40 protein-coding genes and 7 pseudogenes (1 of these 47 running past the window's edge) are annotated in these 57671 nt (G+C 47.4%); 14 read left to right on the forward strand and 33 right to left on the reverse strand.

What is annotated here, in order from left to right; genetic code table 11:
• Positions 1 to 113: 113 nt before the first annotated feature.
• From ltrA to DW830_RS01940, 3 genes are all read right to left on the reverse strand, one after another.
• Positions 114 to 1376, reverse strand: coding sequence for a group II intron reverse transcriptase/maturase (gene ltrA, locus DW830_RS01930; RefSeq protein WP_119248672.1), 1263 nt, complete (start codon positions 1374 to 1376; stop codon positions 114 to 116).
• A gap of 708 nt (positions 1377 to 2084) precedes the next feature.
• Positions 2085 to 3650, reverse strand: a complete 1566-nt coding sequence (locus DW830_RS01935) for an ATP-binding protein (RefSeq protein ID WP_119248673.1) — start codon at positions 3648 to 3650, stop codon at positions 2085 to 2087.
• Between the two features lie 238 nt (positions 3651 to 3888).
• Positions 3889 to 4341 carry a hypothetical protein gene (locus DW830_RS01940; RefSeq protein WP_119248674.1) on the reverse strand — a complete coding sequence of 151 codons (453 nt, stop codon included), beginning with the start codon at positions 4339 to 4341 and terminating at the stop codon, positions 3889 to 3891.
• A 348-nt stretch (positions 4342 to 4689) separates the two neighbouring features.
• Between DW830_RS01940 and DW830_RS01945 the strand changes: the two genes are divergently transcribed.
• The 5 genes from DW830_RS01945 (at position 4690) to DW830_RS17240 (ending at position 8876) form a co-directional block, all read left to right on the forward strand.
• Positions 4690 to 7002, forward strand: a complete 2313-nt coding sequence (locus DW830_RS01945; RefSeq protein WP_119248675.1) for a BT4734/BF3469 family protein — start codon at positions 4690 to 4692, stop codon at positions 7000 to 7002.
• A 158-nt stretch (positions 7003 to 7160) separates the two neighbouring features.
• Positions 7161 to 7370 (forward strand): DUF4248 domain-containing protein, encoded by a 210-nt coding sequence (locus tag DW830_RS01950; RefSeq protein WP_119248731.1) that lies wholly within the window; start codon positions 7161 to 7163, stop codon positions 7368 to 7370.
• A 223-nt stretch (positions 7371 to 7593) separates the two neighbouring features.
• Positions 7594 to 8166 carry a DNA-binding protein gene (locus DW830_RS01955; RefSeq protein ID WP_119248676.1) on the forward strand — a complete coding sequence of 191 codons (573 nt, stop codon included), beginning with the start codon at positions 7594 to 7596 and terminating at the stop codon, positions 8164 to 8166.
• A gap of 45 nt (positions 8167 to 8211) precedes the next feature.
• Entirely contained in the window at positions 8212 to 8724 is a 513-nt protein-coding gene (locus DW830_RS01960; protein WP_089544625.1) for an N-acetylmuramoyl-L-alanine amidase, read from the forward strand.
• Positions 8725 to 8780: 56 nt separating this feature from the next.
• Positions 8781 to 8876 carry a smalltalk protein gene (locus DW830_RS17240; protein ID WP_410524479.1) on the forward strand — a complete coding sequence of 32 codons (96 nt, stop codon included), beginning with the start codon at positions 8781 to 8783 and terminating at the stop codon, positions 8874 to 8876.
• 131 nt (positions 8877 to 9007) lie between these two features.
• Here the strand turns inward: DW830_RS17240 and DW830_RS01965 are convergent, their stop codons facing one another.
• The 3 genes and pseudogenes from DW830_RS01965 to DW830_RS01975 form a co-directional block, all read right to left on the reverse strand.
• Positions 9008 to 9697, reverse strand: a complete 690-nt coding sequence (locus tag DW830_RS01965) for a tyrosine-protein phosphatase (RefSeq protein ID WP_119248677.1) — start codon at positions 9695 to 9697, stop codon at positions 9008 to 9010.
• A gap of 65 nt (positions 9698 to 9762) precedes the next feature.
• Positions 9763 to 12212 (reverse strand): annotated as a pseudogene (locus DW830_RS01970) (GumC family protein).
• Between the two features lie 60 nt (positions 12213 to 12272).
• Positions 12273 to 13073, reverse strand: coding sequence for a polysaccharide biosynthesis/export family protein (locus DW830_RS01975; RefSeq protein ID WP_119248678.1), 801 nt, complete (start codon positions 13071 to 13073; stop codon positions 12273 to 12275).
• 505 nt (positions 13074 to 13578) lie between these two features.
• On the opposite strand from DW830_RS01975, the gene DW830_RS01980 reads away from it, so the two are divergent.
• Positions 13579 to 14967, forward strand: coding sequence for an undecaprenyl-phosphate glucose phosphotransferase (locus tag DW830_RS01980; RefSeq protein ID WP_119248732.1), 1389 nt, complete (start codon positions 13579 to 13581; stop codon positions 14965 to 14967).
• Positions 14968 to 14969: 2 nt separating this feature from the next.
• On the opposite strand, the gene DW830_RS01985 is transcribed toward DW830_RS01980, so the two are convergent.
• Entirely contained in the window at positions 14970 to 16283 is a 1314-nt protein-coding gene (locus DW830_RS01985; protein ID WP_119248679.1) for a DNA recombination protein RmuC, read from the reverse strand.
• A 194-nt stretch (positions 16284 to 16477) separates the two neighbouring features.
• On the opposite strand from DW830_RS01985, the gene DW830_RS01990 reads away from it, so the two are divergent.
• On the forward strand, positions 16478 to 17764 hold the full coding sequence (locus tag DW830_RS01990) for a M18 family aminopeptidase (RefSeq protein WP_119248680.1): 1287 nt from the start codon (positions 16478 to 16480) through the stop codon (positions 17762 to 17764).
• 181 nt (positions 17765 to 17945) lie between these two features.
• Here the strand turns inward: DW830_RS01990 and DW830_RS01995 are convergent, their stop codons facing one another.
• The 7 genes and pseudogenes from DW830_RS01995 to DW830_RS02025 form a co-directional block, all read right to left on the reverse strand.
• Positions 17946 to 19697, reverse strand: a complete 1752-nt coding sequence (locus DW830_RS01995) for a RagB/SusD family nutrient uptake outer membrane protein (RefSeq protein ID WP_119248733.1) — start codon at positions 19695 to 19697, stop codon at positions 17946 to 17948.
• A 26-nt stretch (positions 19698 to 19723) separates the two neighbouring features.
• Positions 19724 to 22420 carry a SusC/RagA family TonB-linked outer membrane protein gene (locus tag DW830_RS02000; RefSeq protein WP_119248681.1) on the reverse strand — a complete coding sequence of 899 codons (2697 nt, stop codon included), beginning with the start codon at positions 22418 to 22420 and terminating at the stop codon, positions 19724 to 19726.
• A 259-nt stretch (positions 22421 to 22679) separates the two neighbouring features.
• Positions 22680 to 24101 (reverse strand): chromosomal replication initiator protein DnaA, encoded by a 1422-nt coding sequence (gene dnaA, locus DW830_RS02005; protein WP_119248682.1) that lies wholly within the window; start codon positions 24099 to 24101, stop codon positions 22680 to 22682.
• Positions 24102 to 24452: 351 nt separating this feature from the next.
• Positions 24453 to 25352: an MlaD family protein gene (locus tag DW830_RS02010; protein WP_119248683.1), complete on the reverse strand. Its 900-nt coding sequence runs from the start codon at positions 25350 to 25352 to the stop codon at positions 24453 to 24455.
• Between the two features lie 114 nt (positions 25353 to 25466).
• Positions 25467 to 26735 carry an N-acetylmuramoyl-L-alanine amidase gene (locus DW830_RS02015; protein WP_119248684.1) on the reverse strand — a complete coding sequence of 423 codons (1269 nt, stop codon included), beginning with the start codon at positions 26733 to 26735 and terminating at the stop codon, positions 25467 to 25469.
• Between the two features lie 51 nt (positions 26736 to 26786).
• Positions 26787 to 27170, reverse strand: coding sequence for a dihydroneopterin aldolase (gene folB, locus DW830_RS02020; RefSeq protein WP_119248685.1), 384 nt, complete (start codon positions 27168 to 27170; stop codon positions 26787 to 26789).
• Positions 27151 to 27672 (reverse strand): annotated as a pseudogene (locus tag DW830_RS02025) (ribonucleoside-diphosphate reductase, adenosylcobalamin-dependent); the annotation flags it as partial. The gene folB and the pseudogene DW830_RS02025, both read right to left, overlap by 20 nt.
• 372 nt (positions 27673 to 28044) lie before the next feature.
• Here DW830_RS02025 and DW830_RS02030 point away from each other — a divergent pair.
• Positions 28045 to 28785 carry a nitroreductase family protein gene (locus DW830_RS02030; RefSeq protein WP_119248734.1) on the forward strand — a complete coding sequence of 247 codons (741 nt, stop codon included), beginning with the start codon at positions 28045 to 28047 and terminating at the stop codon, positions 28783 to 28785.
• 87 nt (positions 28786 to 28872) lie between these two features.
• Here DW830_RS02030 and DW830_RS16225 read toward each other — a convergent pair whose 3' ends face one another.
• The 8 genes and pseudogenes from DW830_RS16225 to DW830_RS02065 form a co-directional block, all read right to left on the reverse strand.
• On the reverse strand, positions 28873 to 29046 hold the full coding sequence (locus DW830_RS16225) for a glycoside hydrolase family 2 protein (protein WP_233544337.1): 174 nt from the start codon (positions 29044 to 29046) through the stop codon (positions 28873 to 28875).
• Entirely contained in the window at positions 29034 to 32360 is a 3327-nt protein-coding gene (locus DW830_RS02035) for a glycosyl hydrolase 2 galactose-binding domain-containing protein (protein ID WP_233544338.1), read from the reverse strand. The genes DW830_RS16225 and DW830_RS02035 overlap by 13 nt, the downstream gene beginning before the upstream one ends.
• Before the next feature lie 261 nt (positions 32361 to 32621).
• Complete coding sequence (locus DW830_RS02040; protein ID WP_119248686.1) at positions 32622 to 34088, reverse strand: MFS transporter; 1467 nt, start codon at positions 34086 to 34088, stop codon at positions 32622 to 32624.
• An 11-nt stretch (positions 34089 to 34099) separates the two neighbouring features.
• Positions 34100 to 34651: pseudogene (locus DW830_RS02045) on the reverse strand (5-dehydro-4-deoxy-D-glucuronate isomerase); the annotation flags it as partial.
• Positions 34652 to 34734: 83 nt separating this feature from the next.
• Positions 34735 to 34932 (reverse strand): annotated as a pseudogene (locus DW830_RS02050) (PTS sugar transporter subunit IIC); the annotation flags it as partial.
• Positions 34933 to 35121: 189 nt separating this feature from the next.
• Positions 35122 to 37598 (reverse strand): annotated as a pseudogene (locus tag DW830_RS02055) (bifunctional UDP-N-acetylmuramoyl-tripeptide:D-alanyl-D-alanine ligase/alanine racemase).
• A gap of 42 nt (positions 37599 to 37640) precedes the next feature.
• Positions 37641 to 38435 carry a GSCFA domain-containing protein gene (locus DW830_RS02060; protein ID WP_119248687.1) on the reverse strand — a complete coding sequence of 265 codons (795 nt, stop codon included), beginning with the start codon at positions 38433 to 38435 and terminating at the stop codon, positions 37641 to 37643.
• Positions 38413 to 40922 (reverse strand): annotated as a pseudogene (locus DW830_RS02065) (YfhO family protein). The gene DW830_RS02060 and the pseudogene DW830_RS02065 overlap by 23 nt, the downstream one beginning before the upstream one ends.
• A gap of 200 nt (positions 40923 to 41122) precedes the next feature.
• Here DW830_RS02065 and DW830_RS02070 point away from each other — a divergent pair.
• The 5 genes from DW830_RS02070 (at position 41123) to DW830_RS02090 (ending at position 45824) form a co-directional block, all read left to right on the forward strand.
• The gene (locus DW830_RS02070) at positions 41123 to 41800 is read left to right on the forward strand and encodes a porin family protein (RefSeq protein WP_119248688.1); all 678 of its coding nucleotides are present in this window, start codon (positions 41123 to 41125) and stop codon (positions 41798 to 41800) included.
• Positions 41801 to 41960: 160 nt separating this feature from the next.
• Positions 41961 to 42659, forward strand: a complete 699-nt coding sequence (locus DW830_RS02075; protein ID WP_119248689.1) for a 5'-methylthioadenosine/adenosylhomocysteine nucleosidase — start codon at positions 41961 to 41963, stop codon at positions 42657 to 42659.
• A 41-nt stretch (positions 42660 to 42700) separates the two neighbouring features.
• Entirely contained in the window at positions 42701 to 43186 is a 486-nt protein-coding gene (locus DW830_RS02080; protein ID WP_119248690.1) for an S-ribosylhomocysteine lyase, read from the forward strand.
• Between the two features lie 339 nt (positions 43187 to 43525).
• A complete protein-coding gene (locus DW830_RS02085; protein WP_233544339.1) occupies positions 43526 to 44893 on the forward strand; it encodes an alpha-L-fucosidase in 1368 nt (455 codons plus the stop codon).
• Positions 44894 to 44915: 22 nt separating this feature from the next.
• Entirely contained in the window at positions 44916 to 45824 is a 909-nt protein-coding gene (locus DW830_RS02090; RefSeq protein ID WP_147487178.1) for a hypothetical protein, read from the forward strand.
• Positions 45825 to 45882: 58 nt separating this feature from the next.
• On the opposite strand, the gene DW830_RS02095 is transcribed toward DW830_RS02090, so the two are convergent.
• The gene (locus DW830_RS02095) at positions 45883 to 46845 is read right to left on the reverse strand and encodes a bile acid:sodium symporter (RefSeq protein WP_119248735.1); all 963 of its coding nucleotides are present in this window, start codon (positions 46843 to 46845) and stop codon (positions 45883 to 45885) included.
• A gap of 126 nt (positions 46846 to 46971) precedes the next feature.
• Positions 46972 to 48774 carry a translational GTPase TypA gene (typA, locus tag DW830_RS02100; RefSeq protein WP_119248692.1) on the reverse strand — a complete coding sequence of 601 codons (1803 nt, stop codon included), beginning with the start codon at positions 48772 to 48774 and terminating at the stop codon, positions 46972 to 46974.
• A gap of 179 nt (positions 48775 to 48953) precedes the next feature.
• Between typA and rpsO the strand changes: the two genes are divergently transcribed.
• On the forward strand, positions 48954 to 49223 hold the full coding sequence (gene rpsO, locus DW830_RS02105; protein WP_022122065.1) for a 30S ribosomal protein S15: 270 nt from the start codon (positions 48954 to 48956) through the stop codon (positions 49221 to 49223).
• Positions 49224 to 49322: 99 nt separating this feature from the next.
• Here rpsO and DW830_RS02110 read toward each other — a convergent pair whose 3' ends face one another.
• The 9 genes and pseudogenes from DW830_RS02110 to DW830_RS02150 form a co-directional block, all read right to left on the reverse strand.
• A complete protein-coding gene (locus DW830_RS02110) occupies positions 49323 to 50237 on the reverse strand; it encodes a hypothetical protein (RefSeq protein WP_119248693.1) in 915 nt (304 codons plus the stop codon).
• Positions 50238 to 50623: 386 nt separating this feature from the next.
• Positions 50624 to 51028, reverse strand: a complete 405-nt coding sequence (gene folK, locus DW830_RS02115) for a 2-amino-4-hydroxy-6-hydroxymethyldihydropteridine diphosphokinase (protein WP_119248694.1) — start codon at positions 51026 to 51028, stop codon at positions 50624 to 50626.
• 94 nt (positions 51029 to 51122) lie between these two features.
• Positions 51123 to 52306: pseudogene (queA, locus tag DW830_RS02120) on the reverse strand (tRNA preQ1(34) S-adenosylmethionine ribosyltransferase-isomerase QueA).
• Between the two features lie 62 nt (positions 52307 to 52368).
• Positions 52369 to 53082 (reverse strand): tRNA pseudouridine(55) synthase TruB, encoded by a 714-nt coding sequence (gene truB / locus DW830_RS02125; RefSeq protein WP_119248695.1) that lies wholly within the window; start codon positions 53080 to 53082, stop codon positions 52369 to 52371.
• Between the two features lie 3 nt (positions 53083 to 53085).
• Entirely contained in the window at positions 53086 to 53883 is a 798-nt protein-coding gene (locus DW830_RS02130; RefSeq protein ID WP_119248696.1) for an undecaprenyl-diphosphate phosphatase, read from the reverse strand.
• Between the two features lie 84 nt (positions 53884 to 53967).
• On the reverse strand, positions 53968 to 54195 hold the full coding sequence (locus DW830_RS02135) for a DUF3098 domain-containing protein (protein WP_119248697.1): 228 nt from the start codon (positions 54193 to 54195) through the stop codon (positions 53968 to 53970).
• A 68-nt stretch (positions 54196 to 54263) separates the two neighbouring features.
• The gene (locus tag DW830_RS02140; protein WP_119248698.1) at positions 54264 to 55142 is read right to left on the reverse strand and encodes a cell division protein FtsX; all 879 of its coding nucleotides are present in this window, start codon (positions 55140 to 55142) and stop codon (positions 54264 to 54266) included.
• Positions 55143 to 55594: 452 nt separating this feature from the next.
• A complete protein-coding gene (lpxA, locus tag DW830_RS02145; protein WP_119248699.1) occupies positions 55595 to 56377 on the reverse strand; it encodes an acyl-ACP--UDP-N-acetylglucosamine O-acyltransferase in 783 nt (260 codons plus the stop codon).
• Between the two features lie 33 nt (positions 56378 to 56410).
• On the reverse strand, positions 56411 to 57671 hold the 3' portion of the coding sequence (locus tag DW830_RS02150; protein ID WP_119248700.1) for an efflux transporter outer membrane subunit. It continues 134 nt past the right edge of the window; the window shows 1261 of its 1395 coding nt (coding positions 135–1395); its start codon lies off the right edge, out of view; the stop codon is at positions 56411 to 56413.

Consider the following 57671-nt stretch of genomic DNA (forward strand, 5'->3'; position numbering starts at 1 on the left):
GTCGAGTAAGTGGAGGGAGTTTCACCCTCCCTTCTCTCGGAACCGTGCTTGACAGTCTCCCATCACACGGCTCTTCGTACTTAACTCTTTTGTTTCTTAGTTTATATTCTTTATTAACCTAGACGTGGATAGGGTACAAATCCCTTCACCCAGTGTGAAAACTCATTTCTGTTATGTGCCGCATATTCTACAAGCCATTCATATGCTCTGCCTAACTTCTTACCCTTGGAGAAGCGTTTGTACTTACGCATCACCCAACGGGTTAGTCGTTCATTGATGTAATTCAACACCTTGCGGAACTCAGACCTACCAAACTTCATATAGTAGTTCATCCATCCACTAATCTGCGTATCAACTTCATTGCTTATATCTAGCAGACAAGCAAAAGTCTTACGATTCAGTTTCCAAGCCCTTACGGCTTCTTTAATCCTCTTCATCGACTTCCTGCTTATTGCAGGGAGAAAAGCAGTAAAGTTTTGACCCGTCTTTCTGTTTCTTGCACCTCTAGGTCTGAAGGTAAAGCCTAGAAAGTCAAAGGAAGTATGCTCCGAGTCACCTCTTCGATTGCTATCCTTACAATAGACTATCTTTGTCTTCTCCTCATTCAGTTTCAATCCACATTCTTCAAAGCGTTTCATTAGAACAGCTTTCAAGAACTGGGCTTGCTTCTCCGATACGCAGTGGCAGATGGTGTCATCAGCATAACGCTCGAACGGAATCGTTGGATAGTTACGCGACATCCATTCATCAAAGACGTAATGAAGGAACAAGTTTGCCAGAACCGGACCTATCACAGAACCTTGGGGAACTCCCATCGTTCGCTCTATCACTTCACCTTTCAATGTCTGATAGGGAACTTTGAGCCATCGCTCAATATATAGAAGTACCCATTTCTCCCCTGTATGCTTGCGGACAGCCTTCATCAGCAATTCATGATTGATTGTGTCGAAGAACTTACTGATGTCCATATCAAGCACCCAGGGATTCACATAGCAGCGCTCCTTAGCCTTGGCTACGGCTTGGTGCGCTCCCTTACCTGGACGATAGCCATAGGAATCTTCCTTGAAAATAGGTTCAAGTATAGGAGTCAGTACTGATACTACTACCTGCTGCGCTATTCTATCTTCAATAGTTGGTATGCCCAGAGGGCGAGTTCCACCATTGGATTTTGGTATTTCTACCAGCTTCACCGCTTTGGGAAAGTAGCAACCAGAGCTCATGCGATTCCATATCTTATAAAGGTTCTTGGACATTTCTTTATCAAATGTCTTTTGGTCAACCTTGTCGATACCCGCACTACCCTTGTTTTCCTTCACCTTGTGGTAAGCTTCCCACACCAATCGTTTGTCTATTACAAAAGGTTTTGCCTCGTTCATTGTTTCATCCTCAATTTCTTAAGTTGGACTTTAAATTTGGCTAAGCACGCTACCCCCTTCGCTCCATCCCCATTACAGAGACTTCAACACTACTACAAGGTAGTCCGCCACAGACATGGACATCGGTACTTTCTGCCTTGCGTTTAACGGCTCTCAGCATTTTCCCTTGGCATTCCATGCCTATTTCTCCTGTTCCTCCAAAGAGCCCATGTCAAGTTCATGCCACCTTTACACCGCACACCCAGCAGACAGTAAACAGGTTTCCTCTGCCATTATCCCAAGATGTAGAAAAGACCTTGGTTCTGATGTGACTTGCTAATTTTGCTAACGATGCTTCATCAATGGTTCACTTGCGTTCATCTCCTTGACACATACCTTGCCAACCTTACGGAAGGCTTTCAATTGTCGTTCACTACCCGTCTGTTTCCATCAGAGCAGCACAAAGTGGTTTGCAATCAGCACCTGCATGCCGAATGCAGTGGGTCTTCCACCATCTCTTTAGAAGTTACGACAGAAATCTATCAGATATAGCCAATATCAGACTTCATTCTGTCTCAGGACACACTATCCACCTGCAAAAATACGAATAAACATCGAATCTCCCTCACATTTTTGCAAGAAAAAACAAAAACTGAACGAAAAGCAAACGCTTTTGAACAAAAAAGCATCCCCCACCCTTACATCAAAGTAAGAATGGGGGATGTTCATTCAAGATACTATTTTCCATTCCAGGCTGTTCACCTCGTCCTTCACAGAGAAGTTCAAGCCTATCTTCACCACCTTCTTGCCGCTCATCTTGAAAGCATCGGCATAGTGTTTTGCCTCTATCTGGGCGAGAGCCTCCTCGGCACTCTTGTTGAACTTCAGCTCCATCACGTAGATGGTATCAGCAGTCTCCAGCGTGATATCGATTCTGCCCTTTGCCGTATGCTGCTCCACTATGATGCGATAGTTGGTGAGCAGGGCAAACATAATGTAGAGCGACTGCTGCCAATGCCCCTCGTAGTTGGTGTTGTCACAATAAGGCACCGTCTCCAGAAAGTCGTTCAACAGGCAGAAGGCAGCATCCATATCCCCCTTCTTTACCAATACCGACATCTTGGCGATGGTCGTGTTAGCCTTCGCCGACTTGTCCGTCAGATAATGAGGCAAGAGACTTCCATATAGCCCCACCCTTATCTCCTGGTTAGGCAATGCCAACAGGTACAATTTTGTAGGCTTGTCATATCCCTTGATGGTGACATACCCGCTCTGATAGAGCAAAGGTACGATGGTGGTCATCGTTTCGGTGGGGGCATCAAAGTCCTTCTTGCCCACCTCTATGGTTTCGCCAAGGTCAGCAGGCAAGAATTCATACTTTCTCATCATATTGATGAGATAGGTAGGTGTGCCCGATCCGAACCAGTAATCATCCATTCTGCCATCAGCAAAGCAATTCAACAAACTGTAAGGATTGAAGACATCAGGCGATGGCCAGCAGAAGTGATAACCATCATAATGGTCTTTCAGCTCCTGGATGGTCTCCTCCCTGTTCAGTTCCAGATGCTCAGCAAGAGCATCGATGTCATCGCTCATCTGGGTCAACATTTCCTCCTTGGTGATGCCGCAGATACCGGCATAAGGCTCGTCCATGCTCACATTCTTGATATTGTTCAGCTCACTGAAGATGCTGAGCTGCGAGAACTTCGTGATGCCCGTAAGAAACACAAAACGGAGCAATGGCTCGCAATCTTTCAAGGGACTGTAGAAATTGCGCATCGTATTGCGCAACACATCGAGTTTTTCCTTTTCATGCGCCACATCCAGCAGCGGAGCGTCATATTCATCGATGAGCACCACAGCCTGCTTGCCAGTCTTTGCAGTAACTGTTCTTATCAAGTTGAGCAAACGAACGTTTGGGGCTGGAGAATCACAATCCACTCCAAACCTATCCTCATTTTCCTTCAATATATATAAGAGGTATTGATCCAGCTGTTCCTTCTCCATATGTTTGCCTCCAGCCAAACTGAAGTGCAGTACAGGATACTCGTTCCACTCTTTCTCCAGCTCCTCAATGGCAAGCCCCTTGAACAGTTCCTTCTTGCCTTCGAAATAACTCTTGAAAGTGGAAACCAGCAGCGACTTGCCGAAACGGCGTGGTCGGTTCAAGAAGAAAAACTTTCCATCCGTATGGGTCATACGATAGACATATTCCGTCTTATCTACATAGAACTTATCCTCCTTGCGGATACGCTCAAATGTCTGAATTCCTATAGGATATAATTTTCTTGCCATAATCAAACGCTATCTATTTATTTGCAAATATACATCAATTCTTCCAAACAACCAAGCATTTCTACGATTTTAACAAAAAAAACAATCCCGGTCCAGGAGAACAAATTCCTTGCGACCTGCTCTTCACCACTTATTTCATTGATTGCCTTATCCCTGGCTGAGAGTGCTTACGCAACAGAGTTGCGATTGTCTGGAGCTAAGGAATCATGAGAGAGAGAGAGGAGGGATTCGTGGGGGATTAATCTTTTGCTCCGCCTGGTGACGAGAAGTACTTCAGAACCAAATCCTTCAAGGGGGCACTGAAGAGTTTACGGTGATGATGCGAGATGTGCTCACTGTCTGACAACATCGCATCCGTCAGAGATAAAAGCAACTCTACTCGCTGCTTCTCTGATTCTTTCTCCTCTCGCTCCGTTGGATGATCCGTCACAGGAAAAGCATGATCCAATAACCAGACCGTCATTCGGATCGCATCACTCAATGAGGGGTCAAAATCGTCGTTCAGACCACGACGTATGAATCCTCCCGATACCCCATAAGCATCGGGAAGATCCTTGTTGTTCAACACCCAGGTGTGATGAGGATCCTGAAGACTGCCGTTGTTGACGGCTTTCTGTACCCAGTCATGAACCAGACGGAGTAAATGGTTGAACACTTCGAGGGAACGGGCTACACCTTTTTTTCCCTGCAAACTGAATGACAGATGCCATTGCTTGTCTAAAAAAGTCTAATAATTTCATAACTATTTAAATTAATTTTAACGGTTTCCGATATACGGAAACCGCGTTTGGTTATTTCAATTCTTTGTCTTACCTTTGTACCCAGTTGACAATCACGTCAAATCATACGCTTATGTGAAGGGGGTGGCTTAACATCTTTGATATAACAGCGTACGCGAAAGATAAAAGAAATGAATATCAACTAGTTAGATACTGTTTTTAACAGTGTTTTAACGCTAGTTTTTTCATATCCCCCCTTCACACACCTGTATCCTTGATGCCTTTATCAGCATAAACACTTACAATTTTAAACAATAGTAATGATGATACCTACAACATCAAACAATCAAGAGAATGCAGAGGCTATCTTGCCCTCTTTCTTCTACGCTATCGCATCAAGCGAAAGTCGTCCTCTCACCAGCTGGGAGGAGTTAGAGAGAATCATCACCAAGGATCCTCTCACCCAGGCACGTACCCTGGAGTACCGTCAGCGCCTCGCCATCAGCAAGCAGCTTGCACAGGAGGTGAAAATCCAGATGCCGGGCATCACTGTGGCTGCTCTGATGGATGGTTACGGCAAGGAGATGCGAAACATCAAGAAGGTGCTTCGCAACATCGCCCTGGATTACGACCACGTGGACGCACAGCTCATGGAGGAGTGCATCCGCAAGGCGAAGGCGGATCCGCACACCAAGGTGCTCTTCGTTACGGCAAGCGGACGTGGATTCCGCATCATCGCCAGCTACGACAGCGTGGATGATGATGAGCTCTCGGCTCTGGAACTCTTCGAGGCCAACCTGCAGAAGGCGATGGAGTACTACAATGCGCTGCTCGGCATCACTGCCGATGACAAGTGCACGGACATCACCCGCATGTGCGGACTTGCCTACGACTCCCATGCCTATTTCAACTGGAATGCCCTGATCTTTAGCCTGAACCTGAAAGACCTGAAGAAGCTCTATACCAAGAAGGCGCTGCAGGCGAAGTATGCGAAACGCACCCGCAAAAAGCCATCCCAGAAAATGATTCTATTAGCAAAAGGTGTGCCTAGTATGGAACAAGCCGCTGAAAAGATCCTGAAAATGATGGCTGACCAGGGATATGTCTTCGAAAGTAAACTCCACAACGGCTATGTCTGCCATTTCGGCAACATCTGCCTGAGATACGGCATCGACCAGCAGGAGGTGCTCAACTATGCCATCGAGCACTTCAGCAAGGACTATCCCGATACGGCGAGCGTAATCAACTCCTGCTACAAGCACGTGGAGAGAAAAGGCACCTGGCACTTCTACGAGAAGGGTGAGACCTACGGCAAACGCCCTTCTGCCAAGGTAATCAAGCAGTGGCTCAGCATGCGATATGAGTTCCATCACAACATGGTGACCGGATACTATGAGATCCTCAGCCTGAGCCTGAAAGGCAAGTTCCATCACTGGACGCAGATAGACGACAACATCGAGAACTCCATCTGGTCGAAAATGGATGAGGAGGGGCTGGCGATTACTCCACAGAAGCTGCACTCCGTGATCAACAGCGACTTCAGCGAGCCTTGGGACCCGATGTACGACTATCTTTCGAATCTGCCCAAATGGGACGGCAAGAAGGATTACATCTCTGAACTTGCCGACAGAGTGACAGTGGCTTACTGTCCGGGCTACGGTCATACCCAGGAGCGATTCAGATATTACTTCAAGAAATGGCTCGTGGCAATGGTGGTGGCATGGGTAACGCCGAACGTGGTGGCGCAGACCATGCTCATCTTCGTGGGCAGGGGCGGCATTTTCAAGACTACCTCCTTCTACTACACCCTGCCTCCTATCCTGCGCAAGTACTTCATCAATGAATCTACTGCCAACTATACCGACAAGGATGTGATGGAAGCCTTCGCCAGCAAGGCGCTGATGTGCTGCGATGAGTTGGACCAGGTGACGGGAAAGAACCAGAGTGCCTTCAAGAGCAACGTCACCAAACTGGTGTTCTCCATCCGTCGCCCCTACGATAAGTACCGCTCAGAACTGATGCACCGTGCGGCGCTCTGCGGCACCAGCAATACGATGCACCTGATTACAGACCCTGAGAACCGCCGCTACTGCCCTTGGCTGGTGGAGAACATCGTGAGCCCTATCAGCAACCCGATCGACTATACCCACGTATATAGCCAGGCAGTGGCTCTGGGCAAGGAGGTGACGGAGCGACAGAAGAAGAAGGAGGATGGTTGGGTATATTGGCTGACCAACGAGGACATCCAGGAGATGAAGGCGCACAACGAGATGTTCATGGGCGTGAACCTGATGTCCGACCAGATCCTGCGCTACTATCGTGTACCTCAGCCTGACACGGATCCGAGTCTCATCAAGTTCCGCTTCTCTTCCGAGATCATGGAGCGCATCGGCTGCTGCAATGCGATGAACCACAATCTGGCTCAGCAGAACCTGGCGAGCGTGATGATCAGTCTGGGATTCAGGAAGATTCACCGCTCTTACGGCAACGGATGGGCGGTGATAGAGAAGCAGCCGGGCGAAATCAACATCGAGGCGATCATCTCGCCATCGGAATGGGACGGATGCCAGAAGAATAGTTATCTGATGGATCTGAATATCAAAATACAGGATGATAAGAAGAAGAAAAAGTAAGTGACGTTCTGAGAGGTCGCCGGAATGCTTCTGACGATGCGTCAGGATGCTTCTGAGGGGTGCTCAGTGACGTTCTGACGACCTCTTGGAGACGTTCTGACGACCTCTCAGTGACGTCTTGAACAATGAAGAGTATCATTTCAAAAAATACCTATCACATGAAGATAAAAATATACAATAAGTTCGAGCTGGCATGGCTCTACTATCCTATGCAATCCAAGCATGTGGCTGTGAATCATCTGATGAGACTCATCAACCACTGTACTCCACTGGTAACGGCGCTCAGGAACGAAGGCTATCATCCCAGGGACAAGACTTTCAGCCGACGGATGGTGATGCTGATCTACGAGTATCTGGGCGAGCCATAAGGGGGCTGACCACCCTTGAATCGTACTCAGAAAAGTGGCTTTGCCCATTTCGGTGGCTATCGTACTACCATCGTATATCCATTGTACTTTGGGGGGTTGGCAATGTAGTATCTTTGCATCGTGATTCAGAAACACTTCGCGGATCGGGTCCTTCCGCCGGTACTCTGTCTCATAGCGCAGCGCTTAACAGAAACACAACAACAACCAAAACCTTTAATGCCTTATGATCGAGTACGATTTAAAGAAAAACAACAACAAGAAGAACGAGAAGGCTTACGGCAAGTATTATGCCAAGCCTCACGTTATTGAGACGATTGACCTGGAAGCTCTGGCAGAACAGATGCACACCTTCAATTCGCCTTTCTCTGCCGGCACCATTCAGGGCATCCTGACTGATGCCGTGGTACACATCAAGGAGCTTCTGCTCGCTGGTAAGAACGTGAAACTGGACAACCTCGCCATTTTCTACATTGGCATCAAGAACAAGGAGGGTGCAGCTACTGAGGATGATTTCTCGGTGCTCAAGAATGTTCTGGGCGTGAGAATGAGAGCACGTGCTACCGGAAACTTCCGCTTCGTGAATCTGAACTTGGATGCCAACCTGAAAAGGCATACACCCAAGAAGAAGAAAAATGGCTCTGATGATGGTGGTGGCGGTACTACTACCGATCCGAATGGTTCGCAGGGAGGATCGGGAGGTACCAACACCCCTCAGCAGGGCGGCTCGCAAACGGGGTCGCAGGAACCTGGTAAGGATACTGGCGGCTCCGAATCTGGTGATAACGTAAGTCTCTAGATTTACTAACTGATTGATTGAATGAATCTTAAAGAACTCTAAACGATGGTAACTGAAAAATTTCCTATGACCATTGGTGATGAGGAGGTGCTCAATGAGCACCTTCTCCTTGCCTACAACGAAGACGGCAAAATGATGGATTCTCCCCAGAGTGTCCGTTTTCTGGTGATTCACTGCAGTGCAACCAAATGCAACCGCAACTATACGGAGAAGCAGCTTCTCCGTGACCACAAGGCTCGTGGTTTCCGCACCGTGGGGTATCACTTCTACTGCAGAAAGGATGGCAGCCTGACGCAGTTCAGAAAACTGCTGGAGGTGGGTGCTCATGCCAGACCTTACAACAGATGTTCTATCGGTATCTGCTACGAGGGTGGCTTGGATGAGGAGGGGCGCCCTGCCAACACACTGACGCATGCTCAGTACAGGGTGATTCGTCATCTGCTGCTACAGTTGAAGATTCTGTTTCCTCAGGCTGAAATCGTTGGGCATAGGGATTTGCCGGGTGCCACTCCTAAGGAGTGTCCGTGCTTTAATGCGGCTGAATTGTTTCCTTTCTGATTACTTTATGATTCTTAATGATGAATGATTATTTTCCTATAAATCTGATTGTGCCTATGAAAAAAGAAACTCTTAAAAAAATCATTGATTTGATTATTACGGTTTTAACCGCAATTGCTTCTGCAGTTTGTGTCCAATCCTGCAGAGGATAAAAAGAAGAGGGTGTGTCATAAGTCTATGGCGCACCCTTTTTTACTTTTTCAAGAACGCAAATCCGCCGGGGTTACGTTCTTTGAGGCACCTAGGTACTTGGGGGCTTTTAGCCCGTCCTCGGCTGCCATTTTTACTCCAATCGCGAGAGGCGGTGGAGATCGGTGCCTACGAAATCATACATCTGCCACTTCAGAAGCTGACGGCAACGCTTCTGAACCCGCTCACCATACTGCCCCTTCAGACTGAACAGGTTGCGCTGGAACTTGATGCCCTGCGACTTCAAAGCCTCGTAATCCTCTTTCTTCATATACAGATAGCGCTCGGGATGAGCAAGAATCGGGGTATAGCCTTTATTCTTGATGCGCTCCAACAAGCCTCGGAAATTCATCGGTGGGGCGAATATACTAGTCTCTACCAAGAGATACTTTTCGGCTAACGGAAGAAGATCGTTCGCCTTTAATCTACGCTCGAAAAGAGCATCCAACATGTTCTCGGCAGCCAGATGCAATCGCAACGGTTCGGCATCAGTCGCAGAAGATTGCTTCGCTCCTTCTGCCTGATATCCCGGATGTCGCTGGGCAAAATCCTGAAGATACTTCTCCTTGAAATCTGCAAAGACACGGCGGAGTTCTTCCGGCTCATTCGGTACATCCTCCATAATATGTGGGGTGAACCACACTTCCTTCATGCCGATCGCCTCATAGATTCTCAACTGCTCCAGACTCTTTTCCGGATCCTGAAACCCGTCATCTACCCCTGGAAGGATATGACAATGAAAATCAATGCCACCAGGGAGAAGCTCTCGCTCCCCTGATGGCATACTCTGATTAAATATTTTCTGGAAGAATTTAAACATTTGTTTCTATTATTCTATAATCCAATTATTTAAGATTTTGCCCCCCCATTCTTTTCCTTATTATAGTTATAGCCATAACCATAGCCGTAACCATAGCCGTAGTGGCTGCCATATCTGCCACCTTGTGCCTTGGTTCCGTTCAGAATCAATGTCATGTTCTTGAACTTCTTCTCCTTGTAGAGGGCATTCACCTCAGGCAACATACTGCGCTCCATCAAGCCGGCACGAACCACGAAGATTGTACGATCGGCAAACTGTTCGTATATTGGGGTATCTGCGACGACCTCGATAGGTGGACAGTCGATGAATACATAATCATACTCCTCGCGCATGGTCTTAATCATCTGCTCAAGCAATGGAGTGAAGAGAAGCTCGGTTGGGTTGGGAGGAATGGTTCCAATAGGAATCACATCAAAATTCTTAACCAATCCGTTTTCTTCACCCTTATAGAGGATGTCGTGGATGTCGGCGATTCTACCATTCAGGTAATCGCTCAATCCCTCGCCCGGACTATGAATCAACATAGAGGTTGAACCATGGCGGAGGTCACCATCTATCAACAAAACTTTCTTTTTCTTGATAGCGAGCGACATCGCCATATTGGCAGCAATATGACTCTTACCAGAACCTGGATTAAATGAAGTGAACACGATGACATTCTGCTCCGGATGGGTTCCGATGGTGAACTCGAAGTTGGTACGCAATACGCGGAAAGCCTCGTTGACGATATCGCGCTTGCCTGCCTTCACCACAATCATACGAACCTCTTTAGGTTTCTTCCAGAACTTGATGCGCTGCTCGAGAGTTGGACGGTTCTTGCGGCTGATAGAGAATGGAATCTCGCCGAGGAATGGTACGTTGACCTTCTTGAGATCCTTACGGCCACGAACGGTGGTATTTGCCTTCTCACGGATATAGATGACTACCATTGGAATAAGGAAGCCCAATACCAAAGCGATGAGCAAGATCTTGCGACGAACCGGCTCCACAGGGGTGTTGTCTCCTGTTGGAGGGGTGATGATACGGGTATTGTATGCGGTAAACGCCTTAGACAACTCGTTCTCCTCACGCTTCTGGAGAAGGAAGAGATACAACGCCTCCTTAACTTTTTGCTGACGGCCAACAGTCTGCAGGTACTTCGCCTGGTTAGGATTGCTGGCAATCTGAGAAGTAGTAGCAGCCTCGTTAGCCTGGAGGGTGCCCAACTCAGTCTTCAGGGTTACCACGAAGTTATCGAGACTAGCAGAGATGCTCTTGCGCATAGAGGTAAGGCTCTGATCATAATCTGCTACCAATGGGTTCTGCTCGCTGGAGTTGGCGACGATATTGTTGCGCTCCAACTGACTCTTATTGTACTCGGTAATCTGCTGTTCGATACCAGGGCTCTCGATACCGGTATTAGATGGAAGAAGCTGGTTCTTGCCAACCTTACCAGTAAGATAATTTCGGATATACTGAGCGATGGCGAGACGGGAATTGAGATCCATAATCTGCTTATCAACTCGGTGCTCTTCTGCATATACTGCTGTGCGGCAGCCTCTACATCAGGCAGCAGGTTGCTGCTCTTGAAGGCTGAAATATTCTTATCAACATCGCCCAACTCACGCTCGATGACGCCCAATCGCTCAGTGATGAAGTGAGAGGTGGAGATGGTCATCTGGTTCTTATCCTCCAACCAGTTCTTGCGGTAAACGATGATGATGTTGTTGATGACATCTTCTGCACGCTTAGCAAGCACATCCTTATAAGTAAGGTCGATGACGGTAGATTTCACATCGCTCAGACTAGCAGAGAGGGAACCCTTGATACGGTCGGTCATTGCATAAACATTGGAACGTGATACATAGAGTACCGGTTCGTCTTCACCAGAAACAAACTGTGTGAAGGCAGGAGCCTTATCCACCTTAATCTTACCCAATGGAGTGCGAATGATCTGTCCGATTCTACCGGTGATTTCATCACTGTCATCTACTGGGAGATTATCACGGGTAACTCCCTTGAGCTTACTGATAACATAAGAGCCATCGCCCTTGAGCTGGAGCTTAAAGCTTCCGCTCTGCTCATCGGTGAATCCTACGAAATCTACTGTGACTGGGAGATCTGCGCCATAGAGTGCCTCCTTATGGAAACGTCCATCGATGGCATAATCCACATCAAGTTTCAATCTCTTACCAGTCTCGAGGAGAACGGCTGGTGACTGAATGGCAATGAGTTCATTGTTTACATTGCTCTTCATGTTTCCCATACCCATATCGGAGAACATGGAAGCTACATCGCTGCCAATGCCCTGCGCCTTGCTCTCATCCTTGATCATCAGGGATGCAGTGCGCTGATATACATTAGGGGTGGTGAGGTTGTAATAAATGGCGATGCCGCAGGTTACAACCAGTGAGAGGATGAACCAACGCCACTGTGTCAGACAGAGATAGAGGAGATCCTGAATACGGATGAAATCCTCTTCCTGGTTAGGTCGAGCCATCGGATTTGGCTGTGCTGGCTGATTCGCCGGAGTTGTATTCTGTATCATTTTTTGTTGATATTAATTAACTTTCAAGAATGTGAGAATGGTAACGATGAGAGATGAGATGCTCATCCAGAATCCCGTAGATTGCACAGTATTTCCATTGAGAGTAGAGCTTCTCTTCTTGGTATCGTTAGGTGTAACATATACCACATCGTTCTGCTGGAGATAGTAAGCAGGAGAACTGAAGATATCCTTGCCGGAGCAGAGGTCGATTTTGTAAACTTTCTGGTGGCCGTTTTCCTGACGGAGTACCATCACATCGTTTCTGCGTCCCTGGATGGTGAGATCGCCTGCCTTGCTGATGGCATCGAGGATAGTCACCTTTTCCTCTTCGATGGCATACTGACCTGGCTTTGCCACTTCACCCATCATAGAATAATGGAGGTTGCTGAGACTTACAGTTACAGTTGGGTCTTTCACAAGACTTGCATCAACCAATGACTTCTTTATCTTTTCGGCAATCTGCTCACGGGTGAGACCAGCCACCTGCATCTTTCCCACAACTGGGAAATCGATTTCTCCCTTGCTATCTACTGTATAGTAATAGGCATCCTGCGACATATTGTAAGTACCACCGCTGTTTGTACCGCCTGTAAGATTGAAGAGCTGTGAGATCTGCGGATCCTTACTCTTGACCCCAATATAGATTTTATCGGTAGGCTTTACAGTAATAACTTTGTTCTGCAGGGTGATAACGGTATCAGGATTGTTGTTTAAATCCTGAAAGTAGGCTACATTCTTCGGTGCGCCGCAAGATGTAGCGGTTAGGAGCGCTACCCCTAGGGCACCTAACAGCATAAATTTACGAAATTTCATTTTTTTATCTAAATAATGCATTTTTTTTATCATACACCTTATATCCTTTTCTTCTTTTATATATTTCTATTTGTAAATGATAGAAGATTATCCCTTCCCAAAGGGAGCTCCACATTCTAACCAAACCTTCCTTTCTCTGAAGGGAAGGATGTAGCTGGCTCTGCTATAGCGCCGCCAGGATTCTGAGCGGGTTTGCAGCCAGAATGCTTTTTCCGGCTGCAAAATTAATGGTTTTTTTTGATAATAAAGAATATATCACTTTACAAAGGTGATTTTTAACAAAAAAAAACAGTTGATTTTAAAATAATTATTGAGGGGGAGAACAGGAGGGATTTGCGGAGGGAAAAAAGATGGGGAAAAGTTTGGAGAATTCAGTTTTTATTGCTAACTTTGCGGTCGAATTTACGAGGAATTTATATTCTAAGAAGAGAAATCGAAAAATTTAAATTACATATAATTTCTTATGGAAAAAAACATCTATAAAGGAAACATACTGATTAGAAGGTTGGTGGTCTTAGTTGACTTCATCATCCTCAATTGCTTGCTATTGGGCCTTATTAACATCGAGTTCCTTCATGTACCCGAGTATCTAAACCTGAAAACAAAGATTACATTCTTTATAGCAAACGTTGCTCTCGCCATCGGCGAATACAACTATAGCACTATCATCCATATAAGACGAATCGGTTTCCAGCAAGTACTTAAGCGTACGCTCTTCCTGGTGCTTTGTACCGCCGTCTGCTTCATGGTCTTCCTGAAATTCTTCAGTCATGGTGGAGCAATATTTACATTCGGTATCTACTTCGGCATCACATTCTATATTGCTTTGGTCATCAGTAGAATCATCGAGCTCAAGTTTCTGAAATATCACCGTGCGAGAGGTAGAAACATTCGTACCGTGGTCTTCGTGGGTAGCGATCCTGCCGTAAGAGAAATGTACATTACCATGACCGAAGACCCTTCTGCGGGTTATATCGTGAAAGGCTATTATGCCAATGATGACATCGCTGGAGCACCTCAGGAACTGAAAAAACTGGGTACCATGGAGGATCTTAACAGAATTTTAGAGTCAAAGCTGAATGATACCATCAACGGTTCATCTTATGGTCTGGATGAGATTTTCTGCAGCTTGTCGCATCAGGAATCTGACCAGATTGTGAAGATCATGCGTTTCTGTGACAAGAACGTGGTGCATTTCTATTATCTGCCTCGTCTGTTCGGCGAATATAAGCTGCATCTGGATTCCCATAACTTTATGGGTAAGACGGTTTACACGAACCATCTTGAGCCGCTGTCTTCTATCTCAAACCGTATTCTCAAGCGTGCTTTCGATATCGCCGTGAGTGGTGTAATCTGCCTCTGTTTCTTGCCTTTCATTCCAATCATTGCGCTGATTATCAAGATTCAGAGTCCGGGTCCTATCTTCTTCCGTCAGGCTAGAACGGGTCTGAATGGTGATACATTCATGTGTCTGAAGTTCCGTTCGATGCATGTGAACAAGGATTCTGACAAGGCTCAGGCGACGAAGAATGACCCAAGAAAGTTTGCGTTCGGCAACTTCATGAGAAAGACGAATATTGATGAGTTCCCTCAATTTATTAATGTATTGAAGGGCGACATGAGTATCGTGGGTCCTAGACCTCACATGTTGTATCACACTGAGGTTTATGGTAGTTTGATTGATAAGTATATGGTTCGCCACTTCTCGAAGCCTGGCATTACCGGTTGGGCTCAGGTAACGGGTTTCCGTGGTGAGACGAAGGAGCTTTGGCAGATGGAGGAGCGCATCAAGCGAGATATCTGGTATATCGAGAACTGGTCGTTCTGGCTTGACATCCGTATTATCTTCCTGACAGCGAAGAGTATTATCTGCCCGGATAAAAACGCTTATTAAAATTACTCCTCTAATGCCTTGATCTGCTTTTTGGGAGTTACACCCAGATTCTTCAGGCTCTCTACCCTTCTCATTACATTGCCGGTACCATCATAAAGCTGCTTTTTCGCTTTATCATAGGTACCGGAGAGGCGGGTTATCAAATCGCCGATTCCTGTAAAGGTATCTTCGAAAGTCGCTACCTTATCATATAGATCGGCTGCCGTCTTCACAATTTTCTCTACATTCTTGTTCTGACGGTCATACTGCCAGAGATTATACGCCAGCTGCAACGCCATCAGGAGATTGCTCGGAGATATGATGATGATCTTCTTCTGATAGGCATAACGACTCAAATCCGGCTGCTGCTTCATCGCTGCAATATAACTGGTCTCGTTCGGTATGAACATCAAGACAAAACCGATGGCATCTTCTACCAACTTCGAATAATCCTTCTCCGCTAACTCATCGATGTGCTTGCGCACACTCAGGGCGTGCGACTTCATCAACCGCTCTCGCTCCTCATCGGTCTCTGCCGCCAAGGCATCGGTATAGGCGGTGAGAGATACCTTGCTATCTATCACCACGCTCCTGCCTTCCGGGAATCGCACGATGACATCGGGACGGAAGTTCTTGCCGTTCTCATCCTTGGTATTCTCCTGGATAAAGAACTCCTCGTCCTTGCGCAAACCGCTGTTTTCCAGGATAGTTTCCAATACCATCTCACCCCAGTCGCCCTGCATCTTGCTGTCGCCCTTCAATGCCTTGGTAAGGTTGGCGGCATCGGAGCCGATCTTCGAGGTCTGCTCCTTCAGACTTGTTACAGCCTGCTGCTGTTCCTGCTGGAAGAGTTTCATCGTAGCCTCGAAGGTACTCTGCAGTTCCTTCTTATTCACCTCGTTCTGGGTCTTGCTCTCTTCTACCGATTTCTTGAAATCGGCAAACTGCTCCTTGATAGGTTTCAGGAGTTCATCCATCTGGAGTCGGTTGTTTTCCTGGAGGGCAGACTGCTTGGCAGCGAGCTGTTCGGCAGCAGCCTTCTGCTGTTCGATGGTCATGCGATGCATCTCCTGCTTCAGGCTTTCGAGTTTCTGCGCCCACTGCTGGTCGCTTTCTGCACGGAGCTTTTCGGCAAACAGCCGTTCGTTCTCCATCTGGGCTTTTAAGGATTGAAGTTCAGAAGCATGATGCAGATTACTCTGTTCGATGTTAGCCTGCAGCACCTGAGCCTTCGCAATGAGCTGCGTTTTCTCCTCTCCCGCCTTTTTTCCTTCCATCAGCTTGCCCACGAAGAATCCGATGGCAAGACCTATAACGATTCCTATTACTATTTCCATTTATCTTTGTTTTAAATGATTCTGTATATCTGCCAAAATTATGATGTGCAAAATTAATGCTTTCAAAACATAACACCAAACATCAGAGGGGATTCTTGTAGATATTTAACTATTATGGAAAAAACAAGTAGAAATATGAGATTAAATGAAAATTTTGCATTATCTTTGCAGCATAATTAATATAGATATAGACTATGATCAAAAGATTATTATCCTTTTTAGACGCTTCGCCAGTGAACTTCCTGGCTGTGAAGAATATCTCCGAGGAATTGGAGAAAAATGGGTTCAGACGACTGAACCCTCAGGAGCCGCTGGGCAAGGTTGTGGCTGGTGACAAGTTCTTCGTTACCAAGAACGACTCTTCTATCTATGCTTTCCAAATCGGAAAGAAGACACTGGCTGATGCCGGCTTCCACATGATCTGCGCTCACTGCGACTCCCCTACCTTCCGCATCAAGCCTAACGCTGAGATGACTTGCGAGGGCGGTATCGTGAAACTGAATACCGAGGTGTATGGTGGTCCTATCATGTCAACCTGGTTCGACCGTCCACTCACTCTGGCGGGTAGAGTTATCGTAAAGGGCAAGGATGCGATGCATCCGAAGACGCTCCTGCTCCATATCCAGCGCCCATTGCTGCAGATCAGCAATCTCGCCATCCACTTCAACCGTCAGGTGAACGATGGCGTGAAGTTGAGCAAGCAGAAGGACGTGCTCCCTATCCTCGGCATCATCAATGATGAACTGGAGAAGGGTAATCTGCTGATGAACATGATTACCGGTGAACTGAATATCCAGAAGGAGGATATCCTCGACTTCGACCTCTATCTGGCTGATGCCACTCCTGCCTGCACCTTCGGTGTGCACGATGAATTTATCTCTTCGGGCAGACTCGACGATTTATCGATGTGCTGGGCTGGTGTAGAGGCGATGATTGCATCAGATGCCAATGATACCACCCAGGTTCTCGCCATCTTCGATAATGAAGAGACGGGGTCTCAGACCAAACAGGGAGCCGGAAGCCCATTCCTTTCATATATGCTCCAGCGCATCGCCCTGGCACAGAGCCATACAGAAGAGGCTTATTATCAGGCTGTGGAACGTGCCTTCATGATTTCAGCCGATAATGCGCATGCCTGGCATCCTAACTATAGCGAAAAATTCGACCCTACAAATCATCCTAAGTTGGGCGGTGGTCCGGTCATCAAGTTCAATGCAGCCCAGAAGTATGCGAGCGATGCCGTATCAGCAGCCATCTTCGCCAACATCTGCGAGGCTGCCGGTGTGCCTTGTCAGCGTTTCGTGAACCACAGTGATGTGGCTGGCGGAAGCACTTTGGGCAATATCCTCGCCTCTTCCATTCCATTGAAGGGCGTGGACATGGGTAATGCCATTCTCGCCATGCACAGTTGCCGTGAAACCGGCAGCGTGATGGATCACGAATACTGCGTGAAGGCTTTCACGAAGTTCTATCAGCTGTAATTTGAAAGTTTTTGCCCTTACAGGGCGGCAGGCTTGCATCCATAATTACCCAGGGCGGATGCCCTGGGCTAGGAGCTTCTGCCCTTTCAGGGCGTATGGAGACAAGAAACTTGGATCGGAAAGGGCGTATGGAGACAAGAAACTTGGATCGGAAAGGGTGTATGGAGTTTACTTATGCTCTTTATGAATTCTTCTCATACCCCTTATTCTGCTCCAGTTTCTTATTCAAATCAATGCATTTCTGCGGTATCGGGAAGACGGTGGTATAGCCAGATTCCTCGCCCAGAAGTGGGGTGCGGAGATCATAAGCTGCCGTAAACTTGCCGAAACGGATGAGGTCCTGGCGGCGCCAACCTTCCCATACCAGTTCCAGCAATCGCTCTTCCAGGATGTTGGCAAGCGTTGCCTTGCGATTCGGCATGCCTACACGAGCACGGATCCTGTTCAGTTCCACATCACCATTCTCTCCCAGGCGAACCTTGGCTTCCGCCTTCATCAGCAGCACATCGGCATAACGGAAAAGAACGATATCGTTGCTCTGCAACTTGCCATCCATATACGAAGTTCTATCTACCTCGTATTTCGCCATTCTCGCTCCAGCCGTCTTGATATACTTGCTGCCAGTCAGGTTCTGAGCCACCTCAAAAGGCTGATACTCCAGAGGCTTGCCATTATCCATCAGCAGTTCCTTGCCATCCACCTTCACAACACCTGCCACAAAGTTCATCTTGCAACGGGTGTCCTCGTCTGCTTCGCCATAACGGTTGGCCTTCATTGTAGCAATCGTAGCACAGGTACCATTCTCACTACCCCATCCCAAGGCACCACCATGCGTATAATGGTAAGAGCGGAAAAGATAATGAAACTGATTGGTATAGATGTTCTTATCCATTGGAATGGTAAAGATGTTCTCCTTCGATGTCTCATTGTGCGTAGAGAAATTGAAGGCATCATCTGCCTCCAGGTCATACCCCTCCCCGGCAAGTTTATCGCAATAGTAAATGCAGGTTTCCCAGGCATTCAACTTCTTGCTGCGGTTCGCACTCGCCTTGCCGCCATTGAGCAGAGAGGCTCCATCGGCAGTCTGCACCATGAAATAGATATCCTTGCCCTTAGGTCGCTTCGCATACCCCTTGGTCCAGTCATCAAACATGTAGATCTCGGCATTCAGCGCCAATTTTGCCAGCAGGAAGTTAACCACAGGCTGCGTGATGCGGCCATAGTAATTGCCCTCCTTGTTGCTATGCTCATCGGGAAGATAAGGCAGCACCTGCTGCAACTCGCAGAAAACGAAGTGGAACACCTCGCTCCGCTCGCTTTGAGAAGGAAGAGCAGCACCTGTGACAGAAGGAAGAGTGGCATCAGCTCCCCCAGCATTCGCATAAAGGGCAGCTTCTCCCGAAGACAGAATAACCGGAATCCTGCCAAACATATCCATCGCCTCATAATACATCAATGCTCTTAAGGCACGTACCTCTGCCTGGAACTGGTCTTTCTGGTTCGCTGTGAGCAGAGACGACTTGGCTTCAATGATGTCGAGCGACTTGTTTGCCAGAACTATCACCTTATAGAGATACTTCCAGGTATCATAAAGCGGCTCATCATCAGCCGTCCAGTCATGCCGGTACATGGCATTCCACAACCCGCCGTCATACCAGTCGCCTCCACGAATCGGAATCATCGCCTCGTCGGTAGTCAGCGTGTTGTAGTCGTAGATGCCACGGCAGGTGCCCTGAAGCCCCTCACTCTCGTTGGTGCCGCCGATATAATTATAGAGTGAAGCCACGGCGTTGGTATAAATATCTAAGGCAGAGCCATAAATGGCTTCCTCCTCGAGCTGGTCCTTCGGATGCTCATCCAGACAGGATGTCATCGTCAGCGATGTCATTGTCAAGGCTGCTATCAGGAAAAAGTATAGTCTATATCGTTTCATATATTTCTGCATTTAAAGTTCTGCATTTAGAATTGAACACTCAAACCCAGCGAGAAGGTGCGGTAAAGCGGATAGGTCCGCTTGTCGTCGATACCCATCGTACTGTTCACCACATAACTGTTGATCATCGGCGTCAGTCCGCTATAACTGCTGATAGTGACAAGATTGTTCACACTTGCCGACACCCTGAGCGACTGCACCACCCCCTTGCGGATTGGAATATCATAACCCAGGGTGAGATACTCGAAGTTAAGATAATCACCTTTCTCCAGCCAATAATCGGATACATTCTGGTCAACGATGTTCTTCTCCGGGGCACCCTTCAGCACGTTGTAATCCGGGAAACTCGACATGTTGGTATATGCCAGCCCCGTTCCGTTGAAAATCTTATGTCCAAAAGCACCATTCATCTGCAAGGAGAGATACCAGTCGCGATAACGGAAACTGATGTTTGAGCCAAGCGTCACCTTTGGCGTTGCCTGTCCGGCGATATACCTGTCACCGCCATCACTCAAATCCACGGTTCCGTTCTTATCTAAATCTTCGATATCATAGCGATAATGCCCGTTGCCATCTTCTACAAGTCCCTTGCAATGAGGTAGATAGAAGACACCCAGCGGCTGTCCCACTATCTGATAGACCACATTGTTATAGCCGCCATGCTGACCGGCACCCGATAAGGCACCCATCGCCGTGATATCCGCCGCCGACATCTGCATGCCATCATATTCGCCACTGAGCGAGAGGAGTTTGTTCTTCTGCCAAGCCAGATTCATGTTGATGTTCAACTCCATATCCTTCTTCTGTATAGGCGTGATGGAGAAGCCCACCTCCAATCCCTGATTGCTCATCGAACCGATGTTTGCCAAGAGCTTATCATAGGCGAAAGGTGGCACCGGCACATCGTAGGCATAGAGCATATCGGTGGTCTTGGAATAGTAATACTCCGCCGTCAGCACGAGACGGTTGTTCCACAACCCCAGGTCGGCACCCAAGTTCCAGGTGGCACGCGTCTCCCACTTCAGGTCGGGATTGTTGTTGCGGATCATACCCATCGTTACCACAGGCGAACTGTTCACCGAAACGATGCCGTTCTGTCTCACAGTGTTCATGGTGGTATAGGCAGAGATGCCGCCCAGATTACCCGAACGTCCATAACCCGTACGCAACTTGAGCATCGTAATCGCCTTGAGCTGGCGAAGCCATTCTTCCTGCTTCATATCCCAGGATAAGGAAACGGATGGGAAGAAACCCCAGGTATGGTCATCGCCCACCAAAGAAGAACCGTCGCCACGCATGGAAACCGAAAGACTGTACTTATTATATAAGGTATAGTCGATGTTGCCCATCACGGAAGCCAGCGCCTGGTCTTCATAGTTGCTGTCTGTACCGCCGAAAGGTCGGGAAGCGGCAGCACCGATATTGTGGTAATACATACTATTGTTTGAGAATCCCTTGGCAGAAGTCCAGAATCCCGTACGGATATCCTTCTGATACTCAGCACCTGCCATCGCCTTAAGGCTGTGAATGCCCCACACCCGCTGATAGTTCAAGGAAACATTGGCAAGCCATTCCTCGCTCTTGAACTCCCCACGATAGAGATTACCCTGTGCCCACACCCAGGTAGGACAGAACTGGTTATTCTCGTTGGAAGTATAACTGTATGCCCCAAAGGCAGAAATGCTCAGGTTGCTCAAAATATCATAGTTCAGTTTCAGATGGGCATTGAAGTTCATGTTCTTCGTATCCCTGCGCTCTTCGAGCAGGGCACCGGGAGGATTCACCTGCGAAGCAGCTCCATTCTTCACCCAACTGCCATTCAGCCTATCAAAAGGATAGGTAGGATTCATGGCATCGGCAGAATAGAAAAGCATCTGACTGTCGAAGATATCATTGTTTTTATAGGATGAACCGAATACGCCGAAATCACCCGTCAGTCTATCACCAAACGCCTTCTGGGTAACATCAATCTTAGCCACCAGGTTGCGATAGCCCTTGCTCCGGATGATGGTGTTGTGGTCGATATAGCCGAAGGAAGCCCGATAGTTGCTCTGCGGAGTACCACCGCTGAAGGCGAGATAATGGTTCTGCACATTTCCGGTTCGGGTGATTGCCTTGGAGAAATTGGTATCAAATCCCTTATTGTTATATTCCAGCCCAAACTTCTGTGCAGCAGCTATGTATTCAGCGGCATTCAGCATCTCCATACTCTTGAACATCGCCTCGATGCCATAGTTGCCCTCGTAAGAAATCTGGAATCCCTTACCCGTTCCCTTCTTGGTCTTCACCTGGATAACGCCCGAAGCACCACGAGAACCATAAAGAGCGGTTTCACTGGCATTCTTCAACACGGTAAAGCTTTCGATATCAGCAGGATAGATCGTAGCAAGCGTTGCTACATCCGAGGTTACACCATCGATGATGACCAATGGGTCGTTGCCGCCCATGATGGAAGTGGTACCACGAACCCGCACAGAGTTGAGCATGGCAATACGGTCGAGACCATTGGTAGTAACGTTTACACCAGCCGTCTGTCCATTCAAGGCATCAAGGGCATTATTGAGTACGCCCTTCTTCAGCAGTTCAGGCTCCACCACGCTCACCGAACCGTATAAGCGCAATGAATCCAGACCTTTGATATTTTCTGACTGGGCATGGAGGGTATGAGGTGCAAGAATCATCGCACCTACGGCATATAATATAACTTTTAAGTTCTGTTCCATAACTATATCTGAGTTTAGTTTAGGCTCAAATCTATTTCGACTGCAAATATAATAAAAAAGAATGATACAAAATCGCTTTTTCCCAAAAATCTTTCGAAAAAAGGCTCAAAATACTTTATGTACAAGGTAATCATAAAGTTCGAAGGAAAGAAAAACGGAAAAAGGAAGCCAAGATAAATACAAACTTATCTGACTTCCTTTTGTTTCATTTATATAAACGAGAACCACTATACCAAGGTTCCGTGCTTATCTATGATAATTATCTCTTCACTCTCAATCCATTCTCGATGCTGGAGAGTTCATCGAAGAACTCGGCATCAATCTTCAGTCGCTCCTCTACCTTGGCGCAACTGTGGATAACCGTGCTATGATCGCGATTACCAATGAGTTTGCCCACTCTGGAAGCAGGCATTTTGATGAGTTTCTGAGCCATGAACATCGCCACCTGACGCGCCTCCACGTACTCACGCTTGCGGCTCTTGCTGTTGACTGCAGCCACCGTTACCTTGTAATGATTGCAGACCGCCTCCACGATTTCATCGAGGGTGAGCACCTTGTTGCTCTCCTCAACCTTGACGGCACGCTTGATGACACGCTCAGCCAATCGGATGTCGATGCTGCTGTTATATACGATACTGTAAGCCAGCAAACCATTGATGGCACCCTGGAGATCACGCACACTGCCGTTGCAGGTCTGTGCGATGAAGGAAACCACATCCTTCGGAATCTTCAGTCCATCCTTGCGCACCTTGTTGCTCACGATATCGACGCAGAGTTCCACATTCGGCTTCTCCAACTCCGCCACCAGTCCACAAGAGAAACGGGTGATGAGTCGGTCTGGCATATCCTTGAGTTCTACCGGAGGTCGATCGCTCGCCAGAATGATACGCTTTCCGTTGCGGAAGAGGTGATTGAAGATGTGGAAGAAGGTATTCAAGGTCTTCGCCTTGCCTGCCCAATCCTGCACATCATCCACGATGAGCACATCGATAGACTGGTAGAAATTGATGAAATCATTGCTCGCATTATGCAGCACCGCATCGGTATATTGTGTCTGGAAGAGGCGGGCACTGACATAGAGCACACGCTTCTGCGGATACATCTGCTTGGTTTTCAGACCGATGGCATTCACCAGGTGAGTCTTTCCGCTACCAGAAGGACCATAGATGAACATCGGGTTGAACTGCGTGGTATTCGGATGCTCAGCGATAGACAATCCCACCGAACGTGGCAACTTGTTGCTGTCACCCTCCATATAATTATTGAAGGTGAGTTTCGGATCAAGTTGGGTGTCAATGTCTTCAGGCTGCTGTGGTTCTGCCGGGTTAGCTTGTGTCTGTGGCTGCTGTGCCAATCTCTTGCGCTCAGCCTCATCAATATCAGCCGGATCAGCTTCCACATCCTGGGTCAACCTGTGTTCCTTATCCGTTACCACACGATAAGTGAGACGGATGCCATCGCCGAAATTGCGATGAAGGACCTTGCTCAACAAGCCAACATAATTCTGTTCCAAGTACTCATATACGAATGGACTTGGAACTTGAACCAACAAAGTCTTGGTCGAAGGCTTGTACGACTCAAAGACTATTGGTCGAAACCATGTATTATATTGCTGCTCTGACACATTATCTTTTATAAGCAAAAGACTATTGTCCCAAAGCGCTTTTGGACTTGCTAACATTGACACTATTTACTACTTATTTTAATTGATTTTTTACCTTAACACTACATCAGATTGCACCATCTGATGCAAATCGACTGCAAAATTACAAAAAAAAGCCCAAAGTAGCAAATCGGGCTATTTATAATATTTTAAGACTACCATGATAACTACCTCATAATCAAGCAACTAAGAAAGTTATCCACAATTGCGTTTTAGGGGCGGTGAAACAATTTTGAAACACCCCGAAATAGCTAAAAAACAACAAGTTCTGTAGCTATTCCGGGGCGTGAAACATTGCCTTTGTTATTTAGACAAAATTTATTTTGGCTTTTTCCTCAAAGAAGCCTTCGAAACGGTATTCTCGAGGCTCTACTTGTCTTTCTTGCCAAAAATTGAGAAGTGAACATAGCGCTTTGGATGCGCCTTGAGATCGATAACCAGAGAGTCGGCATGCGACATGGTTGAGTTCAGATTCTCATAGAGGCGGGTATCGTTCATGAGGAGACCGAGACTACCCTTTCCGCTGTTCAACTGCTCGGTGAACTTCTGTGCACCATCGAGGGTGGCATTCACACGGTCAAGTGTGCCCTGCACATCGAGGCTCGCCAGATTAGAGGTGAGTCGGTTGGTATTGTCGAGAACGCCATTCGCCTTCTTCATCATACCCGGAACCTGCTTGTTCAATCCAGCCATCAGGGTATTCAGCTCACGGGTGGAAACGGTGAGGTTGCTGGTGATGTTCTCCACATTGTGGAGGGAAGCAGCCAGGGCAGGATCAGCCAGGAGTGCATTCACACTGGTGAGGATGGAATCCAGCTTAGGCAGCATCTTCTCGACTACCGGAATCATTTCGGCAGCCTTGCCCATCATACCGGAATTCACCGTACCAGGAATGATGCCGCCCGGTTCGATACGCTCACGAGGATTGTTGGCAAGCAGGAGACTCACCTGGAGATTGCCCATGATATCCTTAGAAATCTCTGCGGTACTACCCGCAGGGATTCTCAGATCCTTATTGATATCCACCTTGACCTTGATGGGACCCTTTCCTGAATAGTCGAAATCCAGCTGATCCACGGTACCCACCTTGTAACCATCGGCATAGATAGGGGTAGAAGCACCCATACCCTGGATGTCATCAAACGTCATATAGTAGGTGTTATTGGTAGAGAACAAGTTGATGCCCTTCAGAAAGTTGATTCCGAAGTACATCACCAAGATACCTACAATAGCGACCAACGCTATCCTAATTTCCTTTGTCAGTTTCATATTTATCTATTTTTGTTCTTTTTATTATACCTATTTTATATAGAGCGAATCACAGGCTGCGGAGCTACCGGCTACCCGAGAAGGGAGCTACAAGCTGCCCGAGAAGTGGAGGAGCTACCGGTTGCGGTTCTGCTTGAACTCCCGGATAGCCTGGTTCACGTCATATTTCTGTCCGTTCTTGAAGGCGATGATGAAAGCCTCCGGAAACTTATCCAGCTTTTCCTTGCGCAGGCGATAGATCTCGTTGTAATTGGTGGATGCACCCAGGGTGTATTTCACCAGATTGCCTTCCTGGAAACTATCGTAATCGGTTTCGCCCTTGAAATGAGCATCACCCTTGCGAAGGTTTCTACTACCTACGAAAATCTGAAGCTTGAAGACCGGCGCATCGGCTACCTCAGCCTTCTTCACATCCTTCTTCGTTTCCTGCTTCTTCACATCCTTCTTCGGCTCCTGCTTCTTCACCTCCCGCTTTGGCTGTTCAGGCGTTGCCTCTTCACGCTTCGGCTGCTTTCCCCTCGTTACGACACGAGTCTTAGGCGCAGGTTCCTGATCCGGAACAATCTTCGGGATATTCACATCCTCGGAATCCGAGGCACGATAAGGAACGGAAACCGATTTATCGTACTTATTCTTGTATTTAGCGAAAGCCTCGTAGATGCCACGGGCGATATCATCCACTCTGCTGTCATCGTTGAGCAGGCGCTCTTCATCAGGAGTGGTGATGAATCCCAACTCTATGAGGCAGCCCGGCATGGAAGTCTCTCTCAAGACCAGGAATCCCGCCTGATGCACGCCCTTGTCGGGACGGTTGGCACCATCGCAGACACCTCGCTGGATCATTCGAGCCAGTTCTACGCTGCGCTCCATGTTCTTGCCCTGGATGAACTCGAAGATGATATAGCTCTCAGAAGAGCGGGGATCGAAGCCCTGATATCTCTGCTGATAGTCCTTCTCCATCGAGATGACGGAGTTTTCTCGCATCGCCACATCGAGATTATCCTTGGCACGGTGCATACCTAGGGTATAGGTCTCGAAGCCACGAGCCACCTTTCCTGCCGGCAAGGCATTGGTATGCACGGAGATAAAGAGATCGGCGTTGGCACGGTTGGCGATATTCGCACGCTCATTGAGCGGGATGAAGACATCCTTCGTGCGGGTATAGATGACTCTTACCTCCGGGAGATTCTGCTCCACATACCTGCCGAAGCGCAAGGCTACGGCAAGATTGATATTCTTTTCCTTGGATATGGCTCCGAGTGCTCCGGCATCATGACCACCATGACCAGGGTCGATGACCAGCGTGAATCGCTTATTGGCAGCGAACGACGTCATTACCAACATACACATCAAAGCCCATATCAGTGTTACTTTCTTACACATACTTTCTGATGATTTTGCAAAATTACGACTTTATTATCAGAAAACCTAATTCTAACTATAAGTTTTATCATTTATTAATACAACCTCTACCCCTGCGCCGTCGCTATCGGCACCCATCGGTGGATTCACCTTGGTGATAGAGAGTTGGAGTTTCTGGATTTCCGGGAAATCGGAAAAGAGTCTTTGGGCGATTCTTCCAGCCACATGCTCCAGAAGCTTGCTGGGCGTCGCCATTTCTTCTCTTACCTTCTGATAGACCTCGGCATAATTGAGGGTTCCCTGAAGTTCATCGGTCTTCATGGCAGAAGAGAAGTCATAATCCAACACCAGGTTGACGAGATAATCGTTGCCAACGATTCCCTCCTGCGGCAATACGCCATGGAAAGCGTGGAAACGCACATTCCTGAGGTATATCTTACTGCTCATCAATTTCATCTTCAGTCTCCTTATGATCTATTCCGTTTTCCAAGTTATCTGTTCCATTTTCTTCATAGAGGTACTTCTTCAAGGCTCTTTCCACGCCTACCCGCCAGGTGTTGAGGGTTTCGGAGGTGAGCTGCAGCTGATTGACCAGCTTGATGACGTGGGCAATCGGCATACGATAGCGCAGAACGCCGGAGATGAGCTTGGCATAGTTCCAATACTCGGGATTGAACTTCTCGCTCAATCCTTCGACGGTAATCTTGTAGCCACGCTTGTTGACAAACTGGAAATCATATCGCTTCTGTCCTTCCGAGAGCACCGTCTTGATGATCTTACCCTTGGTGACAGACTTGGGGAGCATGATGCCTTCATCCTCATCCTGCAAACCGGTGAATATCTCGTAGGGATGACCATTGAGCAATCCGACCAAAGCCACCCATTTCTCCTTATTGTTCTGGTATCTTACCACATCGCACTCCAGTTCCTTAGGTCGAACCTCTACCACTTCCGGACTAACGAGCGATTTCTGTGTTTCTTCGGAAACGAGTTTCGCCAATGGCAGATGGAGCTTATACCAATCGACATTCTCCGCATCGAAATGCTCGTGTAGGTCAGCCAATCGGGTCTTCAAATCTTTCATCAAGGCGTGGCTCGCCTCTTCGAAAGTCATATTTTCAGTATATTCCATATCAAACGTTTAATAATTAGCTGCAAAATTAAAACAATATTTCTAAAATATGAAACGTTTGGGCAGATATTTCATCAAAAAACGCACGAAAAGGCTATTATGAAGCGAAAAATGTAAAAGAACCGTGTTCTTTTTGGGAAACTTTCACTATCTTTGCAGAAAGATATAAACATAGAGAAATATAAAAAGAAACAAGATATGGAATCAATCAAGAAAAGAACCTCGATTCGCAAATATGCCGACAGAGAGGTAACAGATGAACTTTTGAACCAGTTGCTGGAAGAGGCGATGCGCACTCCTACCATGGGAAACCTGCAGCTCTACAGCGTAGTGGTAACCCGCAGCGAAGAGGGAAAGAAGGCTTTAGCGCCTGCCCACTTCAATCAACCGATGGTGACAGGCGCTCCTGTGGTACTCACCATCTGTGCCGACTACCGCCGCACCACACTCTGGGCAGAAAACCGCAAGGGAAACCCAGGATACGACAACATTCTCTCGTTTATGAATGCGGCTACCGATGCACTGCTCTTCACACAGACCTTTACCAATCTGGCAGAAGAGGCAGGTCTGGGAACCTGCTTCCTGGGCACCACGGTGTATATGCCAAAGATGATTATCGACACCCTGAAGTTGCCGAAACTCGTGATGCCAGTGGCTACCCTTACCATCGGATGGCCGGATGAGCAGCCTGCCCAGAGCGACCGTCTGCCATTGAGAAGCATCATCCACAACGAGCATTTCGAGGATTATACCCCAGAAAAGATTGATGACTTCTATGCCGAGAAGGAAGCACTGGAAGAGAACCAGGAGTTTGTACGCATCAACAACGTAGAAACATTAGCCCAGGTTTTCACCGATATCCGATATACCAAGAAGGATTGCGAAGCCATGAGTATCGGATTCCTTGATGCCCTCAAGCAGCAGGGATTCCTCAAGTAAATAAAAAAGCGCATCAGCAAGTTAATCTCGCCGATGCGCTTTTTTATGATATTCTGATATTTATGATATTCTGATATCTATCAGAAACTACTTATTAAAACCGGTAATCTCTACGTATGGAGCCTGACCTCTTCCATCCTCATCACGATAAGATACCTTGATCGTCTTGCACTCATTCGGCATCAGACAGAAGTAGTTATCGCTGTAGATAACAGGGAGGATCTGCTCACCATCACCACCCTTCAGGTTCAGGCGAACCAAGAGGCAGGTACATTGCCGGTATTGCGGATCTCTACCTCGCCAACCCACTCTTCACCCTGCTGGACGAAACGCTTGCCGCTGACAGCAACATCAGCCTTTGGCAACTTAGAGAGAGCCTGGAGATTGTCCTCTTCCTTACCCATCACATAGAAGTTGTCGGAAACCACCTGGTTGTTCTGCTCCAGAGTTAACTTGATGTAGTAAACCTCCTCATCCGGTTCACTTACGCTAACGGCATCGAGGGTCTGGTCTTCCGCCACATTCACTTCCTTACTCTCCTCCTTGATCAACTTTCCGTACATATCAAAGACCTGAGCCTTGGCAAGCAAGCCATTCTTGGCACCACCGGCAAAGTTGACCACCTCGGCAACCTTCTTCACCGGATTATACTGGATATGCAATGGTTCGCAAGCCTTCTTCACACCAAAGTATGCTGCAGTTGGCTCGAAGTAATAATCGTAGGTACACCATACCATGCTTGGCCAGCAGGCATGACTCATCCAGATGAGCAAACCAAGACGGTCCTGCTGAGAAGACTCGTACATCGCACGGTAGCCATCATAGTTGAGCCACTGTGCCCACTTGGTAAACTGCTCAGCACTCTGAGGCTTGCCATAACGTTTCTCCATGATGTTGTTGAAAGACTCACCACCCTGGGCACCCTTCAATGTATAATCATGCTGTCCCCAAGCATCGCTCTGTGGCCACAGATGCTCCGGTTCCATCATTCTGCTCAGAGATTCGAAGGTAGGCACATTCGGCATACCACGCTCTGAATGCAGCTTATGGCTCTGGTTAGCGAAGTAGAAAGATGGTGACTTCATCTGGTAAGGACCATGACCGCTGACACCCAGGTCGGCTGAGCTAGGAATATAACCCAACTGTGGATGGATATCCTTGACCTGCTCTCTCAGCACCTTGTCGATGGATGCAGGAGGGAAGCCCTCGTTTCTACCGCAATAGATACCGATACAAGCATGGCTGCGGATGCGGGAGATGTAATCGGCAGAGTTCTCGAGGAACATCTTGTCGTCATCAGGATCCGGTCCGTCCCATGGATTAGCCAACCAGAAGTCCTGCCAGATCATGATACCATACTTATCGCATGCCTCATACAGTTCCTCATCACCAATCTGACCTACCCAGTCGCGAATCATATTGTAGTTCATCTCCTTATGGTAGCGAACGGCTGTATCGTATTCACGTCCACGATAGTTGAGATTGGTCTCAGAGAATCCCCAGTTACCACCCAATGGATTCAATCGCTTGCCATTGATGTAGATCTTGGTCTGGGTATCCAGGTCGGCATAGCTCATCTGGCGAATACCTGCCTTATAGTTGATCTCAGAGATTACCTCGCCTGAAGCCTTGTCAGATACCTTGAAACCGGCATCATATAAATAAGGTGAACCATAGCCGTTAGGCCACCAGAGATTCATGCGCTGGTTCTTGAGCTGAGGATAATCAGCTGGAGCGAAAGCCACCTCACGCTTCTCGTTTGGCTGCAGGGTAACTTCCTGCTCGAACTGGATCTTACCGATAAAACCGGAAAGCTTCACGGTCTTAGCCACAGCATCTGCATTCTTCAGGAAGACAGATGGAGTCATGGTTGCCAATGTATCCGGCAGATTCAAAGTAGATGTTACCAGCGGATCGGAAACGCTCACACCATTATCGTGGGTGAGATAGACATCATTCCAGATACCGATTTCACGACCTGGGGTATTGGTAATCCAGTCCCAGCCGATGGATGCGTGGAAGGTTGGATTATCAGCACCCAACTCACCACCGTTGAGGTCGGTATTCTGGAGATTTTTCTGCTTCACTACGCCGAAGTGGGCATTCTTGATGACATGCACCTCGAGCTTGTTGGCACCCGGCTTCAACTTCTTGGTCACGTCGAAGCGAGAGCGGATAAAGGCACCATCGATTCTGCCGAGCTTCTCACCATTGAGGAGGATATCCGCCTTCCAGTTGATACCATCGAAGTTGAGATAGGTATGCTGGTTCTTGTTGGCAGATGGCTGATGGTTGATGGTAGTACGATACCAGAAATCAGAATTGAAGAACGACTCGGAAATCTGTCGCATATTATCATCGTAGCGGTTATCAGGCACCGCACCGATATTCATATAGCTGGTGAGCACGGTTCCAGGAACGGTAGCCTGAATCCAGGCATCACTTCCCTCACGGCGCAGCTGCCACTGGTTGAGCATCTGCTTGCCATTCTTAGAAGCCAAAGTGTTGGCTGCCTCGGCACGCAAGCCACCCTTACCCATCACCTGCATCTCAGATAAGGCATAGCGACCGGAAGCATCCGGCTGGGTAAGCAGCAATCTCACATATCTGCCATGCCCCTTGCAAGCCACCTTCTCGGTCAAGCCCTTCTGCTTCTGCTGACCCAGTGTAGCGATATCATTCCAGTTTCTGGCATCACTGGAAACCTGAATCTTGCCCTGGCGAGCCTTGTTGACCCAGAAGAGATTCACCTGATCGAAATCAGCCACAGTACCCAGATCTACATAGAGCCACTGGACATTCTTTGCCAATTCAGACTTCCATACACTTGAGAAGTGCATGGATGGACGCCATGAAGTGGTATTATCAATGAGTTTGACGCGCCACCACGCAGCACCCGGCATAGTAAACTCGATGCGAACATGCTCATAGTTGCCCGGTTTCTTCAAAGGAATGGAAACATTCAGCTTGCGGAGCGGCAGTCGCACCACATCCTGGAACTTGTTTGGGTCGGAACTTACCTGCTGTTTGGTAGCCTCGCCAGGAAGTCCGGTGCCTTTCTCTTCACCCAGCACCTCCCATTTCGTACCATTGTGTGAACCCATCACACGAATCACATACCCCTGAGTAGCCTTGTCCTGATAGTAAGCCAATTCACCTGTAAACTTCAGATTTTTGAGGTTTACCTTCATGGCTTCCCAATTGAACTCAGCAAAAGCCTTCTCGCCCTTGATATACTGACTGGTGACCGTGTTGCCATCAATCATCTTCTCCTTGTCACGGTTGGACAACTCGCCTTCATTCGTTCTTACACTCAGGAAGGAAGGAGCCTTGCTGGTGATGATACCATCTGTTACCAGATGACCTGTAAGATTGAAATCGGCATTCGAGGAAGTATATACCATACGGTTCAAGGCGATATTCCTATAGGTATCATCCTTCACCATTTGAGGAGCCGTAAACTGAGATGGGCGTCCCGGATACTGTCCGATACCCCTTGTCCCGGTCTGATCGTCGGCATAAGTCAAGCCCAGAGCCTGACTGAGTAAAGCTATAACCACAACTGCTTTCTTCATTATTTTTTAAGTTTAAGTAATATACTAAGTTTTGTGCAAAGTTACAAAAAAAATTATACGCACAAATATTTTAAACCAATTTATTTATTCTTGCGTATTTTAGGGCAAAAAAATAGCCAATGCCCTATAAAAACAAAGAAAAAGCGCAACGGGCAAATAGTCCGCTGCGCTTCTATCATTGAATTTCAATTTAACTAGTACTCATTTCATTTTAACGGTTTACGTTATCTTGATGTTTCACGATCAACCGTCAACCATCAATTACTCTACGACAATAGGCTTGTACTTTGGAACCAAAGCCTTCATGATGCACCAGCCTACGAGGTAAGCCACACTACAGATGCAGAATACAATCATATAAGCACCTGGCTTGCCATCAAAGCCCATGAAGGTGAAGGCAGAACCCTGACCCTCTGCGTAGGTGAAGAGCATACCGGAACCCTTGTTGATGAGGAAAGAACCGATACCACCCGCCATCGCACCAATACCAGTGATGGTAGCCACAGTTGACTTAGGGAACATATCACCGATGGTAGAATAGAGATTGGCAGACCAAGCCTGATGACCCGCACCGAGCAAACCGATGATGATAGCTGGCCACCATGCACTGTACTCACCCATAGGCTGAGCAATCAGACCGAGCAATGGGAAGCAGGCGAAGATCAACATCGCACGCATTCTACCGATATATGGATTCATACCCTTCTTATCCACAAAATAGGTTGGCAAGTAACCGCCACCGATACTCAAAACCGTAACAATCGCATAAAGAGTGAAGATGAGGGCGATACCCATACCAGAGTCTGAAGAGTAACCATACTGATCAGAGAAGTAAGCAGGAGCCCAGAAGAGGAAGAACCACCATACACCATCGGTCATCAACTTACCCACGATGAACGACCAGGTCTGGCGATAGCTGAAGCACTTGAGGAAGCCGATTGTCTTCTCCTCTACAGCCTCTGTAGCCTCTGTTTTCTCAGCCTCAACATTTTCCAGGTCTTCATCCTGCTCAATGTAAGTAAGCTCAGCCTTGTTCACATGCTTACTCTTTGCTGGCTTCTCATAAAGCCACACCCAGAGCCCCATCCATACATAACCGAGCACACCGATGATGATGAAAGCCCACTCCCAGCCCATGCTGCGAGCCAACAACGGAATGGTAGCTGGTGCAGCCAAGGCACCTACAGAGGCACCACTGTTGAAGATGGCAGTAGAGAACGCACGGTCTTTCTTTGGGAAATACTCCGCTGTAACCTTGATAGCTGCAGGGAAGTTACCAGCCTCACCCACTGCAAGAATCAAGCGGCAAGAGAGGAACAGCCATACACTGATGGTGGCGATAGCTACTGCTGCATCGCTGCCAGCCTGTACCATGCGGAGTGCCTCGATAGAATCGTAACCCTCGATCTGCATAGCTACCCAACCGCAACCTGCGTGCATCACAGCACCGGTTGACCATACGAAGATGGCGATGAGATAACCCTTCTTGGTACCCATCCAATCTACGAACTTACCTGCAAAGAGGTTGGCGATGGCATAGAAGATGGAGAAAAGACCGGTAATCGTACCGTAGTCGTCATCAGTCCAGTGGAATTTTGGAGCGATGAAGTCTTTCCATGTTAATGACAGAACCTGGCGGTCCATGTAATTGACTGTGGTGGCAATGAAAAGCAACGCACAGATTACCCAACGGAAGTTGGACATTTTACTTGTTGAAATAGGACTCATTTGTCTCAGTTTTTAAGCGTTTTGGTAGGATAGGTCTGATGAGCGCAGGCACTGTTCATATAGAACTTAGCAGGCTTGGCAGCATCCTTGCTGCTTACCTCGATGCTCTTGGCACCACGACCTACATAGAGAGCCTCCTGGAAACCAAGAGTATATTTCTTGCCATCTATGGTAACTGTTCCCTCGCCACCGATATTGATGATACCCAACTCACGGTTGTCGAGCAGATTCTTCTGATCGTTTGGCTTATCGGTATAAAGCGGAGCGATAGAAGTGAGCTTCAAAGGAGCGGTTGTTGGCTCAGCACCACCGATGAGGAAACGGTCGAACATGGTGTAGGTCCAGTTTACTTCACCTGGAGCGAACACTTTCTCGATAGCGAACTCGCTGCGAAGACGGTCTGTTGTATAATGCTTGGCATCCATCGGATTGCTCGCATAACGAACGTTATAATTAGTGTAGGCATTTTCTGCCTTCACCTCGTATCCACACTTACCACACTGGCCAAAAGCCTGACTTGCTGTTAATACCATTGCTGCTAATATTAACGTTAATTTCTTCATTGCTATTTTGTTTTTATATTTTTACCTTTTTGCAGCCTTTTCTTCCTTCACGATGCGCTGGCGGTTGAGAACCAGCAGGGCGATGGTGAAAATGGTGAGCACACCCATACCAACGTAATCAGGGCTACCCAACCGATGAACAGTGTCTTCACCACATTACCCTTGGTAAATGGCAAGATCATTGGGAAGAGGTAGAACATACCTGCCAATGATGCCAATGGCAAGAACTGGTTGCCTGGCAGGAAGACGGCGATGGCAAGAATAACCGGAATCAGGATTACCAAGTGCACCCTTGCTTGTTTTTAGATGATTTGTTGCTTGCAAAGATACACTTTTTTATTCATATTCAATACGTTTTAATGGAAAAATTTACGCAAAAAAGAATCCCATCCGAGCTTTTCGGATGGGATTTATCGTTTTTTATACGTTTTTGCACGATTTATTGTCGCCAGCAACGCTTCTTTTCACGCTTAATCCTGGTAATAAACCCTCTTCACTCGGTTGCTGATGGTGGTCAGCACTTCGTAAGGAATTGTCTCCAGAATATCACTCAACACCTGAACAGGAAGATGCTCGCCGAAGATTTCCACGCTATCACCTTCCTTGCAGTTGATGCCGGTGACATCAATCATCGCCACATCCATACAGATGTTGCCTACATAATCTGCCTTCTGACCGTTAACCAGACAGTAGGCATGGCGATTGCCGAGACGGCGGTTCAAGCCATCAGCATATCCGATAGGAATGGCAGCAATGACACTGTCCTTATCGAGGATGGTCTTGCGACTATAGCCTACACTATCGCCCGCCTTCACGTTGTGCATCTGGAGGATGGTAGTCTTCAGGGTGCTCACGCAGTTGATGGTCTTATTATTGCGGGAGTTGATGCCATAGAGTCCGAGACCCAGGCGGCACATATCCAACTGGCGCTCCGGGAAGTGCTCGATACCTGCCGAATTGCAGATATGGCGCAGGATCTTATGGTCGAAGGCAGCCTGCAACTGTCGGCTTCCCTTATCGAAGAGTTCAAACTGATGGGCTGAGAAATCATCGAAACTATCGTCATCGCTTCCCACGAAGTGAGAGAATACGGAACGAGGGATGATGGCATTCTGGTGCTTCAGCTTACCGATAAGCTCCTCCATATCGTTTTCTGGATCGAAGCCCATGCGATGCATACCGGTATCGAGCTTGATGTGAACAGGGAATCCGGTGACACCCTCCTTCTCGGCAGCCTTGATGAGTGCATCGAGCAATCGGAAAGAATACACCTCAGGCTCCAGGTCGTAATCGAACATGGTCTTGAAGGCTGTCATCTCCGGGTTCATGATCATGATGTTGCTGGTGATACCGTTCTTGCGAAGGGTGACACCCTCATCGGCTACAGCTACAGCCAGATAATCTACACGATGATCCTGCAGGGTCTTGGCAATCTCTACCGCTCCGGCACCATAGCCATCCGCCTTGATCATGCAGACCAGTTTTGTTTCCGGTTTCATAAAGGCACGGTAGTAGTTGAGGTTGGCAACCACCGCATTCAGGTTGACCTCTAGGGTGGTTTCATGCACCTTCTGCACCAGCAGTTCGGTAAGCTGATCGAAACCAAACTGGCGGGCACCCTTCAGGAGGATAACCTCATCGCGGAGGGAGGCAAAGACCTCGCTATTGATAAACTCCTCCACATTCGGGAAGAAGAACTTTTCTGAAATCTGAATCGTATCATGCTGCTTGCAGAGTTCCGGACCAATACCGATGAACTTTACTACGCCACGCTTGCGGGCGAGATCGCTCACCTCTTTATATAGAGCCTCGGGAGTCTGACCACTCTGATAGATATCGCTCAAGATCAAAGTATGGCGACGACCACGATGATCAGGACGGCGATTCATGAAGTCGAGAGCGATGTCGAGTGAGTTGATATCGCTGTTGTAACTGTCGTTGATGAGAGTACAGCCGTGCTGACCCACCTTTACCTCCAGTCGCATCGCAACCGGTTCGAGCTGTGCCATACGCTTGTCGATGTCCTCGGCAGAGAGTCCGAGCTTGGAAGCGACAGTAGCACAGATGATGGAGTTCTGGATGGAAGCATCATCGATGAAAGGAATGGAGAAGCTATCCTCTACACCTTTATATATATAGTTGATGACGCTCACGCTCTGCTGCTTCTCTATCTTCTTGACATAGAAAGGAGCCTCAGGGTTCTTAAGCGACCAGAAGAGTTTCTCGCCTTTATAATCAGGATATTCAGCCACCACCTTGGTAATCACCTCATCATCGCCATCATAAACCACGGTTTCAGCATCATGGAAGAGGATGAGCTTCTCACGGCACTTCTCCTCCAGGGAAGAGAAGTTCTCCTGATGGGCAGAACCCACATTGGTAAGAACGGCGATGGCAGGCTGGATGATGTCACGAAGGGCAAGCATCTCGCCAGGCTGACTGATACCCGCCTCGAAGACACCTACCTGGGTCTGCTCGTTCATCAGCCAGACAGACAATGGCACACCTATCTGAGAATTGTAACTGCGAGGGCTGCGGGTAACGAACATGCTTGGCGAGAGCAGCTGATAGAGCCACTCCTTGACCATCGTCTTGCCATTGGAACCCGTAATACCCACGATAGGGATATTGAATTCATCACGATGCGCTCAGCCAGACGCTGAAGAGCCTCCAGCGTATTGACCACCTTCAGGAAGTTAGCCTCCGGATAATCAGAAGCATAGCCTTTAGGGACATCAGTTACCACAAAGTTTTTCACACCTCTGCGATACAGTTCAGGGATGTAGTTATGACCATCATTGCGCTCAGACTTGAGTGCAAAAAACAGAGTTTCCTCTGGGAAACAAAGTGAACGACTATCGGTCAGGATAAAACCGATGTTGGTATCATTGTCTCCATAGCGACGCGCACCTATCAGTGTGGTTACCTTTTCAATAGTATATGTCATTGTCTTAATACTTTAAATGTTCTATATTATGCTTTTGGGCTTTCAGCCCTTCACTAACCCATACTTTTTCTCGAACAATCTTTTCCTTTCTTCCGTTCTGGCGATGAACTTCTGATGTTCCTCGCTATCGGGGTTGAAGGGCTTGTGTCCGAGGGCTTCCCGGATGGGACGCCAGTCTTCCAGAAACAGCTCGGCAGCCTTGCCGAAATAGGTTTCCCGGAATTTCTCCCAGATATATTCTACCGCCTGATTGCTCGGGTGCAGCATATCTTCCTTGTAGAAACGGTAATCACGAAGTTCATCGTTCATGATTTCGTAAGCAGGAAAATAGCTCACCACACCAGGGTTCGCCTTCACCAAGCGGTCTGCAGCCAACAGAAGCGTAGCTTTCGAAAGCTGACTTCCATGATAGCCGTATTTGGCATAACGGATGGGGCTTACGGTGATGATTACCTTTTCAGCTTTCAGTAAATCAATCGCCTTTTGCAGATACCCGGCACATTCCTCTTCACTCAGTTCCTTTTCCTCGAAAAGGCGCTGGGGTCGCTTCTGGCAGTTATCCACAATCTCGCCCGTTTCCTTCAGAATATACACGTGGTTCGTACCTAGCGTAAAGACTGCCACACGAGGATGCACCCCGGTACATTTCTCTACCGTATGGAGAATGCTTGCCGGATTATACATCACACCGAAGGGATTCACCGTGGCACGGAAGCGATTCTCCACAAATCGGCGACCCAGATTGTCGGCAAAGCAACTGCCCACGAAGAGCATCTGCTCTGCCGGTTGTATCTCGAAGTCGGCCTTCGGAATATCAATTTCTGTTCGAAACATCATCTGTCTTCTTGCGCTTTTTGATTTCCACCCCTATACCTATTATAATAAGGAGTACCAGAACACCATAGCCGATATAAGCTACCATCTCTGTATTCTTGAGCGACTGAGGATGGAAGTCGAGTACCACCTTGTGGTTGCCCGGTTTCACGTTGATGGCACGGAGGATATAATCCACACGTCCCAGTTCTACAGGCTGACCATCTACGGTAGCAGTCCATCCAGGATAGTAAATCTCAGAGAAGACGATGACGCCGCCCTTGCTCGACTTCACCTCGTAGGTGAGGTTGTTTGGCTTATACTGGATCATCTTCACCACCGAAGTATCATCCTGCTTCACGCTCTGAGCCAACTGCTCCTTGAACTTGGCATCAGCCACCGCCACATGACGGAGGTTGACCTTTCCCACACCATCAATCTCCTCGTTGGCATTGTTGACATACTGCACCTCATCCACAAACCAGGCATTGCCGTAGGCATATGGGTTCTGTACAGGAACCGTCTGACCGCCCTGCAAAGGCAGGATGAAGTATTTGGTATTGAGCATGTTCAAAACCGGGAAGATGCTGTCTCCATTCACCTTAGTCATATCACCACCAGCCTCAGCCACTGCCTTCATCGTCTTCTGCATCTCAGGAGCAATATGTGCATCGATCATCTCCTGATAGCGACGGAGCTTAGCTGGATGATAACCGCCGATGCTCTTGTGGTAATAAGAGGTCTCATTCTCATTGAAGGTATTGGAAGCAAGATTGAGCACACGGTAATCGAGCGCCTTGTCGCGGCAGATAATCTTATCGGTCTCCGTCATCTGCTGAGGAGTATCGCGCACGTTCTTATCTACGAACATATCATCGTAGAGATAACGCTTGTTCACCATCCACATATCAACCAGACAGAGCACGGCGATGCCGGCAATCATATACTCAGCACCCAACTTCTTCATCTTGTAAAGCAGCAGGAAGGCTGAGCCGATGACGATGACCCAGAACGAGCGCCAGCAATCAGAAGTAAAGATACTCTTGCGAATCTCGATGAGATTGCTCATGATCGGTCCCTGGTATTCTGCCGGCAACTGCTGCAACGCCTGAGTTCCTGAACGGAAATGAAATCAGGGAAGAAAACACCCGGCATCAGGGCAAAGAGCAGACAGAAGCCTGCCGTCAGACCAAAGCTGGCATATACCAGTTTGATCTTACTGGTGAGTATCTCCGGCTCATCGATGATTTTTTTCAAAGCCATCATGGCAAGCAACGGAATGGTGAACTCGGCTATCACGAGGATAGAAGCCACCGTTCGGAACTTGGCATACATCGGAATGTAATCAAGGAAGAAATCGGTGAACGGCATGAAGTTTCTACCCCAGGAGAGCAGGACGCTCAGGATGGTGGCAGCCAGCAATGCCCACTTCATCGGACCCTTGACAATAAACAAGCCGAGAACGAAGAGCATGCATACGAATGCTCCTACATATACAGGACCGCTCGTACCAGGCTGGTTGCCCCAGTACTGTCCGAGCTGCTGATAAATCTGCACGAAGTTAGGATCCGCCTTCTCCATCGCCTGCGTATTCTGGGCGAGAGGTACGGAAGCACCACCCTTGGCATCAGGAATCAGAAGCGTCCAGGTTTCATCAATACCATAGCTCCACTGGGTGATATAGTCTCTATCCAAACCACTGCTGGTCTGGTTAGCAGCATTCTTCTTCACCAGTTCGCTCTTTCCACGCATGGTTTCCTGACCATACTGCCAGGTATGATACAGGTTGGAGAGGTTGAGCGAGATACCGATGAGAGCACCCACGGCACATACCGCCGTTGCCTTGCCAAAACGGGCGAGTTCACCCTTCTTGATGGCATCTACCAGGAAGGCAATCACCATGAAGAGGATGATGAAGAGATAATAATAGGTCATCTGCACGTGGTTGGCATTCACCTCGAAAGCCGAGAAGATGGCGGTGAGGAGCAGACCTTTCAGATACTTACCCCGATAAGCCAGTACCACACCTGCAATCATAGGAGGCAGATAGGCCAAAGCCCATACCTTCCAGATATGACCTGCTGCAATGATAATAAAGAAGTAGGATGAGAATGCCCAGATGATGGAACCCAGCGCCGCCAGCGATTGTCGGAAATCGAAGGCACGGAGCATGATATAAAAGCCCAGGAGATAGACAAACACATACCATACATAATCAGGCAACCAAAGATGATAAGCCTTCGTTACCTGATTGAGCACCTGGGTACTGCCGTACGAAGGCGACATCTGATAGGTTGGCATACCACCAAACACAGAGTTGGTCCAACGGGTTGTCTCGCCAGTCTGCTGTTGGAAAAGCTCTTTCTCATGTCCCAATCCCTTGCTCGCCGCCGAGTCGTGTCGGAACAGAATTCGTCCGTCCATGTCGGCAGGCATGAAGTACACGAAAGAGATCACTGCAAAAACAATCACTACCAGAATATCCAGTAGATACTTCTTGAATAATTTCATCTTTTCTATAAACGTTTATAATTTGGTGCAAAGATAATGAGAAATGAAGACACTACAAAATAATAGAAGAAACTTTTTACTTTTTTTATCGAAGAAAAGACGCAATAGGGTTTTCCCCCCATCATTATAGGGATTCTCACGCTGCAAGATGACCGAAAATTCATACCTTTGCACCAGATAATAATTAAAATCACATCAATATGAAAAGAATCGCATTTATCATGATGGCAATACTCCTGGCAGTGATTCCATCAACGGCTCAGAACTATAAGAATAGTAGATATTACAACAAGAAGACAGGACATCTCGACTACAGATACGACCACAGTTATGGTGCTCCATACTTCGGTTTCCGAATCGGTCCGGCATTCACCTACGTGAATTCGGATGATTCCCGTCTGGATGGCGGCGACTGGCAGACGGGCCTCAACGTAGGCGTAGTTGCCGGCATTCCGCTCACGGATACTGCGCCTCTGTATCTGGAGACGGGTCTCTCCTATATAGAAAAAGGTGGCAAGAAAGATCTGGTTTCCGGCAAAAAGATGACCTACGACCTCAACTACCTGCAGATTCCTGCGGTGTTGAAATACAAGTATGATGTAGATGACCACTTCTCCATCCAGCCACAATTCGGCGGTTACTTCGCAGTGGGTGTAGGTGGCAAGATCAAGAACTTTGCCGAGCGAGAGGCCCAGAGTTCCTTCCGCAGCGACAATTTCCGCCGTCTGGATGGTGGTCTGCGCATCGGTTGCGGCATCGGCTACGATATGTTCTATGCCGATCTCAGCTACGACATCGGTCTTGCCAACATCTGCCACGACAGTTTTGACAAATCGCATAATGGAGCTCTCTTGCTCAATTTCGGAGTGAACTTCTAATAGAACCATACATTTTTCGTAGTTTGCAATATAATAATGTAACATTCAGAACTTGCGAAACTTGGATAACATTTCTCTGCCTATTATAAAATATAGGTGGGGAAATGTTTTTTATGGGATTTATTTTGTAACTTTGCACCCAAAATAGAAATAAATCAATATGAAAATAGGAATTATCGTTGCGATGGACAAGGAGTTCACGCAACTCAAGACATTATTGACAGAATCGCAGACTGAGCGAAAGAATCATAAGGACTTCGTCATCGGAAAGATCGGCGAGAATGAAGTAGTGATGCAGCAGTGCGGCATCGGAAAGGTGAACAGCGCCATCGGAGCTGTGGAAATGATTGACAATTACCACCCAGACCTCGTCATCTCTTCGGGTGTGGCTGGAGGCGCCGATATCAACCTCAATGTTACCGAAGTGGTGGTAGCTACCGACTGTGTATATCACGATGTTTACTGCGGCGACGAGTGCGAGTACGGTCAGATCCTCGGCATGCCAGCCACCTTCAACACCCCAAAGGAGTATGTTGAGAAGGCACTTGCCATCAATGAACTGCCAGACAACCAGCATCCAAAGATTCATGCCGGACAGATTGTAAGCGGAGAATGGTTCGTAGATAGCAAGGAGAAGATGCGCTCTATCCTGGAGCACTTCCCTCATGCCATGGCTGTGGATATGGAAAGCTGCTCCATCGCACAGACCTGCCACATCTACAAGACTCCTTTCATCTCCTTCCGCATCATCAGCGATGTGCCTCTGAAGGATACCAAGGCACAGCAGTACTTCGACTTCTGGGCTAAAATGGCAGAAGGATCATTCAATGTCACCAAGGCTTTCCTCGAAAGTCTGTAACATTCAAAGTAAAAAGTTCAATATTCAAAGTTCAAAGTAAAATGAATAAGATTCCAAGTTTTACCATCAATCATAACAAGTTACTCCGCGGCATCTACGTAAGCCGCAAGGACGAAGTAGGCGGAGAAGTCGTCACAACCTTCGATATCCGCATGAAGGTGCCTAACCAGGAGCCTTGCCTCCACAACGGTGCCATCCATACCATCGAACACCTGGCAGCCACCTACCTGCGCAACGATGAGGAATGGAAAGACCGCATCATCTACTGGGGGCCAATGGGATGCCTCACCGGCAACTACCTCCTCATCAAGGGCGACCTGGAGAGCAAGGACATCGTAGAACTGATGAAGCGCACCTTCCAGTTTGTAGCCGACTTCGAAGGAGAAATTCCTGGACAGGCAGCCAAGGATTGCGGTAACTATCTGCTCCACGACCTGCCTATGGCAAAGTATGAATCGAAAAAATATTTGGAAGAGGTGCTCAACTGCATCACCAAAGAGAATTTGATTTATCCTACACAAGACTAACCCTATACAAACGCCCGCAAAGCAAAATTGCGCGTTTATATTTAATTAACCAGAAAAGTTTTGTTACTATTTATAAAACTCCTATCTTTACAGATGAATCATTAGTAACTATCACCAATAGCATCAATAACTATTATATACATCTATTATTATGGTAAGATTAAAGTGTATCGATTTAAATACAACAACCATGAACATCAAAAAAGTTTTTATAGGGGTGTCCTTCGTCATGACTGCCATGGCTGGCCACTCCCAGAGTGTTTTCCAAGTAAAGCAGCAGTCGTTGCCTAATCCAGACAACGAGCCTACAGCTGTATTCCCTGTTCCAAGCGATCGCAGATGAAATGGCAGGAGACTGAATTCTATGCCTTCTTCCATTATGGCATAAATACCTATACCAACAGAGAATGGGGACTCGGAAGTGAAGACGTAACCCTTTTTGCTCCTACCAAGAAGCCTAACCCTACTCAATGGCTCAAGGCCGTAAAGGCTGCAGGCATGAAGGGCGGTATCGCAGTAGTCAAGCATCATGACGGTTTCTGCCTCTGGCCTACATCTACAACTGACCATTCCATCGTCAATGCCGGCAATGAGAACGGTAAGACCACCAACATTCCTCGCGACTTTGCCAAGGCTGCACGCAACCTGGGTATGAAGTACGGCTTCTATGTTTCTCCATGGGATAGAAACAGCAAATACTACGGCACTGAGAAGTATGTAAACGATGTTTTCCTGCGCCAGTGCGCAGAGTTGGCACAGTATGGCAAAGACCAGTTTGAAATGTGGTTCGACGGTGCCAACGGTGGTGACGGATACTACGGCGGACGCAATACGACCGTGAACGTAGATCGTTCTACCTATTATGATATTCCTAACCTCAGAGATTCCATCCACAAGGTTTGTCCTGACATCATCCTCTGGGGTGTAGGTGCTGAGTCAAGATGGATTGGCAACGAGGCAGGATGGGCAGGCGAAACCAACTGGCTCACCGACGAAAGAGGTTATGCACCTGAAAGCAACGGTATGTATGGTACCGAAGACGGATGGCAGTGGGACCCGGGAGAGAGCGATGCCAAGCTCACCGACAAGGGATGGTTCTGGCACGAGGGCGAGAAGCCTCTCTCTGTAGAGCGCCTCTTCCAGATGTATCTGGAGACTGTAGGTAGAAATGCTACTCTGATCTTAAACTGCCCTCCAGACAAGAGCGGTTTGCTACCTGATATCGATGTTCGCGTCCTCAAGGATATGGGCAACATGATTCGTACCCGTCTGGGCAAAGACCTGGCACAGAAGGCAAAGGTTACCGTAAGCAATACCCGTCAGGCTGGTGCCAACCGCAACTATGCAGCCAAGAACCTGACTGATAACAACAAGAATACCTATTGGGCTACTGATGATGGCGTGAAGCAGGCTACCATCACCTTCAACTGGGACAAGCCACAGACCGTTCGCTATGTGGATATGATGGAGTACATCCGCAAAGGTCAGCGAGTAAGAAAGTTCCATATCGAAATCTCTGAAGACGGAAAGACATGGAAACCTATCGCAGAGAAGTGCACCACTACCACCATCGGATACAAGCGCATCATCCCGTTGAACGGCAGCACATCAGACAGTTACGGCAAAGGCTATCAGGTAAAAGGTCTGAAGGTTGTCATCGACGACAGCAAGGCTTGTCCTTTGTTACATTCCATTAAAGTATTTTAAACTTTGACTCTACACTACGAATATGAAGAAATTACTCATAGCATTGTGTTTGTTACCATTGGCTGCAATGGGACAAGAAATTAAGTTCGACACCCAGGATTACAAATCTGTGGGAGTTTACGATAGATGGGAGCATTCCCCATTCCGCACAGGAGAACTGGCAGGCAACTGCGAGGTCGTGGATAATCCTGACCTCACCAACAATCCCAACAAGAAGGTGCTCGGCTTCCAGCGTTCACGACTGGCTTCCAACATCTTCGGTGCAAGAATTGATCTGAAGAAACCAATCGCACTGGGTCCTTCAGGAAAAGTGGTTCACGTATTGATCAACCGTCCGATGGAAGGAAGAGTGATGCTGGTAGGTCTCGGAAAGAGAAGAGACAGAGCCGGACAGTCTAACGAAGTGGAGCAGTTCTGGATCAAGTCAACCACTCCTGTTCCTGCCGGCCAGTGGGCTGACGCCGTATTCCCAATCAAGAGTGCAGAAGGTGTAGATATCTATAGCCTGGTAGTGGTTCCTCATGCTGAGTCACCTCACGAGATGAAGCAGGATGAAGTAGTATATATTGACGATATCAATATCCACCTGACCAACGCTCCTCGCATCACCTTGCTGAAGACCGAAGGTGATGCAAAGAAGAAGGCTCACAGCGAGTTTGTTTCTGTAACCGAGGCTAACCGCAACGGTATGGTGACCGCAGCAGATGGAACTACCCTCAACAACTACAAGGTGGCATACGGCAAGCCATTCAAGGTTAAGATGGTTCCAGCTCCAGGATTCACCTATGGTGACTTCACCATTACCCATGGTGATCAGATAGAATCGCTCAAGAAGACAGATATTGCCAAGGATGGCACCTATACCATTCCAGCCAAATGGATGGATGGCAACGTAACCATCGAGTGCATCTTTATTTCTACAAGCAAATAAAATCCTCTATATAAAAATAGGGTGTGTCATCAATTGATGCCACACCCTATTTTTATTGCTACCACTTCAGTTTTCCGTATTTCTCCTTATACCACAGCTGCCAGCCATTCACCAGGTTCTGCCAAACCACATAGGCACCCGGAGCTACGGCGGCAAGAGGATTCAGGAAAGTAAGAGTGAGCCAGATGCCCACAATGGTATTCTTCTGTCCCAAAGCCTGACCGGCACTGATGCTCGCATCATAATGTCTGCCCACCGCCTTACCAATGGCAAACTGGATGAGACAGACAAAGAGCGGAACAATGAGCAGCAAGGCAAGAATCCATCCCGAAACCTCGGCATGGAGGATATTGCGAACCGTCTCACCCATCAGGATAGTAAGGTTGAAGCACCACATATAGAAGCCCAAATCCTTCACGCTCTTCACCTTATCCACCCACTTAGGCAGAAACTTGCGGCTCAGCAAAGCCAGAAGCAAAGGAACCACCAGTACCGTGGTTACGTTTCGGAACACCATCGCACTCATAAAAAGAAAGGAAACATCTGCCCCCTTCTCCACCATCGGGAAAAGACAAGGAATGATAACCATCGTAAAGACATTGGCTATCACCGTATAAGTTGTCAACGAACCGATGCTGCCACCCAGTTTCTCAGTGACCACAGCCACGGCAGCCGCCGTAGGACAGATAAAACAGATGAAAGCTCCTTCGAGCACCAGTTTGGTTTCATAATTATCTCCGAATTCGAAGATAAGCACCACCATCATCAGTGCCAGACTGGTTCGGATGAGCTGCAGGATGAAATGCCAAGCCTTCGGTTTCATCTCCTTGATTTCAATCTTACAGAAGGTAACATAGAGCAAGGCAAAGAGCACCCACGGCATCATATCCACCAGCTTCGGTCCCACCGCATCGCCCAAAGGTTCCAAGAAAGGTACATTGGCGAAGATCAGATAGCCCACGGCTCCCAATACCAGGGAACAGGGCAACGAGAATTTCCTAAAGAATTTCCACAACCACATACGCATACATTCCAAATTAAAAATAAAGAATCATCTTTAAATAAAAAAAGAATCCCCTGCAAGCAGACTGCCTAGCAATCGGCTAGAGGGGAATTCTCACGGATCCATTTATATATAAGCTATAGCTTAATCTTTATTACTACGCTTGCGCTCCAAGTGATCGAGAATCACCTTGCGCATACGCATACTCTTAGGAGTTACCTCTACGTATTCATCCTCGCGGATGTACTCCAGGCACTCCTCAAGGCTCATCACGGTCTTAGGAATCACGCGAGCCTTTTCGTCAGAACCAGAGGCACGGACGTTGGTCAACTGCTTTGCCTTGGTTACATTAACCACCAGGTCGTTGTCGTGAACATGCTCACCAACCACCTCGCCACCGTAAACCTCCTCACCTGGGTCGATGAAGAACTTACCGCGATCCTGCAACTTATCGATGGCATAAGCATAGGCTGTACCAGTTTCCAGCGCAATCATGCTACCGTTGGAACGGCGGCTGATCTCGCCCTTGTATGGCTGATACTCCTTGAAACGGTGGGCCATGATAGCCTCACCCTGAGAAGCGGTGAGCACATTGGTACGAAGACCGATGATACCACGTGAAGGAATATCAAATTCGATATCCACACGCTCACCCATATTCAGCATAGAGGTCATATCACCCTTACGACGGGTAACCATATCAATCATCTTAGAAGCGAACTCCTCTGGAACGTTGATGGTCAACTCCTCGATAGGCTCACACTTCACACCATCAATCTCCTTGTAGATAACCTGAGGCTGACCTACCTGAAGCTCATAGCCCTCACGACGCATGGTCTCAACGAGCACAGAGAGATGGAGCACACCACGACCAGAAACAATCCACTTATCAGTAGTATCCTCGTAAGGCTGAACACGAAGAGCCAGGTTCTTCTCCAACTCCTTGTTCAAACGTTCCTGGATATGACGTGAAGTACAGAACTTACCCTCCTTACCGAAGAAAGGTGAATCGTTGATGGTGAAGAGCATACTCATGGTAGGCTCATCTACAGCGATTGGAGGAAGTGGCTCTGGGTTCTCGAAGTCGCAGATGGTATCACCAATCTCGAACTTCTCCAAACCGATAACGGCACAGATGTCACCAGAATCCACATGGTCTGTCTTCTTATGACCCATACCCTCGAAGGTATGGAGTTCCTTGATCTTAGTCTTCTCCTGAGTACCATCGCGATGGCAGATTGTGATGTTCATGCCATCCTTCAAAGTACCACGGTGTACACGACCTACGGCGATACGACCGGTGTAAGAGCTATAGTCAAGAGATGTGATCAAGAGCTGAGGAGTACCCTCCAACTGCTTAGGAGCAGGGATAATCTCCACAATCTTGTCGAGCAAATAATCAATGTTGTCTGTTGGCTTGTTGTAGTCCTCGCTCATCCAGCCATTCTTAGCTGAACCGTAAACTACAGTAAAGTCAAGCTGATCCTCAGTAGCATCGAGGTCGCACATCAGGTCGAACACCATTTCGTACACCTCTTCAGGGCGACAGTTAGGCTTATCTACCTTGTTAACGACAACGATAGGTTTCAGTCCGAGCTGCAACGCCTTCTGCAGCACGAAACGAGTCTGAGGCATAGGACCCTCGAAAGCATCGACGAGGAGGAGGCAACCATCTGCCATGTTGAGCACGCGCTCAACCTCACCACCGAAGTCAGAGTGTCCAGGAGTATCGAGAATATTAATCTTAGTACCTTTCCAATTGATAGACACATTCTTTGAAAGAATGGTTATACCACGCTCGCGCTCCAAGTCGTTGGAATCGAGCACTTCGCCGCTGTTATCCTGGCCGTCACGGAACAGTTTACCAGCGAGCATCATCTTATCCACCAAGGTAGTTTTACCATGGTCAACGTGTGCAATAACTGCAATGTTTCTAATGTCTTGCATTTCCTTTACCTTAAATACTTAATGAATTTGGGTGCAAAATTACAAAAAAATCCCGAAAAATTTGCATAATTCACTGAAAAGTTGTACCTTTGCACCGCATTTTAACGGAAACCACCGTGAGGAAGGTTCAAAGGTGCATAACATTTATTCATAATAATTAAATTTTAAGTATCACAGCTATGTATTTAGACAAAGCAAAAAAAGAAGAGATCTTTAGCAAGTACGGAAAGTCTAACTCTGATACTGGTTCAGCTGAGAGCCAGATAGCATTGTTCTCATACCGTATTGCTCATTTGACGGAGCACGTTAAGAAGAACCGTAAAGATTATACTACAACACGTGCGTTGACACAGCTTGTAGGAAAGCGTCGTGCATTGCTCGATTACTTGTATGATCGCGACATCAATCGCTATCGTGCTATCATCAAGGCCCTCGGTCTTCGTAAGTAATCAGCGAAAGCAGACACATTGCTTAACAGAATTAAAAATCCCATCGCTCGCAAGAACGATGGGATTTTTCTTTTTATATCAACTTATTAAGATTGCTACTTACTGCGCTGAGATAGGCAGATTGCGGAACTCTACATACTGAGAGGTCTCGCCATTAGACTTGTACTTGAATGGGATCTTGACAACGCTAAACTCGGTGGCACTGGTGCTGACATTCTTGATGACAAACGTAGCCTTCATCGGGATACCAGCGAGCAAGGTATACCAATTATACCCTAACCAACGATTCTTGCCCAAGAGGGTTGTTTCCTGATCACACTCATAAGCATCGCCACCATCATCATATACAGTAGGATTATCGCCATAAGCTGAAATCTCATACTCCTTGTTGCCGATATTCTTGAATGTAGCAGTGATTACCACATTCCTGCCCTGACGAACACACTTCAAGAAATTGAACTGCAACTCAGGCAATGAGCAGGTAACCAAATCGGAATTGGTATTCTTGACATCTGCCACTACCTGGGTAGGCAACTTAACAGCAAACTCCACATCATTAGCCTTACCCTTGACAAGAGTAGAATTAATCTGCTTAATGGTGCGATCTACATCCTCTATCACCATAATACCCTTGACAGGTACATTAGGAGGAAGCATCTTATCAGAATAGTGACCTAACTTATCGCCACCCAAATAGAAGTGCATTGTATGCTTTACATTCTTGCTATCAAAAGCACAAGAGCCGTCATCAAAACCATTGAAATACATTTTGAGTTCACTGGAAGTGGTGTTGGTAATCACAAAGTTGATGTGTACGTCGTTGCCATTAGCTACGCAACTGGTATACTTTACAGTACACCCAGGGATAGAGCCAGCCGCCTTGCTGGTAGTCTTCTGGTCATTAGTAAGCACGGTTTCTGCCACCTTTCCCAATTTCTTGAGCCACTTCTGTGCATGGATTTGCTGTACGCTCAACAGAGAGAGCAGCAATGCGAAAATGATGGATTTCTTCATAATTGTATCGGTTTATGTTATTAATTAAATAATTGTCAGTTCGTTCCTAGAAAGAGCCTTTATCCTTAGAAAAAGAGAAAGACGCCTTTACTAATTCTTGCTTGCAAAGATAGGAAATTAAGCAATAACTTCCAAGCTTTTACCCAAGAAAAGTAAAGGTGCCATTGCATAAATAGGCAATTTTATATCATTTGACGCTGATTTTTACGGAATGACACTCCCCACCATCTGTCTTTATCCTTAAGAAGTAGCAACCTTTTAATTTCAGCGATAGCAGACACATTGCTTAACAGAACCAAAAATCCCATCGCTCGCAAGAACGATGGGATTTTTTTCTCTAAAGTTATATCTTATATCCGGTATAGCACCTTTTTATGTGAAATCATCTACAATATTTCCTTCAGCGGAGTCATCACGAAATCGCGCTCTTCCATCAGAGGATGAGGAACCTTGAAATCGGGCTCATTAATCACCAGATCATCTATCATCAGAATGTCGATGTCGATGATGCGGTCGTGATATTCTCCATTTACAGACTTCAGGGTTCTGCCCATCTCCTGCTCTATCCGCTGGGTAGCCTCCAACACCTGACGAGGAGCCATGGCGGTGAGAACCATCACACAGGAATTGATGAAGTCATTGGGAGATGAATAGCCCCAAGGCTTGGTTTCGTAAAGAGCAGACTGGCGCTCTACCACGCCAATCTGCTCTCCTATTTTATCGATAGCCTCACAAATATTACGCTTCCGGTTGCCCAGATTCGTGCCAAGGCTTAAATATACTTTATACATACTTATTCACACTTTTATAAAAACTGTGGATAACTCAGTTTATCTACTGAATATCAATCACTTCTATATGTACAAAAACTGTTTATTCCACCGTTTAGTCTGGAAGTATCAACAGTGAGTCACCGTAGCAACCAAACATATAGCCATTCTTCACAGCCTTCTTGTATGCCTCATATACCAGGTCGTAACCACCAAAGGCAGCAGTACACATCATCAAGGTTGACTCTGGATGATAGAAGTTGGCAACAGCACAGTCAGCCAATCCGAAATCGTATGGAGGGAAGATGAACTTATTGGTCCATCCATCAAACTCCTTCATCATTCCGTCTGTACCTACAGCAGTTTCAGTAGCCTTCATCACGCTGGTACCGATGGCGCATACGCGATGACCTTCCTGCTTGGTCTTATTCACCAGTTCGCAAGCTTCCTTAGAGATAATCATCTGCTCAGATCCATCTTGTGCTTGGTAAGGTCCTCTACCTCAATCTCGTGGAAGTTGCCCAATCCGCAATGCAGGGTGATGTAAGCCTCGTTGATACCGTTGATTTCCAGGCGCTTCATCAACTCACGAGAGAAATGAAGACCAGTAGCAGGAGCAGTTACGGCACCCTCCTTCTCAGCGAAAACACACTGGAAGTCGTCCATATCATCCTCTGTAGCATGGTGATCCTCACGGGCATCGATGATATAGCGAGGAAGCGGAGCCTCACCCAATGCAAAGAGCGAACGCTTGAAGACATCGTGATTGCCATCCTCATCATAGAGGAAACGGAGGGTACGGCCACGGCTTGTGGTATTATCGATAACCTCGGCTACCATCTCGTTGACATCATCGAAGAAGAGCTTGTTGCCGATACGGATCTTGCGCGCAGGCTCTACCAGCACATCCCAAAGACGCATCTCGGCATTCAGCTCACGGAGCAGGAACACCTCAATCTTGGCATCGGTCTTCTCCTTGGTACCATAAAGGCGCGCTGGGAATACCTTCGTATCATTGAAGATGAAGGTATCACCCTCTTCGAAGTAGTTGACGATATCCTTGAACTGCAGGAATACTGGATTGCCATCAGCATCCACCATATCCTTGCCATTCTCGTCCTTCTTATACATATCGATGGTTTCAGACTTCTTGTGGAGCACCATGAGTCGAGACTCGTCACGACGGGTAATCTCGAATGTACGTTCACCACTGGCAGTCTTGACCACACGCTTAGTCTTATGTGGATAAAGTGCCACCTGAGCAGCTGGCAACTTAAAGTTGAATTGTGATAGTTTCATGTGATATTATATCTCCTTTCTTAAGATGATTTACTATTAATGTCATATCTCGAAGTTCGAGCCTAGTTATTGGCAAGGCTGTCTTCTATCTCCTGTGCATCGAGCCATTCCTGGAAATAGTCAAAGTCGATACAGTTCTCTACCGAGAAGCTTCCAGCCTTGGTACGGCGGAGGGCTGTCAGGAAGGCACCGCTATCCAGGGCACGACCGATGTCGCGCGCCAGGGAACGGATGTAAGTACCCTTACCGCAAACCACACGGATGCTTGCCGTCTTCTCCTCATCGTTGTAATCGGTGAGTTCAATCTCATCCACACGCACGGTCTTAGGTTTCAGCTGCACCTCCTCGCCTGCTCTACGCAGGGCATAAGAACGGTCGCCATTCACCTTTACGGCACTATAGGTAGGTGGAACCTGCTGAATCTCACCAACAAACTTCTTCAGCACCTCCTCTACCAGCTCACGGGTGATGTGCTTGGTAGGGAAAGTATGGTTTACACTGTGCTCCTTATCGTAGCTTGCCGTGGTAGCCCCCAACTGAAGGGTTGCCGTATATTCCTTGGTATGTGTCTGCAACTGCTCAATCTGCTTGGTACATTTACCCGTGCAGAGCACCAACACACCCGTAGCAAGGGGATCGAGCGTACCGGCATGTCCTATCTTCACCTTGAAGCCGAGTTTCTTGCTGAGCAGATAGCGAACGTGCGCCAATGCTCCAAAGCTCGACATGCGATAAGGCTTGTCGATGGCTATAATTTCTCCTTTTCTGAAATCCATATATTAAATGATTGAACAGATGATGGTAACGGCACCTGCAATAGCACAATAGATACCGAAATATACCAGCTTACCCTTCTTCACGATATTGATCATCCACTTACAAGCCAGACAACCTGATACGAATGCTGCCACGAAGCCCACAATCATAGGGAATGCATCGATGCCGCCAAGAGCCTCTTCTCCCTTCAGACCCTTCAGGAGGTCGAGCAATGCCTCACCCAAGATAGGAGGAATCACCATGAGGAATGAGAACTGAGCCATCTTCTCCTTCTTGTCACCCAGCAAAAGACCGGTAGCAATGGTAGTACCAGAGCGTGAAAGACCTGGCAATACTGAAAGTGCCTGACCGAGACCGATGATGAATGCATGCAGAGGAGAAATGTTCTCCTTCTGGCGTGGCTTGGCGAAGTAAGAGAAGGTAAGAAGACATGCTGTTACGAGAAGCATGATGCCCACGATGAGCAAGCCTGAACCGAACACTTCCTCTACCTTGTCCTTGAAGAACAGACCTACAACTCCTACAGGAATCATAGAGATAACGATATTGAGGGCATACTTTGTTTCCTCATTCATCTGGAACTTGAAGAGACCCTTCAGAATCCAGTCGATTTCCTTCCAAAGAATTACCAATGTACTCAGCACGGTAGCTACATGTACCATGATGGTAAAAGTCAAGTTATCCTCACCATTGATGCCAAAAAGATGGGCACCGATAGCCAAGTGACCACTACTACTTACAGGCAAATACTCTGTGAGACCCTGGATGAGTCCCAACACTAAAGCTTCAAACCAATTCATTGATTACTGATTATTTTTTATACCTTATTATATATAGGGAATTGCAAAGCCTACTCCCTTGTTTATTTACTTGATTGTCTTACCCTATTCGTCCTTAGGCTTGCGTATAACCGCATAGATAATCGAGAGGAAACCAAACAGGGTAACGGTTGGTGCCACTACAATACGGCGAGTACTGAAAATATCAGCATCGAAAGAGTGCTCGTTAGAGCCAGCGCCGCTCATCAGGAGGAAACCGATGATGACAATTGCCATACCAATTGCCAGCAAGATGAAGTTCATCTTGTCAAATGCTAAATTCTTCTTATCCATTATATATAATGTTTAATGTGTAATGTTTAATATGTAATGTGTCATGTGCAAAGTGCAATGTGCAAAGTTTAAATCTTATACAAATCTCCCGCCTTCATCTTGAGGAACTTGTTCACCGATATACTGGCACAGAGAGCTGTAATGATGATACCGAAGAGGAATACCGAACCACCTGTGATGGCAAGTTCCTGCCAGCCGAGCACATTGACCAGCTCCGGCTCGTGAACCGACCAGGCATAGAGGCATCCACCGAGGAAACCATCAGCAAGCAAAGCCGCTATCACACCCACCAATACAGCCCTCTTGATGAATGGCTTACGGATGAAGCCCCAGGATGCACCCACCAGCTTCATGGTATGGATGGAGAATCGGCGGGCATAGATGCCCAGTCTCACCGTATTGTTGATAAGCGAGAACGAGATAAAGGTAAGCAGTGCGGCTACGATAAGAAGTCCGATGCTTATCTTGGTGAGCGAATTGTTCACCTGTTCTATCAGGTCGTGCTGATAACTTACTTCCGTCACGCGCGAGTAGCTTTTCAGTTCCTTGGCTATCCACTTCAGGGAATCATTGTTGGCATAATCCGCCTGTGTCGTGATTTCGATAGATGGCTGGAAAGGATTCACACCGGCAAATTCGCTAGGATTGGTACCCAGATCGCGGGTAGCCTCCTTCAAAGCCTGTTCCTTGGTGATATAGGTCAGACCTTTCACGTAAGGACGAGCCTTCAAGCGCTTACACATCTGCAAGCCCTCAGGATTGGTAACATCCTGTTCGAGCATCACCTGTACCACCAGGTTCTCCTTGACATAGGAAGAGAGGTTTCTTCCCATCAATACGGAAAAGATGACCAATCCCAACAAAACAAGCACCATAGCGGTGCTGATACATAAAGTAACGACCTGCAATCCACGATGATTGCGAGGCTTATATTGTTTCTTTCTCATTTCTAAATCTATTAATTTTCAGACCGGAAGGGCGTAATTACCCAAATTGTTTGCAAAGATACACATAAACGAAGAGATAACAAAATAAAATTGCATTTATTTGCATTTATTACTACCATTAATAGAATTTGTTGCTACCATTAATAGAATTTGTTGCTAAGCTTAAATGATTTTTTCGTTCAACGACGTTGAATGTGCGTTCAGCGACGTTGAATGTACGTTCAGCAACGTTGAATGTGCGTTCAGCGACGCTGAACGGAGATTTCTATCAGGGATAGTATCCTTTTCCATGTATCACCGTGTATCACCGATACTATCACCCATACAATCAAACATAAAAAGGGCTAACCTCACGGCCAGCCCTTTCAAAATACTGAGTAAAATTCAAATAGGTATGACTTGAATTTTAATCAAAATAGAAACTAAAGGATCTAAATCCTTCAAAACAAATTTTACATTTTAGTGATGACACCCTTCTCTGAACTCTCCAGGAACTGGATGATGTTCTGAATCTCCGGTCCATCTGGCACCTGATCCTTGATCTGGTTAATGGCATCGAAGAGGGATGTCTGACCATGGAATACCAGTCGGTAGGCATTCGCAATGTGCTTGCGAACCTTCTCGGTAACCTCGGCTGCTTCCATGATGATGGTGTTAGGACCTGCATACTTCACAGGCTTTCCACCGGCAATGATATAAGGAGGAATATCCTTAGAGAAGGTAGTACCTGCCTGAATCATCGCAAGGTCGCCTACTCGGGTCTTGGCGTTCTCTACTACAGATGTTGAGTAGATGACACCGTTACCAATCACGCAGTCGCCTGCAATCTTGGTACCATAACCGAACACGCAACCGTTGCCGATGACGGTATCGTGAGAGATATGGGCACCTTCCATCAGGAAGTTGTTGTTGCCCAGAACGGTCTTGCCACCAGCATGAGTACCACGGTTGATAACCACGCTCTCACGGATGGTATTGTTATCGCCAATCACTACCTCACTCTCCTCACCGGTAAAGTTGAAATCCTGTGGGAGGGCAGCGATAACGGCTGACTGGAACACCTTATTATTATTACCCATGCGAGTACCATTCATGATGCTCGCGAATGGATAGATGATACAGTTATCGCCGATGACCACATCGTCCTCGATATAGGCGAATGGGTAGATTTTGCAGTTATCTCCAATCTTAGCCTTTGGAGAAACCTCTGCCTTTGGACTTATTATACTAGCCATAATAATTTAACATTTAACATTTAACACTAAACATTACTTAGCTCCTCCACCCAATGCATAGTAGAGATTCACTACTGCCTGCATTTTGTAGAAGTCATCAGCTACCTTAGAAAGCTGTACGTTGAGCAGAGATGACTGTGCCTGGATTACCTCCAGGTAAGAACCGCCAGCCTCTGACATCAACTTACGGGTATCCTTTACGTTCTGCTCAAGTACGGCGATGCGCTTAGCCTCCACCTTACCCTTCTCGTCAGAATAGTTGTAGAGCACGAGGGCATTGCTCACCTCGCTACCTGCCTTCAGTACGGCGTTCTGCCAAGTATTGTAAGCCTGCTCGTACTGCATCTTAGCCACCTTAAGGCCAGCAATGATTCTACCATTCTGGAAGATTGGCTGAACCAATGAACCAACAGCAGAAAGCAACCACTTACCTGGATTCACGATGCCCATACCACCAGAGTTGGTGAAGGCACCTGTACCAGAGATAGTGATAGATGGATAGAACTTGCTGCGGGCAGTCTCTACGCCATAGAAGCACTGAGCCAGATTCATCTCGGCTGCATGAACATCAGCACGGTTGTTGAGCAACTGGATGCCTACACCGGTAGAGAAGGTAGCAGGAAGACTCTGATTCTCCAGCTTGCCACGGGCTATAGAATGAGCCTGGTCGCCGATGAGAAGACTCAGGGAGTTCTCTGTCTCACGAATCTGACGCATCAGGTCGGTCTTCTGAGTCAACACAGCATAGTAGTTGCTCTCGGCAGCCTGAACAGAAGTTCCGCGATAACCAATCTTGGTATCTTTCAGCACCTTCATGGTCTCCCAGGTTTCCTTGGTCAATCCTTCCATATTGTTAACCAGCTCCACCTGCTTGTCGAGCATCAACAAAGTATAATACATGTTGGCGATGTTGGCGATGAGGTTGGTCTTGACAGACACCTGATAGTCCTGCAACTGGAGCAGCGCCATCTGGGCACTGCGCTTCTGAGAGAGCAGGTTGCCGAAAAGGTCAACCATCCAACTGGCAGTTACAGGCAAGCTGTAAGTCTTGGTAGCAGCATTGCCATCCCAGGAAGCGATGGTTCCCTGAGGAGTGAAAGACAAAGAAGGCACAAACGCCAACTTGGCACACTTCAACTGCTCTTCAGCCATCTTCACGTTCAAAGCCGCATTGAGCAGGTTGACATTGTTGTTCAATCCCTTCTCAATGATTGACTGGAGCTGAGGGTCGGTGAAGACGCTGCGCCAAGGGATGTTAGCGAAGGTAGTAGTATCCTTTACAGCCAAAGTATCT

Source organism: Prevotella sp. AM34-19LB (genome assembly GCF_003468525.1).
Classification (GTDB): domain Bacteria; phylum Bacteroidota; class Bacteroidia; order Bacteroidales; family Bacteroidaceae; genus Prevotella.

Bases quoted from the DNA above. Each gene is read 5' to 3' on its own strand.
- DW830_RS01985 (WP_119248679.1), bottom strand. From the start codon at position 16,283: ATGGAAATAGTAATAGGAATCGTTATAGGTCTTGCCATCGGATTCTTC.
- folK (WP_119248694.1), bottom strand. From the start codon at position 51,028: ATGTATAAAGTATATTTAAGCCTTGGCACGAATCTGGGCAACCGGAAG.
- ltrA (WP_119248672.1), bottom strand. From the start codon at position 1,376: ATGAACGAGGCAAAACCTTTTGTAATAGACAAACGATTGGTGTGGGAA.
- DW830_RS01990 (WP_119248680.1), top strand. From the start codon at position 16,478: ATGATCAAAAGATTATTATCCTTTTTAGACGCTTCGCCAGTGAACTTC.
- DW830_RS02040 (WP_119248686.1), bottom strand. From the start codon at position 34,088: ATGAGTCCTATTTCAACAAGTAAAATGTCCAACTTCCGTTGGGTAATC.
- DW830_RS02060 (WP_119248687.1), bottom strand. From the start codon at position 38,435: ATGATGTTTCGAACAGAAATTGATATTCCGAAGGCCGACTTCGAGATA.
- DW830_RS01935 (WP_119248673.1), bottom strand. From the start codon at position 3,650: ATGGCAAGAAAATTATATCCTATAGGAATTCAGACATTTGAGCGTATC.
- DW830_RS01965 (WP_119248677.1), bottom strand. From the start codon at position 9,697: ATGCCATCAGGGGAGCGAGAGCTTCTCCCTGGTGGCATTGATTTTCAT.
- DW830_RS02085 (WP_233544339.1), top strand. From the start codon at position 43,526: ATGAAATGGCAGGAGACTGAATTCTATGCCTTCTTCCATTATGGCATA.
- folB (WP_119248685.1), bottom strand. From the start codon at position 27,170: ATGAAATTGATGAGCAGTAAGATATACCTCAGGAATGTGCGTTTCCAC.
- DW830_RS02070 (WP_119248688.1), top strand. From the start codon at position 41,123: ATGAAAAGAATCGCATTTATCATGATGGCAATACTCCTGGCAGTGATT.
- DW830_RS02090 (WP_147487178.1), top strand. From the start codon at position 44,916: ATGAAGAAATTACTCATAGCATTGTGTTTGTTACCATTGGCTGCAATG.
- truB (WP_119248695.1), bottom strand. From the start codon at position 53,082: ATGGATTTCAGAAAAGGAGAAATTATAGCCATCGACAAGCCTTATCGC.
- DW830_RS02000 (WP_119248681.1), bottom strand. From the start codon at position 22,420: ATGGAACAGAACTTAAAAGTTATATTATATGCCGTAGGTGCGATGATT.
- dnaA (WP_119248682.1), bottom strand. From the start codon at position 24,101: ATGTTAGCAAGTCCAAAAGCGCTTTGGGACAATAGTCTTTTGCTTATA.
- DW830_RS01995 (WP_119248733.1), bottom strand. From the start codon at position 19,697: ATGAAACGATATAGACTATACTTTTTCCTGATAGCAGCCTTGACAATG.
- DW830_RS02015 (WP_119248684.1), bottom strand. From the start codon at position 26,735: ATGTGTAAGAAAGTAACACTGATATGGGCTTTGATGTGTATGTTGGTA.
- DW830_RS02110 (WP_119248693.1), bottom strand. From the start codon at position 50,237: ATGAAGAAATCCATCATTTTCGCATTGCTGCTCTCTCTGTTGAGCGTA.
- DW830_RS02075 (WP_119248689.1), top strand. From the start codon at position 41,961: ATGAAAATAGGAATTATCGTTGCGATGGACAAGGAGTTCACGCAACTC.
- typA (WP_119248692.1), bottom strand. From the start codon at position 48,774: ATGCAAGACATTAGAAACATTGCAGTTATTGCACACGTTGACCATGGT.
- DW830_RS01960 (WP_089544625.1), top strand. From the start codon at position 8,212: ATGGTAACTGAAAAATTTCCTATGACCATTGGTGATGAGGAGGTGCTC.
- DW830_RS02140 (WP_119248698.1), bottom strand. From the start codon at position 55,142: ATGAGAAAGAAACAATATAAGCCTCGCAATCATCGTGGATTGCAGGTC.
- DW830_RS01975 (WP_119248678.1), bottom strand. From the start codon at position 13,073: ATGAAATTTCGTAAATTTATGCTGTTAGGTGCCCTAGGGGTAGCGCTC.
- DW830_RS02010 (WP_119248683.1), bottom strand. From the start codon at position 25,352: ATGAAACTGACAAAGGAAATTAGGATAGCGTTGGTCGCTATTGTAGGT.
- DW830_RS01955 (WP_119248676.1), top strand. From the start codon at position 7,594: ATGATCGAGTACGATTTAAAGAAAAACAACAACAAGAAGAACGAGAAG.
- rpsO (WP_022122065.1), top strand. From the start codon at position 48,954: ATGTATTTAGACAAAGCAAAAAAAGAAGAGATCTTTAGCAAGTACGGA.
- DW830_RS02095 (WP_119248735.1), bottom strand. From the start codon at position 46,845: ATGTGGTTGTGGAAATTCTTTAGGAAATTCTCGTTGCCCTGTTCCCTG.
- DW830_RS02080 (WP_119248690.1), top strand. From the start codon at position 42,701: ATGAATAAGATTCCAAGTTTTACCATCAATCATAACAAGTTACTCCGC.
- DW830_RS17240 (WP_410524479.1), top strand. From the start codon at position 8,781: ATGAAAAAAGAAACTCTTAAAAAAATCATTGATTTGATTATTACGGTT.
- DW830_RS02135 (WP_119248697.1), bottom strand. From the start codon at position 54,195: ATGGATAAGAAGAATTTAGCATTTGACAAGATGAACTTCATCTTGCTG.
- DW830_RS02035 (WP_233544338.1), bottom strand. From the start codon at position 32,360: ATGAAGAAAGCAGTTGTGGTTATAGCTTTACTCAGTCAGGCTCTGGGC.
- DW830_RS01945 (WP_119248675.1), top strand. From the start codon at position 4,690: ATGATGATACCTACAACATCAAACAATCAAGAGAATGCAGAGGCTATC.
- DW830_RS01950 (WP_119248731.1), top strand. From the start codon at position 7,161: ATGAAGATAAAAATATACAATAAGTTCGAGCTGGCATGGCTCTACTAT.
- DW830_RS02130 (WP_119248696.1), bottom strand. From the start codon at position 53,883: ATGAATTGGTTTGAAGCTTTAGTGTTGGGACTCATCCAGGGTCTCACA.
- DW830_RS02030 (WP_119248734.1), top strand. From the start codon at position 28,045: ATGGAATCAATCAAGAAAAGAACCTCGATTCGCAAATATGCCGACAGA.
- lpxA (WP_119248699.1), bottom strand. From the start codon at position 56,377: ATGGCTAGTATAATAAGTCCAAAGGCAGAGGTTTCTCCAAAGGCTAAG.